Raw genomic sequence first — 57,671 nt, 5'->3', positions numbered from 1 at the left:
AGGTACGGTGTTGGTGGTCGGCGGGTGCCAACGCCACTGGTGGGTGAAGTCCGTGATCGGGCGGCAGCAGTAAAGGAGTTGTCGTGTCGGGGCCCGGTACGGCTGCGAGGGTGTTGGCGACGGCGAGGTTCAGCTCCGGCCGCGTACGGGCCCCGGTCGCTGCGCCGCCGCAGGTCGGTCACCTCGCTCCGCGCCGGCGCCTGATGGGGGCCGGTCGGGTGCCTCAGCGCGTCGTGGATGCCTGCGGGGCAAGGGCGCAGGGCGCCTTCCACAAGGGGACGACCCGAACGGGAGCGGTGCCGGCGCAGGCGCGGGTCTCGGCGTCGCGCCCCGTTCCGGTGGCCGGCTCGACGGTCCGCGCGTGGCTGGTCCTGGTGTTCATGGAGATCATGCCCGGCAACCTATCGGCCGGGACCGACAGGCCGTGGGCGGTCACCCGGCATTCGGCGCTCGCGCTCCCATGCCCGCCCGTAGGCAGGGTGACCGGGATCGTGAACCGGCCTGCCGGTGCGGGCCTGTCGCAACTCAACCACCCGGCATCGCAGGCGCGCTGGTGCGGTGCGGTGCGGTGCGGTCCTGTCCGGTTCCGTCCGGTTGCGACGGGCCCGCCCGGTGTCAGTCCTGCTGGTCGCGCTTGAGGAGGTCGAACTCTTCGAGCAGTTGGCCGACTTCGGTGGCTTCCAGGCGGTGGAGGAGGCGGTTGCGGACGAACTCGGGGCCCGGCATGTCGAGTGCGGCGCCGTCGCGCAGGAAGCTCACGGCGGCCAGCAGGGTGCGGATGTCGTAGGTGGAGTTGAACACCTCCGGTACGCCGCGCTCGACGCCCAGCAGTTGGTAGGCGGCTTCCATGGCCGTCCGCACGGAGTACTCGGTGGTGAAGATGCAGTCGCGGCCGGTCTCGGCGAACTGGCCGATGAACGCGAAGTTCACCGCGCCGTCGGGGACGACGGCGGGGCGGTCACCGGCGCGGCGGGGCAGGAAGAAGGCGGTGATGTAGGGCATCATCACCGGCACGCAGCGCGCCGCCTCGGCCGCCAGCACGGGAATGTCCGCAACGGGCACACCGAGGTGGTAGAGCCACTCCTGGGTGATCTCCTCGCCGGTGCACTCCTGCATGGGCTTCTTGACGTAGTCGCCGGGACGGTCCACGAACAGCCCGTACAGCCACACCACGATCTGGTCGGCGGGCTGCTGCTTGAAGTGCGGCTGGCGGTTGACCGTCCAGCTCAGCAGCCAGCCGGAGTCGCGGGCGGTGACGATGCCGCCGGTGACGACGCCGCCGCTGAACGGGTCTCGCTTGGCGATCTTCTGGATGTGGCGGGGGATGCGCTCGTCCAGGGTGGTGACGGTGGCGGACTCCCACTTGCTCGCGGGGATGTCGCCGCAGAACACCTCGGGGTGCCCGAAGGCGGGGTCCTTGACGGCGATGCGACGCCACAGGTCCCAGGCCGGCGCCGGCCCCTGGTCGAGGCGGGCCGGCGTGTGCTGGTCGCCCTCGTCGGAGTTCTCGGTGAGCGAGCCGATGGTGGCGAACACCAGGTCGTCCTCGCCCAGGTCCGCGCCGCCCGGCTGTCCGGCGTCCAGCCAGTGGATGCGGGTGGCCTGCTTGCGCCGCACGGTGAGGTCGAAGTCGATGTCCGTGACCTCGGTGTCGAACCGGAAGGTCACGCCCTGGTCCATCAGCCAGCGGGTCAGCGGCAGCACCATCGACTCGTACTGGTTGTACTTGGTGAACTTCAGCGCCGACAGGTCCGGCAGGCCCCCGACGTGGTGGATGAAGCGGTGCAGGTAGAGCTTCATCTCCAGGGCGCTGTGCCACTCCTCGAACGCGAACATGGTGCGCCAGTACAGCCAGAAGTTGCTGTCCAGGAACTCGCGGCCGAACACCTCGTCGATCCGCTTGCCCTCGAGCTCCCCGCGGGTCGCGAGGAAGACCTTCACGATGTCCTTCTGGGCGCGGTCGCCGAGCGCGAACAGACCGTCGGTACCGGCGTCGCGACCCTGGTTCTCGGTGACGCGCTGCAGCGAGCGGTTCGGGTCGTCCTTGTTGAGCCAGTAGAACTCGTCCAGGACGGACGCGCCCTCGACCTCCAGGGACGGCACGGAGCGGAAGAGGTCCCACAGGCACTCCATGTGGTCCTCCAACTCGCGCCCGCCCCGGATCACGAAGCCCTTCCTCGGCTCCTTGATGCCGTCCAGGGCGCCGCCGGGCAGCTTCAGGCGCTCCAGGACCGTGATCCGCTCGCCGGGCACCTGCGCGTCGCGCACCAGGAACGCCGCCCCGGCCAGCGAGGCCAGCCCGGCCCCCACGAACCAGGCACGCACCCGTTCGGCCCGCTCGGGCTTGCGGGGCCGGGCGAAAGCCTCGTAGTTGCCGCTGCTGTGATACATGCCTGTCTCCCCAGGGATCGTGGAGTTGGGATGCGGAACCCCGGCGGCTGCGATCCCGCCGGGGCGTGTTCTTCTCAAGCGCGACGTCCGAGCTCGCGGGTCACCGGTCGCGCTCAGAGCTCGCGAAGCGGAGGGGATGCGGCGGATGCTCCTGGGCGCACGACAACGCGGAGCCGGGGAGTGAACATGACGAGTACAGGTCGACATCCCGGAGCCGTCGGCACGACGCCACGACCATGGAACTCCCCGGTCACGCAAGCGACGCTAACCGGGACGCAGCCGACCCGCCACCGGGCACCGACGCACCCGGCTCCCGGCGGACCCTCCTTTGCGAGCTCGGGAGTGTCAGTCGCCCTGCCGATGCCGGGCCGTCATGAGCACTCCCAGAAGAAGCGGCCTTCGCGGTGGTCGGGGCTGACGAAGCCGTAGCCGTAGCCGTGGCCGAAGTTGAGGACGTAGGGATCGTCGTCACCGTCGCCGGCGTCACTGATCTTGAAGAGGAACTGCCAGGGGGAGTCCACGCGCGCGTAGTGGTTGGGGTAGCAGGCAGTGCCGCCGACGTAGTCGTGCAGGTCCTCACCGCCGGGCACCACGACGTCGGGCCCCTCGCCTCGCACGCTCCGCTCGAACTGCGCCTGAACGTCGATCGAGCGGTCGATCTCGGGGGGAATCGGCTGCAGGTCGACATGCCACTCGACCGGAATCTCGGAATCGTCCGGGCCCCAACGCCAGAGCGTTCGACCCTTCGTGCCTGACGGTCCGATGACGGCGAAGGTGGGAATGCGACCGCCGGGCTGCACGAGGAGGACGGCGTCGCCGGCCTCCGGGTCGGTTCCTCCCATGATGACGTCTTCCTCGTCGAGGAAGAGGTAGGCCAGGCGGAGTTCGTCTCCCGGAATCGGGAACTGTCCGATGAACACCAATGGGTGCCCGGTGGACGGGTCGACTGGCCAGGCGGGCTCGGCCAGCCATACGGGTTGCCCGCCGAGCTTGGCCACCGGATCGGAGATCGGCTGCTCGGCGGCCCTGAGGACCATCTGCTGGCGCGGCAGGAAGGCGGCGTCGTACGGCCCCTCCGCTCGCCCGGTGGGACGCGTGATCATGAGCGGGACCCTATGGCCTACCGGTGACCGACACCTCCGCGGATGCCGCCCAGCCCACCGCAGCGCCGGGCTCCAGCTGAACGGTCACGACTCCCCAGCTCATCGTGACCCCGAGCTCGCGAGACGGCGCGCTCCACTCGTCATCAACGGTGCACCGTCACATCTTCAGGTGAAGCGTGGGCGTGTCACCCCGAAGCAGATTCGCTACTGTGTTCGAATGGCGCTAGAGGTGGCTGGGGAGGTGAGGGCGCTGGAGGAGATGCAGGCGGCGGCCAGCCGATCGTTCCCTCGGCGGCCCCATCGCCCGCCGCCCCCACCAGGCACAGCGCCGAACCGCCGAAACTTCACCTGACCCCCGAAGGATCGACATGCCCGAGTCCCTGCCGCTCTCCGAGGACCTCATCACCCCGCCGTGCGAACTGGACGCCGCCCGCCGGGTGCTGATCGTGCGGACCGATCGGATCCAGGCCGAACGCCGTCTCGCCTTCCCCGACCTCGGGCAGAACGTGGGACGCCACTCCCGGCCGGAGGACCTGCGGGCTCGTCGGGCGAACCAGCGGGGCGCCGTCACTGCTGCCGCCTGGGTCGGGCGTCACCATGGCGTGCTGGCACAGGCGCTGGAAGGAGGGCCCGGCTGCGCGACCCGCCGGGCGTCGTGCGAGGCCGCCGTGGCAGCCGCGGTCGTGAGGGAGGGCGCAGATGCCTGACGCCACGGGCCCGGGGGAGGACGGGGCGCGGCCGGTCGAGCCGTCCTGGCCGGCCTGGCTGCCGGAGCTGGAGGAGTGGCTGTCCGTCGCCGATGCGGACGACGCCCAGCCTGGCGAGGACCCGGGCGTCCTGGAGCTGATCGGCGGGCCCCTCGACGGCGCCTTCGTCGACGCCTCGTTGCTGTGGGACGAGGAGCGCGAACAGGGCCTCGCCCTCACGTGCCCCGGCTGTGGCTATCCGCGCGGCCGCTCCCTCTACGACCCCATACCCGGCCGGCCCGGAGCACTGCGCTGGGCCGGCGACATCCCCTGACGAGCACCGGTCACCTGACACACCACTACAAGGCGGGCATTGCGGCGCCGAAGCCCCCGGGATCCGGGCCGCAGCAGGCGACCGGGTGGCGTCGGGGGAGCCGGTCGATGTCGTAGGGCGGGGATAGTGTCCGACCGAGATCGAACGGAGGGGGAGTCATGGCGAGCGCTCAGGCCGGAGGCGGACGGGCTGGCCGCCCGGCAGGTGTCGGACGGAACAGTGACGGACTGACCGACCGACAGACCAGGATCCTGCGCTTCGTGCAGAAGGCCGCCGAGCAGCGCGGCTTCCCACCGAGCATGCGCGAGATCGGTGACGCCGTCGGGCTGAGCTCCGTCTCCTCGGTCTCGTACCAGGTCCTGGCGCTGGAGAAGATGGGTCACCTGGTCCGCGACCCGCACACCCCCCGTGCCTACCGCATCCGGTACAGCCCCTGGAACACCCTCCCGCAGGACGGCTCGCAGGGCCGGTCCGGGTCCGTGGACCTGCCGGTGCTGGGCCGGATCGCGGCCGGCGCCCCGATCGTCGCCGAGCAGGAGGTCGAGGACGTCTTCACCCTGCCCCGGCGCCTGGTCGGTGAAGGGGAGCTGTTCATCCTGGAAGTGCGCGGGGACTCGATGACGGGTGCGTCCATCCTGCCCGGCGACTGGGTGACGATCCGCCGCCAGGACACCGCGCGGCACGGGGACATCGTCGCCGCCCTCCTCGACGGCGGCGAGGCCACCGTCAAACAGCTACGGATCGACGACGGTCACACCTGGCTGATGCCCCGCAACCACGCCTACGACCCGATCCCCGCAGCGCAGGCGACCATCCTCGGCAAGGTCGTCTCCGTCCTGCGCCGCCTGTAGAGCGGGCCGGTCCGGCGAGGGGCCCGGATCGGCGTACTCCGGGGATCAGCAATCACGTCTCGCCGTCGGAGAGACGACGCAGAGTTTAGTGTGGCGCGGTTGATCGAGTTTCATAACCGATCAATCATCGGAGGGGACTCATGCCGCTCACAGGTCGCATTGTGTCAAAAATAGCAGAGCAGTACGGGAATGACGCTGCCTCGGTTGTCTCCCCTGTTGGAGGAGGCCTGGGGCGGAGGGATCCACGGCACCGGGATGGGCTTGCGCACGATCCGGTCGGAGCGGAGTCGACCCAGGACGACCTCCACCGAAAGGCCGTCCAGCAAGCGGGCCACGAGCCGGGTGGCAGAGCCGGCGTCGAAACGAGCAGGATGTCCGGATCGCTTTCGCGCCACCGCCCACCGCCCACCGACGACCCGGTCCTCCACGACCCGGCGGACCTGACGGCGGTGACCTCGGCGGCGTCGCCCGCCGGGCGCAGCGCGGCCAGAGTCCGCAGCTCGGCTGGGAAGATCGGTAGGTCTTGTCGCGTGCTGAGGGGATACTGGTGCGGTGCTGTTGACGTGGATTACGGAGATAGCGGACGAGCCGTTGGTCCTCGATCCGGCCAATCGGCCCGTGGAGCGGGAGACAAACACCTGGTGGTTGAGTTCTGAGACGGCAGTAGGTGACCTGATGTCCAGTTATGTGATTGCCCTTCAGGTGGAACCCGTACACCACATCCCTGAACACACCTGGGGACCCGCCTGATCGGCGAGGGGGCGGCGTTCAGCTGCCAGCTTCGTGCATTCGACGTGGCTCGGCGGGTGAAGGGATGCTCCGCCGGAACGGCGCGATGATCTTTCGGACGGCCTCGGCGGCGCCCCAGTCGTCGTCGTCATGGGCGATGGTGCTGAGGAGTTCTCGGAGGTGGAGGAGGGGCATCCGTTCCTCCCAGTCGTCCTGAAGTGGGCGGATCTCCCGGTAGACGTCAAAGAAGCGGGCCGCGGCGGCCGGGCGTGGAGAGCACCACAGCATGCTGAGGTCGACTTCGGGCCAGGTGTAGGACACGGCAGGGTCGATGAGCACGGGGGCGCCGTCGCTGGTGGCCACGATGTTCTCCTGCCACAGATCGCCGTGGGTCAAGCAGGGGGGCTGGGGTGGAACCAGCTCGGGCAGGGCCGCGCACAGTCGCTCCAGGGCTTGGCGGTCCTCGCGGTTGAATGCGGCCTCCACCAGCGGCTCCGGGAGCCAGCGCAGGATGCGCCGTTCCCCGAAGAAGGTGTGTCCGTCAGTCGCCCAGGTGTTGTCCTGGCGCAGTCGGCCCAGCCAGCCGTCGCAGTGCCAGCCGAACCGGTCGGAGACCGTGGACGCGTGCAGGGCGGCGAGCATGTGCGCAAGGCGTTCCCAGAAGTGCTCGTCGTCCCGGCGCGGCTGCATTTTCTCAAGTACGAGCAGACATGCAGACGCATGCAGCACATCCGGCGTATTCGCCCCGCCAAGCTTGCGAAGCTCGGACAGTCCGCTGGATTCGACCAAGAATACGTCCCGATCCGGCCCGAGCAGGGTCTTTGCGAATAACTCGGTGCCGTCCTGAAGCGTCGCCAGACCCGCGATGGCGACCACCCCGCCGACGGCCTTCTTCAGTCTCTTGGGGGCGTATCCCGCTGCGCGGAGCCGGGTTGCAAGTATCTCCTCAGGCGACACCTGCAAGTCATAACATGCTTCATGTTCACGCACCAGGGATCAACGCAGGCCCGGAACACCCTAGTTCGGTGAGACGAGTCGCGCGCGCCCGGCTGTACCGCTTGACGGGTGGTCCGGTTGGAAGCAGCAGGCACAGCACCAGATGATCAAGGCTGCTGGGACCGAAGAACAAGAACTGGAGCCGCGTCCGCGCGTCCTCCCCTGTTCGACCAGTTGGGGCAGTGGACCGATTGTGGGCTTGCCCGTCGCGGGCACTGCGCGTCATCTCGGCTCCAGCAGCTGACCACCACCGTCTGCAGGACACCGTCCACCAGGTCGCCGCTTCCGGCGCCCTCCCCGACATCCTCGTCGAGCTCTGAGCCCGGCCGGAAACCCCTGGGGCAGCGGCCGGCCCCGGCATCGTGGGATGCCGGGGCCGCCTCGGTCGGCTGCTGCTCAGCCGGCCGTCCTCGGTTCGGGTGTCAGCGACGGACGGCGGCGGTGGGACCGTTCCCGCTGCCGTATGTCGGATCACCCCGGCGGGTGCCGCGAAACCGGCCGACTGCTCGGCACTGTGGGGTCTGCCCGCTCAACTGTCAGCGGGGGCACCCAATCCGGCGTCTCAGCCGGCCGACACGGTTGCATACAGGCCCCGGCCGCTGCGCTGCGCCTTGCCGGTCTTGGCGAGGCGCTCCAGCATGGTGCGGACCGCGTTCACGCTGGCCTCCTGGTCCTCCAGGCCGAGCAGTCCGGTCACCTCGCGGGCACGCAGCGGGCCGGAGGCACCGGCGAGGACGGCCAGCACGCTGGCGGCGTCGGTCAGCCTGCGACGGCGACCCGACGGCGCCGCAGGCGCAGAGGCAGCCGGAGCCTCCTCCACCGGTGCGGGCTTGTCGGTTGCCACGGTCTTCTTCGCCGGCGCGGACCTCTTGGTCGCCGCCTTCCTCACCGGGGCGGTCTTCTCGGCCGCTGCCTTCTTCGCGGTGGCCTTCCCGGCACCCCGTACGGCGGCCTTCTTCGCTGCCACGGCCGGCTCGGCGGTGTCGGGCACAGCCGCCGCGTCCGTTGCTTCGGCCGCCGAAGTGTTTTTCGCCACCGCCTTCCTGACCGTGGTCTTCTTCGCGGTGTCGTTCTTCGCCGCTGTGGTGCCCACCGCCGTCCGCTTCGCCGTCCGCTTGCGCACCGGCCGGGCTGCGACGGGCTCCGCCTCGGGCCGGGACACCGGCTCCTCGCCGACCGGCTCGTCCACCGCTCCGGCGACGGACGGTTCGGCGACCTCGGGCGCGGGCCCGGTACCCGTCACCTCCGCCGGCGCTGCGTCCGCTGCCACGGCCGGGCCCTGCGCAGCCGTCGAGGCACCGTCGAGGACCGTGTCGGACAGGGTTTCGAGGCCCTGCAGCACGCCGACCATCGCGTCCTCCTGGGCGATGACGGCGGCGAGTTGGTCCTCCAGCTGCCGGCGCTGCTCCCGCACGCCGGGCAGCCTGGCCTCCAGCAGGGCGATCGTCGATCCCACACCGCTGTCCGTACCGAACGTTGCTCCGCTTGCCACAAGCGCTCCTGTTGCATCGTCAACCTGGGTTCCTGACAACAAATCTACGAGCGCAATCGCCGAAATAATAGGGAACGGCACAATCCGCCCCGATTCAGCCGGACGCAAGCTCCCACAGACCCGTGCCGACACCACGACACCGGCCCCGCAAAAGCGCTGGTGGGGAGCACGTGCCGCCCGTCAGGTCGCTCGGATGTCAGCACTGCACCCGGGCATCGGCGTGGATCTCGACCGTGTCCGGCACTTCCTGGCCGGCCCGTTGGACGGTGGCACGGTAGGTGCCCCCGAGCGCCCGGGACACGGTCACGGAGTAGGCGGTGCGGGTGACTCCGCCGGTCGTCGTGGTCAGGACCTTGTGTGTGGGGAGGATCTCCTGCGTGCCGCAGGAGGTCCGCTCCAGCGTCTCGTCACTCGCAGCAGCACCGTGGTCCAGCCGTCCTGGCGCTCGTTCAGAGACGACGGCAGGATCCGCTGCAGGCCGGGCGAGGGAGCGGAGAGGCTGTCCGACGCCGTCGTGCAGGCAGTCGAGACGCTCAAGTCGGCGACGGACTCGGCCCGCCGTGCCGGGAGTGCAGGCGGCTGCACCCGTCAGCAGCAGGACGAAGGCGGTTCTTGTGGCTGTGCTCCGTGCCGGGTTCGGCCATGGTGCTTCCCCCGTTGGTACTCCGATTGCGCGGAGCGGGCCGCCACATGACCAGGGCGGACCGCTCCGCATCCGTGTCGACGACTGTTCGCGGCCCGGGCCCCACTCGGCCCGGGCACGCTCACCCGGGCACGCTCAGCCGGACATCGCGCCGACGAGCCTTGTCCTCCTCCTGCTGCTCCCGGCGTGTGTGCGGTCCGCGGCGTCGACAGGCGGGCGGAACAGCAGCGATCGAGTGGTGAGGTCGCCCAGCAGGACTCCTCCGTTGTGCGCCCGTACGGCGTGCAGGCAGGCGACCCCGGTGCGGATGGTGTGCGTCCACTCGGCGTCGGAGCGTGCCGACACTTCGAACCCCGAGCTCAGCTCCCGCACCAGGGCGAGCAGTTGCGCGTCCACCGGTGCGTCCTGACGTCGGCCGGTCCTGCGCGCGTGGCGGAAGACCGCCCAGGCGACCGCTTCCTCGGCGCGGACCGCCTGAGCGCCGTCCTCGAACGCGTACAGGCGGGGGTCCGAGCGCCGCCTCCGGCCGGTGAGCCCCCGTAGGACGGGCGACCAGCCGAGGCACACGGCGTGGGCGAGGTGCAGGACGTCGTGCCAGCGGGCACCCGTGACGTCCTCGTCCCCTTCTCCGTCCTCACGCCCGTCGCGATCGATCCAGCCGCCGTCCGTCAGGGGGTCGCCGGCCGGGAATCCGTTGACGGTCATCCGCGCCACCTGGCCCTGCGGGCATGTCTCGGAGCTCAGTGTCACCTCCAGGCGTCGCGGAATCCGCTCGCCGGGCGGGAGCCGGTCGTCGAAGTCGTTCATGGAACGTCACCACCGTGAAGTCGCGGCCGGGGGACGGCCGTCTGGGTTCGGATGTGTCGAGGGCAGGTGCGGTTCGGCCGCAGGGGACGAGAGGTGGACGAGGCGTGGGTGAGGTGACGACGGCCGCGGTGCCCGCGGCGTGTGCCGGGTCACCAGGTGACGAGCAACTCGTCGAGGCTGTAGAGGGTGAGTTCGGTGCTGAAGGGGAGCTGCTCCGGCGGCAGGGCCAGCTTCAGGTCCGGGATGCGGCGGAACAGGGTCTCGTACGCGATGCTCATCTCGGCGCGGGAGAGTTCGGCGCCGATGCACTTGTGCGGGCCGTGTCCGAACCCGAGGTGCCGTCCGGCCTGGCGGGTGATGTCGAAGGTGTCGGGGTCGGGGAAGGTGCGGGCGTCCCGGTTCGCGGAGTCGAGCTGGACGAGGACGCCCTCGCCCTTCCGGATCGCCTGACCGCCGATGGTGGTGTCCGCCAGTGCGCCGCGCTGGCGGCCGTTGACCGAGACCGTCGCGTAGCGCAGCGTCTCCTCGACCGTGGAGGCGAGCAGCTCGGGGCTCGGGTCGGCCTTCAGCAGGGCGAGTTGCTCCGGGTGGAGGAGGAGTGCGAGCACCCCGAACTCGATCATGTACGAGCTGGGTCCCCACCCTGCGAAGAAGAGCACCTGGATGGTGGAGACCGCCTTGGCGCGGGTCAGTCCGTCGGTGGCCGCGTAGGTGGCGAGCAGTCGGCTCACCATGTCGTCGGCGGGCTCGCGCATCCGCAGGTCCACCAGGTGCTCGAAGTACTCGTTGAGGTCCTGGAACGCCTCGCTGCCGGTCTCCTTGGACACCCGGCGCGAGCCGATCCGGCGGCTGCCGGCCTGGAGCAGGGGCCGGTCCTCCGGCGGTACGCCGAGGAGTTCGCCGATGGTGTGGGTGGCGACCGGGAGGGTGAGCGATTCGTACAGGTCGCACGGCTTGGTGCCGGCGAGCATGCCGTCGATCGCCTCGTCCACGATCCGTTGGATGGCCGGGCGGGCCTCGCGGGCCTTGCGGGCGGTGAACTCCTTGACCAGCAGACGTCGTTCGACCAGGTGCTCCGGGCCCTCGACGAAGGCGAACGGCAGGTCGATCTCCTGGCGGGCCGCCGAGGTCGGCTGGGTGTGCGGGAATCCCGGGGTTCGCGGGTCCGAGCTGAGCCTGCTGTCGGACAGCGCGGCCCGGGCGTCGTCGTGGCGGGTGACGAGCCACGGCTCGCTGCCGTCCCAGGCCCGGACCCGGACCAGCCCGCCGGCCTCGCGCAGCGGCCGGTAGGCCGGGGGCGGGTCCATCGGGCAGCGGGCGTCACGCTGGAGCGAGTAGTCGGCGGGGGCGGTGGACGGGTCGGTCATGGCGTCTCCATGAGGGTCGAGGGGCTGAGGGGGCTGAAGGGCTGAGGGGATCAACGGACCAGGGGGCGCTGCGGCAGCAGCTCGGACAGCGGGGCGGTCGGACGCCGTGCGACGGAGTCCAGCAGCGCGAGGTAGCCGGTGATGAGGTCGTCGGCTTCGACGGGGGTCACCACGCGGGTGTCGTGCTCGACCCGGACACTGCTCGGCCGCGGTCGGGGGTGTTCCGAGATCCGGAGGGTCAGGTCGAACCGGGAGGCGTCGGACGGCAGGTCGAGCTCGCTCACCCGGCACCCCGGCAGGGTGAGTGAGCCGGTGCTGCCGGCCGGGTGGTGGGCGAGGGTCGGCAGGCTCTGCCGCCCGGCCACCGGTTGCTGCCAGGGGAGTTCCTCCCAGGGCAGGTCCTTGTGGGCGAAGGCCCGTCGTGCGGCGGTGGCCAGTTGCCGCGCCAGCTCCGTGAAGGGCGGGTCGCCGGTGAGGTCGACGCGCAGGGGGAGGGTGCCGACCAGGAAGCCGAGCAGGTGCTCGGTCTCCGGGAGGTCGCGGTGGGCCACCGGTGTGCCGATCACCAGCTCCTCCCGTCGGGTCCGCCGGCCGACCATCGCGCCGAAGGCCGCGGCGAGGACCGTGAACAGGGAGACTCCCTCGCGTCGGGCGAGGGCGCGCAGGGCTTCCTCGGTCCGGATGTCCAGGGGGTGGGTGACGATCCGGCCGGGCCTGGCCGCCGGGGCGTCATCGTCGTCGGCCGGCGGGTCGAGGCCCGGGGCCGCGCCGCCGAGTTCGAGCTGCCACCAGCGGCGCAGCTCGCCGCGGCGGGCCTCGGTCAGCCGCCCGTGCTGCCAGTGCGCCCAGTCGGCGTACTGCAGCGGGAGGTCGGGCAGGTGCGGGTCGGATCCGGTGAGCGCGGCCGCGTAGCAGGCGGTGAGTTCGCGCAGGAGGACGTTCCAGGACCAGCCGTCCGCCACGAGCAGGTGGACGGCGATGACCAGCAGCAGCTGATCGGGCCCGGTGCGGAGCAGTCCGATCCGGGCCAGCGGCCCGCGTTCGGCGGCGAACGGCTGCTCGGCGAACTCCCTTGCGCAGAGGAGCGGTTCACCGTTGCTCGGGCAGGCCACGGGGGTGAGCCGGAGGGCGGCGGCGGGCAGCACGAGTTGGACGGGCTCGCCGGTCGCGGAGAGCGGGAAGACGGTGCGCAGCGGTTCGTGCCGTTCGACCAGGCGGTCCAGTGCCTGTTGGAGGGCGCCGGTGTCCAGCCGGCCGTCGAGCTGGAAGCAGCGGGCGGTGCTCTGCAGGGCCCCGGTGGGGTCGAGCGTGTGCAGGAGCCAGAGCCTGCGTTGCAGGTGCGAGAGCGGGAAGGGCGTGCCGTCGTCGTCCGGGGCCGCCGCGGCAGCGGTGTTCAACGCGGCGCCCGGGCGGCGGCGTCGGGGATCCTGCGCGGCAGCCTGCGCAGGGGCTCGGCGAGGGCGGGCGGCGCCGCCGCGGTGTGCAGGGCGGCGGACAGCCGCGCGACGGTCGGGTGGGCCAGTACGGTTGCCAGGTCGATGTCCCGCTCCAGTGCCCGGCCGGCCTTGGCGGCGTACCGCATCGCCAGCAGCGAGTGGCCGCCGAGCTGGAAGAAGTCGTCGTCGGCACCGATCTCGGGCAGCTCCAGGAGTTCGGCCAACACGCGGGCCAGCACCTCGGCGACGGGTCCGTGATCCGCCGGTCGACCCTGAGTGGTGACCGTGGGCGGCGGCGGTACGGGGAGCCGGGAGCGGTCCACCTTGCCGGTCGCGCCCCGGGGCCAGCTCTCCACGATCAGCACGCTCTCCGGTACCAGGTGCCCCGGGAGCAACCCGGTCAGCGCGGCCCGCAGGGCGGCCGGCTCCAGGAGCACGCCGGGCTCGGGTTGGGCGTAGCCCACGAGCCGGGCCTCCGGCTCCCCGGCGCGGTGCGCCACCACTTCCGCCTCGCGGACGCCCGCCAGTGCGGTCAGCGCCGCCCGTACCTCCTCCGGTTCGATCCGGAACCCGCGGATCTTCACCTGGTGGTCGAGCCGGCCGAGGAACCGCAGGTTGCCGTCCGGCAGCCACTGGCCGCGGTCCCCGGTGCGGTAGAGGCGGGCGCCGGGCTCGGGGGAGTACGGGTCGGGCACGAAGCGCTCGGCCGTCTCGGCGGGTCGCCCCAGGTAGCCGCGGGCGACCCCGGGGCCCCCGACGCAGATCTCGCCGACGAAGCCGTCGGGGACGAGGTTCAGCCGGTCGTCCAGCAGGACGGTGTGGGAGTTGGAGACCGGGCGTCCGACCGGGACCTCGGAGCCGATCCGCTCGGCCGCGCTCGCCTCGAACGCCGTGGCGTAGACGGTCACTTCGGTCGGGCCGTACGAGTTGAACAGGCGGCGCGTGCCGAGTTCCAATGCGGCCCGTACGGCGTCCGGGGGCGCGGTGTCGCCGCCGACGACGAGTGCCTGGAGCCGGGCGAGGGCGTCGGGCGCGGTCTCCGTCATGACCCGCAGCAGCGGGGTGACCAGCGTCAGGTGGCTGATGTCGTGGCGGACGATGCGCCGGGCGATCTCCTGCGGGCCCGCCGCGGCCGGGAGGAGATGGAGCGCGGCGCCGTTCAGCAGGGCGGACCAGACCTCCATGGTGAAGACGTCGAAGACCGTCGCGTTGGTGGCCAGCACGCGCCGGCCGGGGCTCGGGGCGGCCATGTCGGAGGAGCGCAGGCGGGCGACCAGCGAGCGGTGCTCGATCTGGACTCCCTTGGGGCGCCCGGTGGATCCGGAGGTGTAGACGACGTGGGCGAGATCGCGGGGACTGCCGGGCGCCGGCGCCCCGGGCGGTGGGGTGGAGGACGGGTCCGGACGCGGGGTCAGGACCTGCCACCGGCCGACCGGCACCTGTGCGGCGTCGTCCGGGTCGGCCAGCACGGTGCGGGCGCCGCTGTCCTCGAGCAGCGCGGCCAGGCGGGCGGACGGGTGCGTGGGGTCCAGGGTGAGGGAGCCGGCGCCGGCCATCAGGGTGGCGAGCATCGCCACCACCAACCTGGCGGAGCGCGGCAGGTGGAGCGCCACCACGTCGCCCCGGCCGACCCCGGCTTCGCCGAGTACTGCGGCCAGTTCCGAAGCCCTGGACCAGAGCTGACGATACGTCAGGTCTTGATCGTCCGCGGACACCGCCGGCGCCTCAGGGGTCCGGGCGACCCACTCGGCGACCACCTCGGGCACCCGGTCCGCCGACGGCTCGTCCTGGCGCCCGAGGGCCCGTCGCAGCAGCCGCTCGCGCTGCTCGTCCGAGACCAGTGCGAGTTCGGAGAGAACGGTCTGCGGGGCGCGCACCACCGCCCGCAGGATCTCCTGGTACGCGCGCATCAGCCCGGTGACGAAACCCGCCTCCAACTGGTCGGAGTCGAACTCCCAGGAGACGGTGATTCCGTCCAGCGCGGCGGCCGGGCTCGGCGGCACCGGCCCGTCCGAGGCGGGAACCCGTAGGACATTGCCCGGGCCGCGGCCGATGCACCCGGCGGCGTAGTACCGCGGGAAGGCGATGAGGTTCAGGTCGAACTTGGCCGAGCCGGTGCCCAGGCCCTCGATGACGTCGAGCGAGAAGGGCGCCGCGCCGAGCCGCCCCGGCATGGCGTCATGGAAGCTGAAGGAGGCCTGGACCAGCGGATTCACACCGGGGACGTGCTCGGCCCGACTCTGGGCGAGGATGTCCTCGAAGGGCAGGTCCTGGTGGTCCAGCGCGGTGCGGACGGTCTGCCCGACCCGGTCCAGCAGCGCGGCGAAGGCGGGGTCGTCCGCCGTCCTGCCGCGCAGGACGACGGTGTTCACGAACATGCCCATCAGGTCTTCGGTGTTCTGCCAGCGGCGGTTGGCCACCCCGGAGCCGACCAGGACGTCGTCGGCGCCGGTGCTGCGGGCCAGCAGCGCGAAGAACGCCGCCAGCAGCACGGCGTACAGGGAGTGGCCGTGCCGCCGTCCGAGCGCCTCCAGCGCGCGGGCCAGTTCGGCGTCGATCTCGACGCGCGGCGCGGCCCCCACGAACCGACGACCGGCCGCGGACGCGCGCCGGGGGAGCGGCAGCATGGTCGACGCACCGTCGAGCTCCCGCCGCCAGAAGTCGCGTTGGCGCTGCGCCTCCGGCCCGCCGCACCACTCGCGCTGCCACCGTGCGTGGTCGTAGTACTGGATCTCCGGTTCGGGCCGGCGGATCTCGCCGTACCGCTGGTGGTCCAGGCAGCCCTCCACCAGCTCACGCAGGAAGACGTTGAACGACCAGCCGTCGTGCACCAGATGGTGCTCCGCATGGACCAGGACGTGCTCCTGCTCGCCCAACCGGATCAGCAGCCAGCGCACCAGTGGTTCGCCGTCCAGGGCGAAGGGGCGCACCACGAACCGCTCGACGGCCTCGCCGAGCAGCTTCCCCTGCAGGTCGGCAGGTCGGTCGCTCAGGTCGAGCAGCGGCAGCTCCACCGGAGCGGGCGGCTCGACCGTGCAGCGCAGCCGGCCGCCGTCGTTGTGGAAGCGGCTGCGCAGCACCTCGTGGCGACGCACCAGGTCGGTGAGCGCGGCGGACAGCGTGTCCGGGTCCAGCGGGCCGCCGATCCGCAGCGCCGCCTGGGCGTGGTAGGCGAGCGAGTCGGGGCGCAGCTCCTGCATGAGCCAGATCCGCTCCTGCGCGAAGGACGGCACCCGCCGGGCGCCGTCCGGCCGCCCGCGCACGGGCCCCGGTACGGCTGGGGGCAGCGGCTCGCCGTCCTCGGCCGCCGCCGGCTCCCCGGCCGTAGCCAGCTCGGCCAGCGTGGCGCCGGACAGCAGGGCCGCGAGCGGCAGCCGCCGGCCGAGTGCGGCCTCGGCGCGCGCCGCGAAGCGGGTGGCCAGCAGCGAGTTGCCGCCGAGCGCCAGGAAGCTGTCGTCCCGGCCGACCCGGTCGAGTCCGAACAGGTCGGCGGCGAGCGAGGTGAGGACCTCCTCGGCCGGTGTCCGCGCAGCCCGGTAGTCGCCGGCCGCATGAGGGTCGGGCAGGCGCGAGCGGTCCACCTTGCCGCTCGCGGTCAGCGGCCAGGCGTCGAGCACCAGGACGGCGCCGGGCAGCAGGTGGGCCGGGAGGCGCCGGGCGAGTTCGGCGCGCAGCCCGGCACCGGTCGGCCGGTGGCCCGGCTCCGCGACCGCGTACCCGACGAGGTTGCGATCGCCCTGACCGGCCGCCCCGGCGGCCACCGCGACGGCGTCGCGCACCCCCGGGAGCGCCGCCAACGCGTTCTGGATGTCGTCCAACCGGATCCGGACGCCGCGGATCTTCAGTTCGTTGTCGCGGCGGCCCAGGAACTCGGTGCCACCGCCCGGCAGCAGCCGCCCGAGGTCGCCGGTGCGGTAGAGGCGGGCCCCGGGGACGGCGCTGAACGGGTCCGGGACGAAGGCCTCGGCGGTCTGGGCCGGCCGGCCGAGGTAGCCGCGTCCCACGCCGGCGCCACCGATGCAGAGCTCGCCCACCTCCCCGACGGGCACCGGCCGCAGCTCGTCGTCCAGGACGACCACCCGGACGCCGCCGACCGGCCGGCCCAACGGGACTCGTTCGGCGCCGGAGCCGGCGTCGCCCTGGTGCAGGGTGGCGCAGACGGTGGTCTCGGACGGGCCGTAGCCGTTGAAGAACCGGTGGCGCGTGCTCCAGAGCCGGGCGGTCTCCGGGAGGCAGACGTCGCCGACGCTCAGCACGACGTCCAGGTCGTCGAACCGCTCGGAGCCCAGCGTCCGCAGGACGGCGGCCGGGAGCACCGCGTGGGTGACCCGCCGGCGTCGTAGGGCGGCGGCGAGCGGCTCGCCCGAGGTCTCGGCGTCGGTGATCGCCTCCAGCCGACCGCCGTGCGCCAGGGCCAGCAGCAGGTCGAAGACCGCGCCGTCGAAGGTGGGGTGGGAGAACTGGAGGACCCGGGAGCCCGGCCCCAGGGCGGGTAGGGTCTCCGCCTGGGCCCGGACCAGGTTGGCCACACCGCGGTGTTCCAGCATCACCAGCTTCGGCTCACCGGTCGAGCCCGAGGTGGCGATCAGGTACGCGAGATCGCCGGGGGCAGGTACCTCAGGGGAGGTCGGACTCGCCGGGCCCGATCCCGCCAAGCCGTCCGGCGTATCCCGGTCCTCCGGCGTGACTCGGCCCTCCGGCGTATCCCGGTCCTCCGGCGCGTCCCGGTCCTCCAGCTCGTCCCGGCGCTCGGGGTCCTTCCGGTCCGTCTCCGCTTCCGGCCAGACGAGGTGTGCCACCCCCGGCCATGCCGGGTCCGACGAGGCCGCGACGGCGACCCGGGCCCCCGATGCACGGGCGGCCTGCTCGCGCCAGGCGAGCGGGTCGCCCGGCTTGAGCGGAAGAAAGGCGCCGCCGGCCCTCCACACCGCCAGGGCGACCTCGGCGAAGGCGGACCCGCGCTCCAGGGTCACCGCGACCACGTCACCCCGGCGCACCCCGGCGGTGCGGAGCCTGGCTGCCAAGCGCTCGGTCCGCGCCAGTAGTTGACGGTATGTGCACGTCTGCTGCCCGTCGCCGAGCGCGATCCGGTCGCCGTCCGACCGCGCGATCCGGTCGATCACCTCGACGACCGACTCCCAGGTCTCGGCGCGCACCGGCGCCGCCTCCGACCGCGGCTCGGCGGGCCGGTCCGCCGCGGCCTCGGCCGGGTCGAGTCCGGCCACGGCCCACGGCGTCTCCAACCGCAATGCGCACAGCAGCCGTTCGTACTCGGCTCCGGTCGGCAGAACAGGTCCGTTCATGACACTCCCTTGGCAGGTGACACCGATGTCCTCCGGTCATGGCCGGGCGCGGGGCGTCGCGACGTGCGCGGCCGACCCGACGTGCCGACCCGCTGCGCCTGCGCCCGCGGCTAGTGGCGGGCGCTGAGCGGACGCAGGTCGGTCCAGACCTGGTCGATGTGGTGCAGGCACTCCGTCTTCGTGCCGTACGGCCCGGCGCTCCGCCAGCCGTTCGGCAGGGGCCTGCCCGCCGGCCAGATCGAGTACTGCTCCTCGCCGTTGCACACCACGAGGTACCGGGTCTCGTTCGGCTGGGTCGAGCCGTCCATGGGGGTTCTCCTGTCTAGCACACGCGTGCGCGCACGGAGTACGCGCAGGTCGGGCCCGGCCCCGTCGGGGCCTCGTCGGCGACCTCCTCCAGACTCCTCGCCTGCTACGGCGGTTGGATCCTTGGAACCCCCCAATGCACACCGCAACCGACCGCACTCCCACTACACTCACGTCCATGATCCTTTTCGGCCGCTCCCAGTTGAAGGCCACCCTGGACGCGCAACTCGACGCTGCGCGCCAGGGCCTGAGCGGCGTGCTGGTGCTGAAAGGGCCGCCCGGCATCGGCAAGACGACACTGCTGGCGTACGCGGCGACCCGGGCCACCGGCATGCGGATCACCCAGATCGGCGGCAAGGAGGCTGAGCAGGACCTCGGCCTCGCCGGCCTGCACCGGCTCCTGCTGCCCTTCCTCCCCGACCTCGACCAGCTCCCCGCCCCGCAACGGGACGCGCTGAGAGCGGCGTTCGGACTCGTCGCGGGCATCCATCCGGACCGCCTGCTGATCGGGCTCGCGACCCTGACCCTGCTCGCGAACAGCGCCGCCGACCAACCCCTGCTGTGCGTCTGCGACGACGCGCAATGGCTGGACGAGGAGTCCCTGACGATCCTCGCCTTCGTCGCCCGCCGCCTGCACGCCGACCGCATCACCCTGCTCTTCGCGGTCCGCGACACCGAAGCCGGCGGCCGACCCCTCGACGACCTGCCGCAGGCCGTCCTGCCGGAGCTGGCCCGGCACGACGCCCATGCGCTGCTCACACAGACGCTCTCCGCGCAGATCGAGCAGGGCACCGCCGAACGGATCGTCACCGAGGCGGCCGGGAACCCGCTGGCGATCCGCGAGCTCGCCGGTGACCTCGAGTCACCCGCAGGAGCCGACCCCGTCCCGCTGTCCGAACGGCTGCCGCTGGGCCGACAGCTCCAAGCCCGCTACCTCCGCCAGTCCCAGGCGCTGCCGCACCCCACCCGGACGCTGCTCCTGGTCATAGCGGCAGACCCGACCGGCGACCGGGCCCTGGTCTGGCGCGCCGTCACCCGTCTCGACGGCACCGACGGCACCGGTGAACTGGCCGATCTCGCCACCCCCGCCACCACGGCGGGCCTGCTCCTGCTCCAGCCGGCACCGGCCTTTCGCCACCCACTGATCCGATCGGCGGTCTACGACGGATCAACACCGGACGACCGGCGCCGGGCGCACGCGGCCCTGGCCGCCGCCACGGACGCCCACACCGACGCCGACCGCCGCGCCTGGCACCTCGCCGCAGCCTGCGAGGGCCGCGACGAGACGACGGCCGCCGAGCTCGAACAGGCGGCCGCGCGTGCCCAGGCGCGCGGCGGCTACAGCGCGGCCTGCGCCTTCCTCGCCCGCGCGGCCGACCTCACCCCCCTCGCCGCGCCGCGCGCCGCCCGCCTGCTCGCCGCCTGCGAGGCGGCCCTCGCCGCCGGCCTGCCCGACCGCGCGCAGACCCTCCTCCAACACGCCGCCTCCGACGCCGGAGCAGCGCAGCTGCCGCGCCGCCTGCGACTGCAGGGCGCGATCCACATCCAGAACGGACGCGAGACGCAGGCGGCCACCGACCTGCTCGCCGCCGCCCGGGCCTACCGTCCGAGCGACCGCCGAGCCGCCCGCGACACCCTGCTCGAAGCCTTCCAGGCAGTCCTCGGCGCATCCTGGCTCGGCGGGGACGTCACGGCGTCCACCGTCGCCCAGGCCGCACTCGACCTGCCCGCCGCCGCCGGGCCGCCGGACCCCGCCGACCTCCTGCTGACGGCCCACGCCACCCAGGTCCTGCAAGGGCCGAAGGCCGCGGCCCCGCTGCTCCGCGCCGCGCTGAGCGCGCTGGCCGGCCAGAGCACCGGGCCCTCGGACGCCCGCCTTCTCCTGCTGGGGCTGATCGCCGCACACGAACTCTGGGACGGCGAGGCATTCCGCGCACTGGCCGCACGCACGGTCGAATCCTCCCGCGACCTGGGCGCCCTCGACATGCTCCGGGTCTCCCTGCACGCCGTGGCCAGCGCGGAGACCTGGTGCGGACGGTTCACCGAGGCGGAGGGCCACTTCGCCGCCTTCCGCGAACTGGTCGGAGCCATCGACGGATCCGGCCGACTCGCCGAGGGCAGCGACGTGATCCTGCAAGCCTGGCGGGGCAACGAGCAGCCCACCCGCGCCGCCATGACGGCCATGGACGTGGAACGCTCCGAGCAGGCGTCCGGCGGGGTGCGGCTGCACACCACGCGCACCGCACTGGCCGTCCTGGAGAACGGATCGTCCAACTACGCGAACGCCCTCAGCGTGGCGCGACAGGGCTACGCCGAGGACCCCGTCTACTACGGGAACCCCGCGCTGGTCGAGATGGTCGAAGCAGGCGTACGCAGCGGCGACCGCGACGCCGCACACGCTGCGCTGCTGCGGCTCACCCCGCGCGCGAGCGCCGCCGGCACACCCTGGGCGCTGGGCCTGCTCGCGCGCTCGCAGGCACTGCTGGCCGACGACGCCGAGGCCGGCGTGCTCTACCGGCAGGCCCTGAGCCACCTGAGGACCACCGACATCCGGACCGAGCTCGCACGCACCCACCTGCTCTACGGGGAGTGGCTCAGGCGCCGGCGACACCGCGGCGAAGCACGTGAGCAACTGCGCGCCGCCTTCCAGCTGTTCAGCCAGATGGGCGCCCACGCCTTCGCCGAACGGACCCGTCACGAACTGCGCGCCATCGGCGACAAGACGCCCCGTCGCACCGCCGCCACCGTCAGCGAACTCACGCCCCGCGAGGGACACATCGCCGGGCTCGCCGCCCGGGGCGCCACCAACCAGGAGATCGCCACCCAACTCTTCATCAGCGCCAGCACCGTCGAGTACCACCTGCGCAAGGTCTTCCAGAAGCTCGCGATAACCTCCCGACGCCAACTCCCCCCGGCCCTGCCGGAGCCGGCCACCTCGTGATCGACCCCGTCCGGTGCGATCCGGCGCCGCGGCCCACGGCGCGTGACTGTCGTGGGCTTCGGGCTTCGGCTCCGACGGTTCCGAGCCCGGCCCACCTGCTCGGCGGGTCGGGTGATGTCGGCGCGGCCGTCACTCGAACGACAACGTGACGAAGCGGCGAGCAGGGACAGGTCACCCGCGAGCAGATCTCCGACGGGGTCCTGCCCGACTCGACGAACCGGCCGGGTGAGCCGTCTCAACCGCAGCGACGCCAGAATCCGGTATCGCGATAGCGCCACCAGTACAGAACCGTGCAGTCCTCGGGCCACGGAGCATCCCGCTGGCCCCGGCGCTCGAAGAAGTCGCGTCCGAGGTCGACGGGGCGCCAGTTCGGATCCAGCGGCTCGTCCTTTCGAGGTGGCCGAACCTCGGCCGCGAACCGTTCCTCGGACGCTCCGAACCGGATGAAGTTCGCCTGGGCCCCGATCAACGAAGGCCGATTGGCTCCTCCGGCCCAGTCGGGCCAGCGCAGCTGCACGGGGTCGTCCTCCCAGAAGCACACCGAACAGATCTCATACGAGCCGGGTGATTCGCCCATGGTGAGATGGCCGCAGCATACGCACGGGTAGTTGATCACGGCTGTCATCCTGCCCCGTCGCACCGCGCTGGTTCCAAGGAGTTTCCCGTGGTTGGTCGCGCGTCCCGGAAGTCAGGGGGCGACCGGGAGGGTTTGCTACGACCATCGTCGGGGCCGCGGCTGCCAGGTGTCGGGCCTCTCCGGCAGTGCGTGGAGACCTACCCGGGGAACGCGAACCACTGCTCACCGCAGGCGTGTTCAGCAGCCTGACCCCGATAATGCAGAAGTGACTGAAGTCCTGACAGCGGCGGTGGGTCTCCTGGGCGCAGTGCTGGGGCAGCGGGGGCCATTTGGGCCGGATCGGTGACCGCGAAGTCTCAGAGGCAGCAGACACAGGATCAACTGGAGGCAGCTCGCCTGCAGTGGCGGCTCGACAGCAAGCGGGACATCTACCTGAACCTGCTTCGGTGCGGGTCGTTCTGGCAGTCGATCACCTGGGAGTTCTTTCACCGTCTCGAAACCGACGCAGACGACGGCGACAAGGTCGCCCTCTACCGGCGGAAGGTCGAGCGCTGGCAGAGTTCGAGGTGGCCTCCACCGCCGCCAGGGTCTTCACGACCGACCGCGACGTGCAGGTTGCGGCCGACGCGGCACGGGATGCCTTGCTGGCCCTGGAGCGGGTCTGCGACGACTGGTACCACGGACGTGGGGACGGAGACCCGTCGGACCGAGTGGCGGCCTTCCGGACCGGTGGCCGAGCGTGCGACAGCGCAAGGACCGAGCTCGCGTCGAGGATCGAATCATCCCTCGGCTTCACGGTGACGGATCGTCAGGTCTGACGAACTGGCTGCCCGGTAGGCCCGGGTATCACCAACCTCCGGATGGTGATACCCGGGCCTACCGGCAGTTCGGTGGACCCGGCTCCGGGCCCGGATTCGAATCCCACACGGGGCCTGGCCCGGGCGTGCCGCGCGAATCGCTAGTGCCTGATGCAGCGTCAGTGCAGTTGCCCGAGAATGTCGGTGATGTCTGCGAACACCCTTTCACCCGCTGCCGCGGCGGCCGGTGAAAGGGTGTCGAGGGTGAGGAAGCCGTGAACCATCCCGGCCTCGCAGCGGTGTCTGACCGCGACGTTCGCGGCGGCCAGCCGAGCGGCGTAGGCGTCGCCCTCGTCCCGAAGCGGATCGTGCTCCGCGGTGACGACCACGGTGGGCGGCAGCCCGCCGAGGTCGGCGGCGTACAGCGGGCTGACCGCGGGGTCGGCGCGTCGCGCCGGGTCCGGGACCCACTGCCCGGCCCCCCAGGCGACGTCGTCGGTCGTCAGGCCCCAGCCGGTGGCCTTCGACCGCGTACTGGGCGAGGAGAGCGTCAGATCGGTGTTGGGGTACAGGAGGATCTGGGCGGCCGGCAGCGGTCCGCCCTGGTCGCGCAGGCGCAGGCAGGCGAGCGCGGCGAGGTTGCCGCCGGAACTGTCACCCATGACGACGGTCGGGCCCGCGATCCCGCCGGTGGAGCCCCCGCCGGCCGCCGCCCACCGGATGGCATCCACACAGTCGTCGACCGCAGCCGGCCACGGGTGCTCCGGAGCCCGGCGGAAGTCGACGCTCAGCACGGCCGCTTCGGTACCCAGCGCCAAGCGGCGGCAGGCCCGATCGTGCGACTCCAGATCGCCGATCGTCCACATCCCTCCGTGAAGGAACACCACCAGCGGCCCGTTCACCGTCGAAGGCCGGTAGAGGCGGGCCCCGACGGCACCTTCGCCGACCGTCAGATCCTCGACGTGGGCGACCTCCGGGCCCGCCGGGCGAGCCGCAACGCGCAGCCGCTGCGCACGCCGCAACTCCGCTGCGCCCACGGAACGGGCGGGCGGTCCGGGATCCTGTCGAACAGCCTTGATGAAGGCGGTCAGTTCGGCATCGGCGAGCGAGGAGTCGATCGGTTCGGCCATGCAGGCCAGGATGCCATCTCCGACCCGAACGATCCGTCCCGGGGACGGATTCGTGCTCAAGAGCCTTCACACCACTGCCCGGCGCCTGATCCGATGCGCTCCGATCCGTAGCGTCGGACGACTACCCGCTCCGGAGCGGCCTCGCACTCCTCAGCCTGAACGGGCACCGACGACCTCACCAGGCTCCTCGGCCCCGTTCCGTGGCTACGCGACGCCCAGGACCTCGACCAGGACAACGGCCTGCCCGTGTGTCTCACTGGGTCACACGAACGCGACTTCCGTTCGATACTGCGTTGCCGTCGTTCCTGGAGGGGCGGGTCATGCAGGCGGCAGGCCGAGGTCGAGTGGCGGGGGCCCGCTGCCTTCGGTGGGGCCGAGTGTTCGGCCGGGCGGGCATCTTGCGGGTTCGGCGAGCCGGCCTGGAGGAGGGACTTCGCGCGGACGTTCCGCGGTAGCGGCCCCACCGCCGCTCAGGGCTGCCAGCGGGGGGCCTCGTCATCCGGGGTGCCCGGGCTGGCGAAGTGGAAGGGAACCGACAGGTGGGCGGCAAGGGCGCCGCCGGCCCGCTCGGCGGCTACCGCTGCCGGGTGGCGCGGGTGTTGATCGGCGTCCTCGCCGAGGTACCGCTTGGTTGTGGCATCGCCATCAAAGCCCCCGGTTCCCCTCGGCGGCCCTTCCGGTGGGCCTCGCGCGCCACTCTACGCATGACGGCACAGTGGCCGTACTTTCGGGCGCGCCCAGGAGGCCCTGCCCGGGGTGTGGTGCAACCGCACCCTCGCTGCCGCTACCGCACGGAGATCGACTCGACGATCGTCGCCACCGGACGATCGCCGTCCACGACAGCTGTCGCACGGCGGTCCGGTCGGGGGCGTCCGGCAGGACCGTGTCTGCCGCCGGCTCCACAGCCGTCCCCCGCCCGGACCGGGGCACCGGTGATCCCTTCGGTCGGCGCCGCAGGGGCGGCGCTTAAAATCGATGCGAGCCGTCAGTTCCCTGTGCTGTACTACGTGCTCACCTTTCGTGCACACTGTGGATCACCTCCGGAGCCTCCTCTCAATGAGCGTCACCTGCCCGGCGTGCGCCGCTGCGGACGAAACCGTCGCCGTGCGGAAAGCCCTGCTGGACTCCGACCGACCTCTCGATCCGGCGACACGGCAGCTGCTGTCGATGCCGTCCGAGCCCGGGGGCACGACCGGGGGCGCGATCGTCGCCTTCGTCCTCGGCGGTCTCTTCGGCCTGCTGGGACTGCACGCGCTGTTCTTCGGCGACGGTGGCGGCAGCTCTGACGTCGCGTACCAGGCCGGTTACCGCTACGGCTCGCTCATCGTCGCCGCGATCCTGCTGGGGATCGGACTCACGGTCCACTTCGACCACCGAAGCCGTCGGAGTGACACGGCGGACGAGTGGCCTCGGACGTACGAGCAGTGGCAGCAGCTCCACCGGACGTGGCGGGAGAGCTGGCTGTGCCGACGCTGTCGCGTGGCGTTCCTCCCCGCCGGGTCCGTCCGTCCCGAGTTCGCCGCCTCGGCCGCGATACCCGTCGCGCAGTTCCTGCAGTGGACGGTGACCATCGCTCGACAGGACCACCGCCCCGGCGCTCCGAGCACCACGGACTGAGCACCGATCACGGGTCCTCGTCGTACTCGCCGTCGTCGCCGTGAACCCGTGCGTCCGGCGTCTTCGCCACCTGGCACGTCTTCGTGATCAGCGCACCACTCGGGTTCTCGGCCGGGATCCGCCCTGCCCTCGCAAGCCGATGCCCGAGGTTGCCGAGGCCCACCCACCTGCACACTCCTCCGGACAGGCCCGATGAGCGGTTCAGGAGGAACGGCATGCCATGCTGGGCGGCCGATGCTGGCGTGATCGCCACCGGAGCAGGGAGGAAGAGGGATGCGAGTTCCATGGCGCCGCCGGCCTGTCCGGGGGTCTCGCCGGCTCCTCGACGCGGCGGGTGTCACGGCGGGATCGGTGGTGGAGGCCGACGACCTGGACGTCTGTCGACAGATCGCCTTCCGGGTGGCCGGGCACGACCATGACGCGACCGCCGAGGTTCTGGCGGTCATCGAGGACCTGCTCCAGGACGAGGACGAGTACGACGTCGCCGTCACCTTCCTGTGGAACCTCCAGAACCTGGCCACCCACGGCCTCGACACCGTGCGATCCTCCGGCGAGATCTACCTGCTGCTCGGACCCCGAAGCGCGATCTGCTGGGACAGCCTGGCCGGCTTCTGGAGCGCGGTGGCTGAGTGGCGGGCTCGTACCGGCGTACCGCTCGAGCCCGTGGCCCCGCTCCTCGGCATCGAGAACGAGGAGCTGAGGACGCTCTTGTGGACGATGAACCGGACTGTCTCCGCCGGAGCGAAACTCGGGCTGGCAGACGCGGTCCGCTACGAGAAGGCAGTCGGATCGTCCCTCCCCGGATACAGCCACATCGCGCTCGCGATGCGCACGACCGGCCAGGGCTGAGTCGCCGAGGCGGCCGAGGAGGGGAAGCCGAGGAGGGGAAGCCGGCGGCCGATGCGACGGTGCTGTGTGGTCCCCGCCCGCCGCCGGGGGCCCGCCTGCTCTCAGGACAATGGACCCGTCCGGCGCCCCCGTGGCAGCGCGCCCGGGCGTCGGTGGCCCGTGCTGCGCCGCACCGCTCGTCTGCCGCCGATCGTCCGGCCGGGGCTCGGTCGGTGGGGGCGTGGTCGGTGGTGGGGGATCGAAGTCGCCGTCGGCGGGTGCGGCGGCCTAGCCGCCGCCCATCCCGCCCTGGCCGGCGACCATGGTCAGGTTCAGCCCGGTCACCGCTCGGGCCAGGCCCGGCGCCTGGTCGGCGAGCCGGTCGGTGAGTGCGGTGATCCGCTCGGCATGGGCCTTGCGGTCCTGACGTGAGAGCACGAGGCGCAGGTGCCCGTGAGCGGCGAGCGCCGCCAGGACCGCGTCGGCGAACGGTGCCTGCGCGACGGGTGCGGTGCCGCGGACGAGCTCGGCCACCCGCACCTGCACGTCCAGGGCCTCGCGCGGATCGTTGACCGCCACCGAACGGTGCGCCAGGACCGGGCCGTGCGGGTCACGGTCGGCCGTGGTGGTGACGCCGAGCACGGTGAGCTGCTCCTCGACGGCCTCCAGGGTGTCGTCGCGGCTGCGCTTGATCCACGACTTCCAGGTGCGGGGCCGGCCGCCCAGCTCGGTGAGCAGCGCATCCAGGACGCGGTCCCCGGTCGGATCTGCCAGGACGACCCGGACGCGGCCGGTCGCGTCCTCGGTGGCGGCCCCGCGGTGGGCGAGTTCGGTCAGGGCGGCGGCGCGCACCAGGTAGCCGGCGCGGGTGCGGTCCTGCAGTGACTGGACCCGCGTGTCGAAGGCCAGCAGGTAGGCGGTCAGATGCAGTCCACGGCTCATGCGACCGACGATACGGCGCTGGTTTCCGCCCGGCGTCAACCCACAGGACCAACGCGCCCTCCGCCCACAGGGGTACCCGTTCGGCCGCGGCCGCGCCTCCGCTGCCCGACCGCATCAGGAGGCCCCCGTCGTCGGGCCTCCGTCGTTCTTCGCGCAGCGCCGGGATCCGGCAGGCAGGCCCAGCGGCGGGAGGGGCACCGTCGTCGTCGCCGTCACCCCAGCCGACCACCGCCGTCGGCTACGTCATCGTTCACTGGATGATTCCGCAGATTCTTCGGCGCTCTCCCCCGCGGGTGCCACGAATCCACGGGCCTGGGCCGCAAGATTTCCTGCCGGACCCCGACAGCTGGTCCACCGCCGCGCTGCTCGACCATGGCGGCCGCAGGTGATCCACAGCGGGGGCCGGGCCCGGTCCGGCCCACCGGGATACTCCACTCAGATCCTGCTGCGCCGGCGTCGTTCAGGCTCCTCCGTATCCGCATCCTCCTCAACCGACCTGGATGCGAGAGGCCGGCAACACGTCGAGGATCTGTTCGCTGCGGCGTTGTCCGTGCTGCCTGAAAGGCTGGTGGCACGACACCAGGCGACGGATCGGAGTGCTGACGAGATGGGTTTCGAGGGCGAAGTCTGGCGGCTGAAGCGGCGGGAGGAGCTGATCGGCGAGATCGCGATCGACGGAGCCGACTTTCCCTGGCTGAACGGGAAGTTCGTTCCAGGGCCGGCCTTCGGAGAGGTGAAGTCGTGGTTCGACGAGTCGCTTGCCCTGCTGGACGCGGAGGAGTACGAGCGGTTCGACGACTCCTATCAGCGGATCGCGAGCACCCTCTCACTGGTGGCTCCGTCAGGCCAGGTGGCGGAGTTCCTCCTGCACATCAGTGATGACCGTGCCTGGTTCAGGTGGAGTGACGAGCCGTTCGACGTGACCTGAGCCGCTGCGGCCCGCGCCTTGGGTGTGGGCCGATGATGGGTGGAGAGGGGTGCCCCTGCGCGCCCTCACCGCCCGGGGCCTCCCGTCCGGGGCCTCCCGCCCGGGCCGTGGCCGTGGGCGCCGTCAGGTGCCGGGCGTGGTAGCGGATCCGGTCCCTCCCGGGCGCCGCACCCCGACCCGTGCACAGGCGGGTCGAGGCCGGGCACGCACGCATGCATGCTGTCGTCGAGGGCAGGACCGCCCCGAAGGAGCCGGGTACAGCCCTTGCAGCCCCCAGCCGGATGCCCGCGTGTTCTGCAGCGCTCGCCGTTCGCCGCCCCGGCCCCTGACGCTCAGACGACCGGCAACCCGGCGTAGTTGGAGGCGAGTTCGGCCGCGGCGTGCGGCGAGGAGGCGATCCGGTCGAGCTGGGAGATCTGCAGACGGGTGTCGAAGTCGCTCTGGTCCGGATCGGTGTGGAGGGTGGTGGTCATGAAGGAGGAGAAGTGCTCGGCCCGCCAGACGCGTCGCAGGCAGGTGTCGGAGTAGGCGTCGAGCAGGTCGCCGCTGCCGGTGCGCGCCTGCTGGACGATCGCGCGGGCGAGGACGGCGATGTCGGAGGCCGCCAGGTTGAGGCCCTTGGCACCGGTGGGAGGCACGATGTGCGCGGCGTCGCCGGCCAGGAACAGCCGGCCGTGGCGCATCGGCTCGGTGACGGAACTGCGCATGGGCAGAACGCTCTTGGAGGTGATGGGGCCGCGGGTGAGGGCCCAGCCGTCGAGCGCGAAGCGGGCGTCCAGTTCGTCCCAGATCCGCTCGTCCGGCCAGTCGCGGGGATCGGTGCCGTTGGGCACCTGGAGGTAGAGCCTGCTCACCGCGGGCGACCGCATGCTGTGGAGGGCGAATCCGCGGGGCGAGTGGGCGTAGATCAGTTCGTCGCTCGAGGGCGGGACGTCGGCCGTGATGCCGAGCCAGGAGTAGGGGTGGACACGCTCGTAGGTGCGGCGGACGTCCTGCGGGAGGGTGGTGCGGGCGACGCCGTGGTAGCCGTCGCAGCCGACGACGTAGTCGCAGGTCAGGGTCTTCTCCCGGCCTTCGTGGGTGTAGTGGACGGTGGGCCGGTCGGTGTCGGCCCCTTCGATCCGGCGGACCTCGGCCTCGAAGGTGAGGGCTGCTCCGGCGGCGCTCTGCAGGGCGATGAGGTCCTTGACGACCTCGGTCTGGGCGTACACCCACACCCGGCGGCCGTCGGTGAGGGCGGGCAGGTCGACGCGGTGGGCGCGGTTGTCCCAGCGCAGTTCGATGCCCTCGTGGACGAGGCCCTCGACGTCGAGGCGTTCGGCGGCGCGGGCCTGCCGCAGGACGTCGACGGTGGACTGTTCCAGGATGCCGGCGCGTTGGCGCTGCTCGACGTAGGCACGGTCGCGGCGTTCCAGCAGGACGCTGTCGATGCCGGCCCGGTGGAGGAGGCGGGAGAGCAGCAGCCCCGCGGGGCCGCCTCCGACGATGGCGACGCTGGTGTGCATGGTCACTCCTGGGGTGAGGGGCCGGCGAGCTCGGTGGTGACGCGGTCGGCGAGGGCGAAGGCCGCGTTGGCGGCGGGGACACCGCAGTACACGGCGCACTGCAGCAGGACCTCCCGGATGTCGTCGGGGGTGAGGTCGCCGCCGGCCAGGGCGGCGCGCAGGTGCAGCTCCAGCTCGCCGTGGTGGCCCAGCGCGGTGAGCGCGGTGAGGGTGATCATTCGGCGGGTGCGGTGGTCGAGGCCGGGGCGGGTCCAGATCTCGCCCCAGGCGTAGCGGGTGAGGAAGTCCTGGAAGTCGGCGGTCAGTGCGGTGGTGTCGGCGAGGGCGCGTTCGACGTGGGCGTCGCCGAGGACGGTGCGGCGCACGGCCAGGCCGGCGGCGTGTCGGGCGCCGTCATCGCCGGCCCTGGCCGTGGCGGACGTGGTGGTGGTGAGGTGCGCGAGCAGGGCGGAGGTGACGGCCCGCGGCTGCTCGACGCCTGCCAGGTGCGCGGCGTGGGGGACTTCGACGAGGCCGGCGCCCGGTACCGCGTCGGCGATCTCCCGGGCGTGGGCGACGGGCGTGGCGGGGTCGTCCCGTCCGGCCAGCACGAGCGTGGGGGCGCAGATCCGGTGCAGGTCGGCCCGCGCGTCGTAGCCGGCGATGGCCTCGCAGAGCCCGGCGTAGGCCTCGGGGTCGGTCGCCGAGCGCAGTCCGCGGACGAGTGCCGTGGCGGCGGGCGCCTGGGCGTAGGCGGGGGTGAACCAGCGCTCGGCCGCCGTGTCCGCGACGGCGCCGGTGCCGGCGGCGCGGACGCTCCTCGCGCGCTCGTGCCAGCCCTCCGGCGCGCCGAAGTGGGCGGACGTGCACAGCAGGGCGAGGGAGGTGACGCGATCGGGGTGGTGGGCGGCCAGGTGGATGCCGACGGCGCCGCCGAGCGAGATCCCCCCGTAGGCGAACCGGTCGATGCCGAGCGCGTCGGCCAGGTGCAGGACTTCGCGTGCCAGGTCGGCGACGCCGGCGCCCGAGGGGAGGAGGTCGGCGGCTGTGCCGCCGTGGCCGGGCAGGTCGAAGCGGATCACCCGGTGGGTGCGGGCGAGGGCGGTGGTCTGCTGGTCCCAGACGGCCAGGGAGGTGCCGAGGGACGGGCCGAGGACGAGCGGCGGCCCGGAGGGCGGGCCGTCGCTGCGGTGGTGCAGGCCCGGGGGCCGATGCGAGGTCATGCTGCTCCTTGGGCGGGCGTTCGGCGGGAGGGCGAGGGGTCGGGGCGCTCCAGCGCGCGGTCGACCAGCGCTCCGGTGGAGCCCGGACAGCCGGCCGGATCCGCGAGCGCTGCGAGCCGACTCCGGGTGATGAGCCCGGCGAGGGCCGGGTCGTCGGCGAGGGCCTCGACGAGGTGGACGGCTTCGCGCCGGGCCCGCTCGCCGGCGCGGGTGAGGGCGGCGCGGGCTTCGGCGCGGCCGGTCAGCGGGGTGAGGGCGGCGGCGAGGTGTTCGGCGGCGATCTGCCCGCCGGTGGCCGCCAGGTTGGTGTGCATGTGCTGCGGGTGGACGCGCAGGTCGGCGGCCAGGTCGACGGCGGTGGCCGCCATCGAGCCGACGGTGCGCAGGGCGTCGCGCAGGGTCGGCCACTCGGCGTGCCAGGCGCCGGCCGGGCGTTCGTCCTCGGCTACCAGCGACGCGTACAGCACGGCGGCCAGGGCCGGTACGCGGCGGGCTGCCCCCGCGATCAGGGTCGCGCGGGCGGGGTTGGCCTTGTGCGGCATCGCCGAGGACCCGCCGCCGACACCCTCGGAGACCTCGCCGATCTCGGTGCGGGACAGCACGAGGACGTCGGCGGCGAGCTTGCCGAGCGCCCCGGAGGCGAGCGCGAGGGCGCCGGCCAGGTCGGCCACCGGGGTGCGCAGGACGTGCCAGGGCAGCGTGGGTTCGGCGAGCCCCGTCCGGCGGGCGAACGCGGCGACCAGGCGAAGCCCGAGGTCGGGGGCGGACGCACTCCCGGCCGGGGCCGGGGCGTAGGCGGTGAAGGCCGCCAGGGTCCCGGCCGCCCCGCCGAGCTGCGCCGGGAGCCGGGTGCGGGCGGTCGTCAGGCGCTCGTGACTGTCGAGGACGAGTGCGTGCCAGCCCGCGGCCTTGAGCCCGAAGGTGGTGGGCACCGCGTGCTGTGTCAGGGTGCGGCCGGGCATCGGGGTGTCCCGGTGGGCCTCGGCCAGCCGGCGCAGGTGCGGGGCGAGGCGGGCGAGGTCGGCCAGCAGCTGGTCGACGGCCCGGGCGGACACCAGCATCACGGCGGTGTCGAGGATGTCCTGGCTGGTGGCGCCCCGGTGGACGTGGGCGGCCGCCTCGGCGCTGGTCTCGGCGACGGCCGCGGTGAGGTCGGCGACGAGCGGGATCACCGGGTTGGCGCCGGCGCGGGCGCGCAGTGCCAGGTCGCGCGGGTCGAAGCGGCCGTGCTCGGCGGCGGCGCGGGCGATGGCGTCGGCCGCGCCGCCGGGAGCGAGGCCGAGCTCGGCCTGGGCGCGGACGAGTGCCACCTCGGCGTCCAGCATGGCGCGTACGAACGCCGTGTCACCGGTGAGGGCCTCCACGGCCGTTCCGGCCTGGACAGGGGTGAGCAGGCCGGCGTCGACGTCGGGGGTGGGGGCGGGGAGTTCAGCCGAAGTCAAGGAAGACCGTCTCCTCGTGCGGGTCCGCGCCCTGCAGGCGGATGTCGAAGCGGTGGGTGCGCGGGCCGTCCGGCACGGTGACGAGGGTGGTGCGGCGGGCGGGGGCGAGGCGGGTGAGGAGGGGGTCGCGGTCCAGGCCGTCCGCGTCGTGCAGATAGGCGCGGGTGTAGAGGTGGTGCAGGAGTCCGCGGGCGAAGACGGCCAGGGACAGGTACGGCACTCCGCCGGGCGCCAGGGTGCGCAGGGTGAAGTGGCCGTCGGCGTCGGTGGCGACGCGTCCGAAGCCGGTGAAGGTGACGCTGTCACGGCCGATGACCGCCCCGGTGACCGGGTCGCGGCGCAGCGATCCGGGGGCGCCGGTGCGTGAGCCGTCGGGAGCGGGCTGCCACAGCTCGACGAACGCGTCGGGGATGCCGCGGCCCTCCCCGTCGAGGACGCGGCCGTGCAGGGTGAGGGTGTCGGGGTGGCCGGGGGGCGCGATGTCGGCGCCGCCGGTGAAGGGCAGGGCGTAGCCGTAGAAGGGGCCGACGGTCTGCGAGGGGGTCGGCAGCGGCGCGGCGGGGGCGGGCGGGTTCATCGGCGTCCTTCCTCGATCCAGGTGGCGGACGGTCCGTCGAGCACGATGTCCCAGCGGTAGCCGAGCGACCGTTCGGGCTCGGACAGGTCGTGGTCGTAGGTGGCGACCAGGCGCCGGCGGGCGTCGTCGTCGGTGACGGACTGCAGGATGGGGTCGTAGGGGAAGAGCGGATCGCCGGGGAAGTACATCTGGGTGACCAGGCGCTGGGTGAAGGCGGTGCCGAAGAGCGAGAAGTGGATGTGGGCGGGACGCCAGGCGTTGTGGTGGTTGCGCCAGGGGTACGCGCCGGGCTTGACGGTGACGAACCGGTAGGTGCCCCGGTCGTCGGTCAGGCAGCGGCCGACGCCGGTGAAGTTGGGGTCGAGCGGGGCCGCGTGCTGGTCGCGCTGGTGGGCGTAGCGTCCGGAGGCGTTGGCCTGCCAGATCTCGACGAGCTGTCCGGTGACGGGCCGGCCCGTGCGGTCCAGGACGCGGCCGGTGACGGTGAGGCGTTCGCCGAGCGGTTCGCCGGCGTGTCGGCGGGTCAGGTCGTGGTCCCACTCGGTGATGTCGGTGACGCCGAAGGCGGGGCCGGTCAGCTCGACCGTGTCCGGGTCGTCGACGGTCACGAGCGGCTGCTTGGGGTGACGCAGCAGGCTGCTGCGGTAGGGCGGGTAGCCGCGGTCGGGGTGGGTGCGGCCGGCGCCGCCGGCGGGCGTCCGCGGACGGGCGGCGCGCTGCCGGCCGATCTCGGCGGTGATCCGGTCCTGCGTGGGCAGGGCGGGCGGGGTGGTCACGGCGGTTCTACCTTTCGAGGACGAGGGCCGAGCCCTGGCCGAGGCCGGTGGTGCGGACGGGGGCGTCGGTGCGGCTGAGGACGTCGGCGGTGCTGACACCGGGGGCGGTCTCGACGAGCAGGAGGCCGGTGTCGGTGACGTCGAGGACGGCCAGGTCGGTGATGATCCGGTGCACGCAGCGCCGCCCGGTCAGGGGCAGCGTGCACTCCCGGACGATCTTGGGGCTGCCGTCCTTGGCGGTGTGGGTCATGGTGACGACGACGCGCCGGGCGCCGTGGACCAGGTCCATGGCGCCGCCGATACCGGTGACCAGCTTGCCGGGGACGGCCCAGTTGGCCAGGTCGCCGTGGGCGGAGACCTGCATGGCGCCGAGGACGGCGGTGTCGATGTGGCCGCCGCGGATCATGCCGAAGGACAGGGCGGAGTCGAAGAAGGAGGCGCCGGGCAGGACGGTGACGGTCTCCTTGCCGGCGTTGATCAGGTCCGGGTCGACGTCGTCGGGCCGCGGGTAGGAGCCGGTTCCCAGGATGCCGTTCTCGGACTCCAGCACCACGTCGATCCCGGGGGGAAGGTGGCCGGGGATCAGGGTGGGCAGGCCGATGCCGAGGTTGACGTACTCGCCGTCACGCAGTTCGGCGGCGGCGCGCGCGGCCATCTCGTGCCGGGTCCAGGCCATCAGCGGGTCACCCGCCCCTCGGTGACGGTGCGGTTCTCGATCTTCTTGTCGGCCACCTGCTCGGGGGTCAGGGCGACGACGCGCTGGACGAAGACGCCGGGCAGGTGCACGTGATCCGGGTCGATGGCGCCTGGTTCGACGAGTTCCTCGACCTCGGCCACGGTGATCCGCCCGGCCGTGGCGGCCAGCGGGTTGAAGTTGCGCGCGGACCTGCGGAAGACGAGGTTGCCGTGCCGGTCGCCCCTGGCCGCGCGCACCAGCGCGAAGTCGGTGCGGATGCCGCGCTCCAGCACGTAGGCGGTGCCGTCGAACTCGCGCACCTCCTTGGCGGGCGAGGCCACCGCCACGCCGCCCGCGCCGTCGTAGCGCCACGGCAGTCCGCCGTCGGCGACCTGGGTGCCCACCCCGGCGGGGGTGTAGAACGCGGGGATCCCCGCTCCGCCCGCCCGCAGCCGCTCGGCGAGCGTGCCCTGGGGGATGAGCTCGACCTCCAGGTCCCCGCCGAGGTACCGGCGGGCGAACTCCTTGTTCGCGCCGATGTACGAGCCGGTGACCCGGGCGATGCGGCCCGCGGCCAGCAGGAGCGCCAGCCCCGAGTCCAGCGCGCCGCAGTTGTTGGAGACCACGTCCAGACCGGCCACGCCCCGCTCGTGGAGCGCCTCGATCAGTACGTTCGGCACGCCGCTGAGGCCGAAGCCCCCCACCGCGATCGACGCGCCTTCGGGCACGTCGGCCACGGCGAGCGCCGCCGAAGCGACCACTTTGTCCATGGAGCACTCCCAGTGTGTTCGCCTGGTGAACTAAAGTTCGCAATGCTGGTCCGGTGAGTGTGCCCACCGGCTTGCGGGCCTGTCAATGGCCCTGCCACGGTGTGGTCACCTCGCTCCAGACATCCGGGAGATGCCCATGCCACCGCTCACGTCCGCCCAGGCCGCCGCGCCCGAGGAGGCGGTCGCGCCGCTGATGCGCGGGATCGCCGTGCTGCGGGCGCTGAGCGAGGCAGGCGGAACGCTGAGCCTCAGCGACCTCCAGCACACGACCGCCCTCGCCCGCTCCACCGTCGACCGCGCCGCCGCCACGCTCGCGGTGACGGGGTACGTACGCCTCGACGGCCGCCAGGTCACCCTCGCGCCGCGCCTGATGGAACTCGGCAACGCCTACCTGTCCGCCCTGCGCCTTCCCGCGCTGCTGCGCGAGCCGGCCGACCGCCTGGCCGAGGAGCTCGACGAGTCGGTCTCGCTGGCCGTCCCCGACGGCGACGCCATCCGCTTCATCCACCAGGCCACCCGGCGGCGCGCCGTGTCGCTCAGCTTCCGCATCGGCGACCGGCTGCCCGCCGAGCGCACCGCCCCCGGCCCGCTGTTCGCCGCCGCCTGGGCCGGCGAACAGTGGCAGGCCTGGCGCACGCGGCAGGCCGGCGACCCCGACGGCGCCGCCTTCGCGTTCCTGCCGCCCCGCCCGGGCCCCGGCGAGGACGCCTTCCGGGCCCGGACCGCGGCCGCGCAGGCCGACGGCTGGGCCCTGGACGACCAGCTGATCGAGCCCGGCCTGGTCGCCCTGGCCGTGCTGGTGCCGGTGCCTCCGGGGTACGTACCGTGCGCGCTGAGCGTGGTCAGCCACACCAGCCGCCACAGCGCCGAGGAGCTGCGCGAGCGCCTGCTGCCCCGGCTGCGCGCCGCCGCCGAGGAGATGGCCGGCCGACTCGTGGCGGCGCAGGACGGCCCGCCGGCGCCGGCCGCCGAGGAACTGGCCTCGTGGACGGGCGCGTCCAAGCAGGACCTGGGGCCCGCGTTCATCGAGTCCCTGGCCCGCGGGCTGATGGTCGTCACCGCCTTCGACGGCGGCGCCCCGCTGACCCTCAGCGAGGTCGCCCACCTGACCGGGCTTCCCCGGGCCACCGCCCGGCGCGCGCTGATCACGCTGGACCACCTGGGCTACGTCCGCACCGAGGGCCGCGAGCACCGGCTGACTCCCCGGGTCCTGGACCTGGGCTACCCCCTGCTGGCCGGCACGACCCTCTCCCGCCTGGCCGAGCCCCACCTGGAGGCCCTGTCCGCCGAGGTCGGCGAGTCGGTGTCGCTGGCCGTCCTCGACGACGGCCTGGTCCGGTACACCGCCCGCGCCGCCACCCGCCGCATCATGAGCGTCGACATCGCCGTGGGCACCCGCCTGCCCGCCTACGCCACCTCCCTCGGACGGGTCCTGCTGGCCGGCCTCCCGCCCGCCGAACGCGCCGCCGGGCTCGACGCCGCGGCCGTCCGGGCCCTGACACCGGACACCCTCACGCGTCGCGAGGACCTGCGGGCGGCGCTGGAGCGGGCCGCCGAGAGCGGCCACGCCCTGGTCGACGGGGAACTGGAGGCCGGCCTGCGCTCCCTCGCCGTGCCCGTGCGCGATCGCGACGGGACCACCGTGGCCGCGTGCAACGTCGCGATGCACAGCAGCAGCCGCACCGTCGAGGCGTGCCTCGACCAGGTCCTGCCGCGCCTGCGGGACACCGCCCGACGCATCGAGGCCGACCTGCACACGGCGGAACGCTTCGTCAGGATCGCCCGTCACTGAGCCGGCCGGTCGCCTGCGGCGTCACGCACGACGCCCCGGAGCCGCTGCCCCGGGGCGGGGGAGCGGCTTCAGGGCGCGGGTACGGGCGGGCATGGTGCGACCGCCCGGGTGAGGTCAGCCCAGGGGGAGCTCCAGGCGCGCCTCGGCGCCGGCGGGGGAGCTGAGCCGGAGGGTGCTGTAGGTGGGGTTGGCGTCGGAGTAGAGCTGGTCCTTGCTGTTGATCACGAGCATGACCCGGTGGTCCGCGGCGACGTCGTAGGCGGCTGCCTGGAGGGGCCAGGTCACGGTGGTGGCCTTGCCCGGCTCGCCGGCGGCGAGGGTGAACGGCTCATGGGTGATGATGCGGGCGGTGCCGTCCGGGGCGAGGTCGAACAGGTAGGCCACCAGGGTGCTGGAGGCCTCGATGCCGGTCACCGTCACGCGCAGGTGGGGGACGCCCCGGACGCGCCGGGCACCGGCCGGGGAGATCCAGGTGGCGAGGTGGCGGCGGTCGAACTTTCCGGTGGCGTAGCTCTTCGGGTTGCCCTTCCACTCCTCCTGACCGGTGGTCAGCAGGGCGTCCACCGCGGTGGCCTCGGTGAGGTTCCCGGTGGTGAAGGAGACCTGCCATCCGGGGGCCGGGTCGCTGCCGAGCGGACCGTCCTGCCCGCCGGCCGGCGTGGCGCCCAGGAACAGCGTCTCGGTGGAGGTGGTCACCTCGTCCCAGCTCGCCCTGCCCTCGCGCACGGTGGGGGTGAACATGACCTGGCTGTTGACCTGCGGCCAGTTCGGCACCTCGTTCTGCGCGCCCAGGACGTGGTGGTCCAGCCAGGCGAAGGCCTCCTCGACGGGGAGGTTGGGGCCGGAGAACGGGACGGTCAGTCCCGAGCCCTCGGGCGCGGCGTGGTCGCCGATCCACACGTTCAGGTGCTTGGGGACGGTGAGCGCGTCGAAGGTCTCCACGACCTGGTTGACCGGGAAGAGCGTCTCGTGCCAGGTGTTGGAGTAGAACGTCGGGATGTCGCGGGCGTTGGTCTGGTCGCTGTAGGAGCGCGGCGAGCGTTCCAGTGCCCAGGCGCGTACCACGTCCAGGTTCACGCCGTCGTGGAAGTCCTTCAGGATCTGCCGGGTGGCGGCGTCGAACTTCCGCTCCTCGGGGCCGCCGGTGAAGGCGACCAGCGCGTCGACGGCGGCCAGGTGCCGGGTGTCGTTGCCCAGCAGCGCCTCGGCCAGGTCCCCCCAGGTGCTCAGCGCCACCACCGCGGAGACCCGGTCGGCCGGGTCGTTCGCCGCGACCAGTTGGCTGATCCCCGAGCCGTAGGACTCGCCGAGGAAGGCGATCCGGCTCGGGTTGAAGTGCTGCTGCGCGTAGTCGATCACCGTGGAGCCGTCCGCCCAGTCCAGCGGCCCGCCCACGTCGACCGTACCGCCGGAGGTCCACGGGGCGTCGACGAACGAGCCGCCGGGAATCCGCACGGTCGTGCCGATTCCGCGCGGCGTGTACGCCAGGACGTGGTAGCCGCGCTTGGCCAGCTGCAGGTAGGCGTACTCGAACAGCACCCACCCGAACGGGGTCCACCCGGCGGGGACGACGACCAGCGGGCGCGGCTCGTCACCGTTCAGCTTGATGGTGTGCGCGGAGAGCCGGATCCCGTCGTGCGCGGTGATCCGCGGGAAGCCGATCGTGGCGACCCGCTGGACGTCGGCGACCAGCTGCCGCAGCTCCGGGGGGAGCACCTCGTCCGCCGCGCTGCCCTGCAACGCGGCGACCAGGGCCTCGCCCACGCCGGCGGCCGCGGGGGCGACGGAGGGCCCCGACGTCCAGATGCCGGAGCCCTTGACCTGGCTCAGCTGGTTCGCGGTGACCGGGGTGATCACATCGTCCTGGGGATCGCTCATGGTTTGGTTCCTCTCAAGGTCCGTGGCCGGAACTCGTGCCCGTGCTGCTCATGTTCACGGACTTCCTTCCGTATACGTTCCATTGAGGGGTGGTGTTCACTCGAAGTGATGTCCCGTCACCACGGGGATTGACGCGACACCCGTCGGCCCCGGGCCCCCGGCGCACGTCCCCGATCGGAACCGTGCGGTGCCGCCGCCGCTGCGATCAGGCCTGCCGGCGGGAGACGGCCAGCCGGGCGCCGAGCCCGTCCTTGACGCCGGGCCATTCGGGGGCGGTGATGCTGAAGAGGACGGAGTCCCGGATCCAGCCGTCGCGCATCACCATGTGGCTGCGCAGTACGCCTTCCTGAGTGGCCCCCAGGCGGGCGATCGCGGCCCTGGAGGTGGCGTTTCGGACGTCGGTGAGGAACTCCACGCGGTTCATGGCGTGTTCCTCGAAGGCGTGGGTGAGCATCAGGAGCTTGGCTTCGGTGTTGATCGCGGTGCGCTGCCAGGACCTGCCCAGGAAGGTGAACCCGATCTCGACCCGCCGGTAGGGCAGGTTCACGGCCATGAAGCGGGTGGATCCGACGATCCGCCCGGAGGGGACGTCGACGATCGCGAAGGCCAGCTGGGTGCCGGCCTCGTAGGCGTCCAGCGCCTGGTCGATGAAGCGGCCGATCTCACGTGGATGCGGGACCAGGGTCACCTGGAGGTCCCAGAGCCGGCCGTCGCGGACCGCCGCGCACAGACCGTCGTGGTGGTGCGGCCGGAGTGGTTCGAGACGGGCGTGCTCACCCTCCAGGACGACGGATTCCAGCCCGGCCCGCGCTTCCCTGCCCGTATCCACCATGTGATCAGGCTAGATGGCCTGGCAAGGGGGTTTCGGGTGCGGCCGAACCCCGCCTCGTGTTCGGATCCCTGCGTCGGGCGGTCAGACGCCGGGGGCCGGCGCGAACGGCACGGTCGCGAGGTGCGCGCGGACCTTGGCGTCCTGACCGGCGGTGATCCGGCGGATCACCAGGATCGCCAGCGCCGCGGCGACCACACCGACCACCTGGTTGTAGAGGGAGTAGCCGTCGAGGTTCGACTGCATCCGCAGGACGATCGCTGCGCCGACGGTCTTGGCGAGCCATGCCGTCCACCAGGCGTCGATCACCCAGGTCCCTGCCACGGGGCCGGTCGCCCGCCAGATGTCCATCGTGACGCGGCGCGGGATCCACCACATCGCCACCGGGATGAACCACCCGCCGACGGCGAGACCGCCCGAGTACTTGTGCGTTCCGGGCGCGAGGATCTCGGCGTTGCGCCGGCACCGCCGGAACCAGCACAGGAACACGATGACGGTCGAGAGGAGCAGGAGCCCGGAGATGGCGCCGGTCCGGGCGAAGACCTCGGACCGGGAGCCGCCCGCCATCGCCAGGGCGAGCTGGGCCGCGGTCTGAGCGGCGATCAGGATCTGTGCGGCCAGGGCCAGCGGGCGCGGATCGGCGACCAGGCCGCTGTAGGGCAGGACGCGCGGACGCGGCGCACCGCCGAGGGATTCGGACTTCACCGCGGGCTCCGACCGGACGGGCTGCGGTGCCGGTTGCACGCAGAGATCACCCGAGGATAGGGCCGCGCCGAGCCCACCCACAAGCGCCTTTTGCCCGTCTCCCCCCGGGGCGGCGTCGTAGGTGCCCGCCAGGTGGCCCGGGTGCCGCTGCCGGCGCCGGGCCGTCCCCAGGACGCGCCCGGGCCGGTCCCGCTGTCATCCGGCCGGGGGCCAGACCGGCGGGCAGATCTCGGGGTCCGCGTAGTCCGGCTCGCCGTTCGGCAGGCGTCGGACGAACTCGTCGTGCACGTACGACGCCGGGGTGCCGTCGGCCTCGGTCGCGGGCAGGTAGCGGTTGGCGGCGTCCTGGTAGTGGACGCTGATCGCGTTGCGGGCGATCGCGCCGTGGTTGGCGCCGCTGCCGTGCACGGTGAGGGGGTGGTGGAAGCTCACCTGCCCGCGCCGGAGTTCGATCCGCCGGACGTCCACCGTCACGGCCTCGGACCGGAGGGAGTCGAGCCGGCTCCAGAGCGCGTCGTGGTCCTCGGTGACGAAGGTCCTCGCGGTGCGCAGGGCGCTGATCTCCGCGGTGTCGGGCCAGGTGTGACTGCCGTCCAGCACGGTCAGCGTGCCCATCGAGACGGTGGTGTCCTGCAGGGGCACCCACGCCGTGGTCATCCGGTCCGAGGAGCACGTCGACCAGTACGCCCGGTCGCAGTGCCATCCGACCCGGGCGTACTGCCGCGCCGCGCCCGGGCGCTTCCGGATGAGTGCCGTGTTGAAGATCCGGAGCCGGCTGCTGCCGGTGAGCAGCGCGGCGGTCCGCGCGAGGGCCGGGTGGGCGGCGAGGTCCGCCATGGCCCGGTACTGCAGGGCTATGTACTGGTTGAGCCGGGTCGGTCGGGGCTCCCCGGCCGGCCAGGCGAGGAACTCCTTCATGCTGGCCGGGGGTTCGAGGTCGCGGTGGTCCGCGTCGAGGCCGCTCAGCACGTCGTTCGCGCGGTCGAGGAGCTCGTCGGGCAGCACGGTGCCGGTCGCGTACCAGCCGTGCTGCCGGTAGAAGGCGGCGGCCTCGGCGCCGGGGGTGTCAGTGGTGGCCACGGGCGGGTGTCTCCTTCGGGAGGGGGGCGAGTGCCTGCTTGAGGAAGTGGCTCTGGGCCCTCATCACGCCCTCGATCATGGCGTGCGGGGTGCGGTGGGTCGCGGCCGAGAGCGGGAGCACGGTGTGCGGGCGCCCGGCGGCCAGCAGGGCGCCGGAGAGGCGGAGCGTGTGCGCCGCCACCACGTTGTCGTCGGCCAGTCCGTGGATCAGCATCAACGGGCGTTGCAGGGAAGCGGCTTCGGTGAGCGGGGAGTTGGCGGCGTACACGTCCTCCCGGCCGGCCGGGTGTCCGAGGTAGCGCTCGGTGTAGAAGGTGTTGTACAGCAGACGGTCCGTCACCGGTGCTCCGGCCACCGCGGCGTGGAAGACGTCGGGCCGGCGTAGGACGGCGAGCAGGGCGAGGTAGCCGCCGTGCGACCAGCCGCGGATCGCCACCCGGTCCAGGTCCAGCAGGCCGGGGAACCGGTCGGCGGTCGCCCGGAGGGCGTCCACCTGGTCCTCCACGTTCATCCTGGCCTCGTCGCAGTGGATCGACCTGTCCCAGGCCGGCCCCCGTCCGGGAGTGCCCCGGCCGTCGGCGACCAGCACGGCGAACCCCTGTTCGGCGAACCACTGGGAGAACAGGTACTTGTCGTGGGCCGCCAGCACGCGCTGGGCCGCCGGGCCGCCGTACGGGTCCAGGAGGACGGGCAGGCGCCCGGCCTCCGGCCGGTGCCCGGTGGGCAGCAGCACCGCGCACCTGAGCCGCCGGCCGCCGGCGGTGAGCAACCGCGGGCGGGGCGCGAGCACCGGCGTCTCCGCCGCGCTGGTCAGGGTGCCGGTGAGCCGGCCGGCGGTGTGCACCTCGACGGTCGAGCCGGGGCGGTCCGGCGACTGCGAGACGGTGACCAGCACCGGGCCGGACCGGGCGGCGTGGTGGACCCCGGGGGTGGTGGTCAGCCGGCTGGTCCGGCCGCCGGGCCCCCAGCGGTGGACGTGGATCTGCGTCGGGTCGTCCCCGCTCGCGCTGAACAGCACGTCGCCGGCGACGTCGAGGACGGCGCGGACCTGGAGGTCGTCCGGGGTCACCGGCCGGTCGTCGACCAGCAGCCGGTACGCGCCGCCGCGCGCCGCGACGCGGACCAGCCGGCCGTCGGCCGTCCAGGCCGGCGTGCCGGGGACGACCGCCACCCAGTGGGGGTCGGTGTCCTCGGCCCGCACCTCGGTGCTGCCGTCCGCCGCCACCGCGAGGACCCGCAGGGTGCGCTGGTCGCGTGACTGGACCTGGAGCAGGGCCGGTCCGTGCGGCGACCAGTGGACCGCGCTGAGGTAGGGCAGCGCGGCCTCGTCCCACCGGACGCGCCGGCGGGCGCCGTCCAGGGTGACGTGCCAGAGCGTCACGTGCGCGTTCGCGGTGCCGGCCGCGGGGTAGGGGATCCGGCGGGGCGTGCGGTGGGGTGCGGCGGGGTCGGCGAGGTGCCACTTCGTCACCTCGCCGGTGTCGACCCGGGCGACCAGCAGGCTCCGCCCGTCGGGCGCCCACCAGAACCCGCGGGTGCGTCCCATCTCCTCGGCGGCGACGAACTCCGCCGACCCCCAGGTGACGTCGGGATCCTCGGGCTCGGCGAGGGCGGTGTCCGGTCCGTGCGGCGAGGTCACGCGCAGGGCGCCGTCGGCCACGTAGGCGATCCGGGTGCCGGTCGGGTCCGGGTGGGGGCCGACCACGCCGGGGGCCGCCGGGACCTCCCGGACGCGTCCCGATCCGAGGTCGGCGTGGAAGAGCCGCCCCGAGAGGGCGAACACCGCCGTGCGCACCGCGGCGTCGACCGCGAAGGAGGTGATGCCGGTGGCGGACTCCCTGGTCCGCTCGCGGTGCGTGCGCTCGGCCTGGGGCGGCCGGTCCGCTCCGCCGTCCAGCAGCCGGCCCGGATCGGCGATCAGGCGCTCCGTTCCGTCCGCCGCCTCGCGCACCCACAGGCAGGTCCCGGTGTCCGACCCGGTCCGGGTGCGCAGGAAGGCGACCCGCCCGCCGTCGGGCGCGATCCGGAAGTCGCGGGGCACCCCCAGAGTGAACTGCCCGGTTCGGGCGTACTGGGCGGGAAAAGTCGCCTCGGGATTCAACTCCCACTCCTGGTCTCGACTTTGAGTCTATTGACGACGATCGGACAGCGGCATAGCATCCAGCCATGATCCGCAACCTGCTGGTCGCGCGGCGGTATCTCGATCTGGCGCGACTGAATTCATCGTACTGTCGCGGCTGTTGATCCCACCGCTGATTCGGCGTTGTCGCCCGGCGGACGGGAATTCGCGACATTCGGCGGGCGTGCCGGACAGGTCCCGACCGTAGCAGCGGCTCATTCCCCCTGTCCATGCCCGCATTTGGTGCACCGGGTGAGGGAGAACATGGCAGAGGGACTTCCGCGGGAAGTGCGCGCGCTGGTGGCGGCCGGGTTTCTGGTGTCGATCGGATATGGCTTTGTCGCGCCGGCAATTCCCTTGTACGCGCGTGGATTCGGCATCAGCTACGTCGCGGCGTCGGCGGTGGTCAGCGTCTTCGCCGTCATGCGGCTGCTGGGCGCCGCGCCCGCGGGGCGGGTGGTGAACCGGCTCGGCGAGCGCGACAGCTACGTGCTCGGGCTGCTGGTCATCACCGTCTCCACCGGCGCCTGCGCCTTCGCGGCGCAGTACTGGCAACTGGTGCTGCTGCGTGCGGTGTCCGGCCTCGGATCGGCCCTGTTCACGGTGGCCGGCGGCGTGCTGCTGGCCCGCACGGCGCCGCCCCGGCTGCGCGGCCGGGCCTCGGGGGTGTACAGCACCTTCTTCGTGCTGGGCGGGATCAGCGGGCCGCTGCTGGGGGGTGGGCTGATCGCCGTCGACCTGCGGACGCCGTTCCTGGTCTACGGCGCCGCGCTGCTGCTCGCCGCGGTGCTGATGCTGGCCGTGGTACGCCGGCCGCAGGCGCCCGCGCCGGGCGTCGGCGCTCCTGCCGAGCAGGTCGCGGGCTTCGTCGAGACGCTCCGCCATCCGGCCTACCGGGCGGCCCTCGCAGCGAACTTCGCCAACGGCTGGATGGTCGCTGGCGTGCGCATCTCACTGGTGCCGCTCTTCGTGGTCGACGGTCTGGGCCGGGGCGGCAGTTGGGCGGGCACCTCGCTGGCGGCCTTCGCCGCCGGCAACGCGGTGGTGCTGTTCGGCGCGGGGGAGTGGTCGGACCGCAGGGGCCGCAAGCCGCCGGTGGTGCTCGGCCTGCTGCTGGCGGGCGTCAGCACCGGGGTGATGGGGCTGACCGAACAGTTCTCGGTGTTCGCCGCGGTCTCCTTCACGGCCGGGCTCGGCAGCGGGATGCTCACCCCGCCCCTCAACGCGGCGGTCGCGGACGTGCTCGGGGCCCGGGGCCGGGGCGGGCCGGTGCTGGCCGGTTTCCAGATGGCGGCGGACCTCGGCAGTGTGGTCGGGCCGCTGGCCGCCGGCGCGTTGGCGAGCGGCTTCTCCTTCGCGGTGGCCTTCGCGGTGACGGGCCTCTGGGCGCTGCTGAGCGTCCCGTTGTGGCTGCGGGCCCCCGAGACGCTCCCGCCCGCGGACCCGCCGGGCCCGGCGGATCAGGCGGACTCCGCCGCGCGGAGCAGCAGTTCCTCGCGCTCGCGGGTCAGCCAGGGCCGCGCCTGAAGGCTCGCCCGGTGCCGCGGGGAGCGCGACAGCCAGGCCCAGGTGTCGGCGACGGTCTCCTCCAGCGGGCGGAACCGCGCGCCGGAGGCGAGGACGCGGGTGACGTCCACGTCGTAGACGTCCGCCTCGCCCGGGCGCTGCGGGATCCAGAGCGGGAGTTCGCTCCACGGCTGGACACCGTCGGCGAGCAGCCGGTCCTCGGCGATCCAGCGCAGGGTGGCGGACCCGCCGGTCGCGGCCCGGCAGGCCTCCAGCAGCCGGCCCGTGGTGGCGTGGCCGGGGGGACAGACGACGTTGTACCCGCCGCCGAGCCCGGCCGCTCCGGCGTCGAGCACCCAGTCGGCGAGGTCGCGGGCGTCCACGTACTGCAGCCGGCGCCCGGCGGGCCCGGGCGCGAGGACGTCGGTGTGCTCGCTCATCCGCAGCAGCCACCAGGGGAGCCGTCCGACGTACTCCCGGGGGCCGACCACCAGTCCGGGCCTGGCCAGCAGTGCCCGCTCGCCGAAGACGGCCGTGACCTCGCGCTCGGCGGCGGCCTTGCGCTCCGGGTAGCCGGCCCGCTCGTCCGGCGCGGCGGTGAGCAGCGGCCGGGACTCGGTCAGCGGGGGTGGCGCGGGGTGCCGGTAGACCGTCAGGCTGGATATGTAGCAGTAGCTCTCCGCCGCGTCGGCGAGCAGCCGGGCGCTGGCGCGCACCGCCGAGGACGGGCCCTGCCAGGTGTCCACCACCTGGTCCCAGTGCCGGCCGAGCAGGCGGGCGAGGTCGGCGGGGTCGGTGCGGTCCCCGGTGATCCGCTCCGGCGCGCCGGCCCCGGCCGGGTACGCGGTCGGGGGATCCCAGTTGTAGGTGGTGACCGCCCAGCCCCGGGACAGGGCGGCCTCCACCACCGCCCTGCCCACGAAGGCGGATCCGCCCAGTACCAACAGCCTTCGCATGCGCCGCTCGTCCTCTCGTCGCCGTACTCCGGGGGTCGCCGCCGGCCGGACCCGGGTCGGGCCGGCGGGACAGGGCTGCGGGGTTCAGCCGCGGGCGGCCGCCACCGTGTGGCGCAGCAGCAGGGCCGCGGTGACCGGCCCGACTCCGCCGGGCACCGGGGTGAGGGAGCCCGCGCGTCCCTCGGCGCCGGCCGGGTCCACGTCGCCGACGAGTCCGCCGTCGTCGGTGGGGTTGGTGCCCACGTCGATGACGACCGCGCCCGGCTTGATGTGCTCGGCGCCGACGAAGTGGGGGCGCCCGACGGCGACCACCAGCACGTCCGCCTCGGCGCAGACCGCGGCCAGCTCCGCCGTGCGGGAGTGGCAGACCGTCACCGTGGCGTGCTCGTTGAGCAGCAGCAGCGCGGCGGGCTTGCCCACCACGGTCGAGCGGCCGACCACCACCGTCCGGGTGCCGGTGAGGACGACCTCCTCCCGGTGCAGCAGCTCCAGGACGGCCGCGGCGGTGGCGGGGGCGAAGGTCGGCAGGCCCGCCGCGAGGCGTCCGAGGCTGGTGGGGCTCGCGCCGTCCACGTCCTTGCTCGGGTCGATGTGGGCCGCCACCTCCTCCAGGAGCACCCCGTCGGGCAGGGGGGTCTGGCAGATGACGCCGTGCACCGAGGGGTCCGCGGAGAGCTTGCGCAGCAGCTCCGCGATGTCCGCCGCGTCGGGGTCGGTGAGGTGCTCGACCCGGCTGGTCACACCGGCCTTGGCGGCGGTCCGTTCGATCGAGCGCACGTACCAGGCGGTGGCCTCGTCCTGGGTGGGCACCACGATGGCGAGCGTGGGATCGGTGCCGGCGGCGCGCAGTTCGGCCGCTGCGGCGGAGACCTCGGCGATGATGTCGGCGGCCACGGCCCGCCCGTCGATGAGCTTCACTTGGCGATCTTCTCCCGGACCTCGGCCACGACGGCGTCGGCTTCGGCACCGGCGGTCACGGCGGCGTCGAGCCGGGCCCGTACGGCGGTGCGGTGTGCCTCGTCCGCGAGCGCGGCGAGGTTGATCTCCACGTTCACGACCGCGGCGTCCAGCGCGGCCCGCGCGGAGGAGGCGGCAACGGCGACGTCGGACACGACGTTGACGTTGGAGCCGGGCAGGATCCGGCGGGCGAGGGCGATCAGAGCGGCTGCCAGCTCTGCGGTGCGCAGCGGTACGTCGGCGGCGCCGACCAGGGCCTGCTGGATGGCCGCGGTGCGGGCCAGCCTCTCGTCCTCGGTGGTCTTGGCGAGCTGGTAGGCGGCGATGACGGCGCCGAAGGCGGCCGCGTCGTCGGCGGCCAACCGCACTGCGTCGCCCCGGAGTTCCTCCGCCTCGGCGAGTGCCTCGGTCAGCTCCTTCTCGTACTCCGCGTACTTGGGCCGGCCGATGGTCAGATTGCACACCATGGAGATCAGCGCGGCACCGACGGCGGCGTTCATCGCCGCCGCCGCGCCGCCGCCCGGTGTGGACGCCTCGGACGCCAGTTCGTCGAGCCATCCGCCAACGGTGTGGTTCTGCATGCAAGCTCCCTAGAGGGGTCCGGTACAGAGCAGGGCGAAGCAGAGCCTACACAGCTCAGAGGGGTGACGCAGCGTCGGTTCGTCGGCGCAGGGTGAGCTGTTGGTACGTCAACTCTTTGTGTTTGCTGTGTAGTTGCTGAGGTGGCCGGCAGTGGTCCTCTACATGTTGCTGCAACAATCCAGCAATGTTTCGTGTCTATGATCGGATCAACATCAACAACCGCCCCACCTGACTTCCCGTACACCATTCGGACGTTTCATCACCCAAGGGGAATGGAGCACCACGCGTAATGGGTCATACGGCCGTATTGGGGTTCAGTGGACTGTCACTGGCCCGAGGATTCAAGGAACGCAGTTGGCCCGGCCTCGAATCACGTGAGTACGCCATCGTGCAGGGTGCGGATGCGGCGGCCGCACTTCTGGTCGGCGGCCGGGTCGTGGCCGCCGCCGCGGAGGAACGGTTCGACGGAGTGAAGCACTCCTCGGCCTTTCCAGCCGGCGCCGCGCAGTTCGCACTCGACGCCGCCGGGCTGAAAGCCTCACAGATCGACCTGGTGGCGCACAGTTTCTCGTTCGGGCCCGAACGGGACTTCTACGTTGGGCAGAGCGACTACTACCGCGGGCTGTACGAGTCGGCCCTCGATCCGGACGTGAACCGGGCCGTCGCCGAACAGCACCTGGGCGTCGACCTGACGGGCCGGTTCCGGGCCGTACCGCACCACCTGGCGCACGCCGCCAGCGCCTACTACCCCAGCGGCTACCCGTCGGCGCTCGTCCTGGTGTCGGACGGCCTGGGCGAGCGCCACTCGGCGACCGTGTACGCCGCGGGCGGCGGCGCACTGGAGACCCTCGCCGAAGTCCCGGCGCACAGCTCGCTCGGACTGCTCTACGGGCTGTTCACCCTCTACCTCGGGTTCGCCTTCGGCGACGGCGAGTACAAGGTGATGGGGCTGGCGCCGCACGGCGACGGCTCCCGCCACGTCGACACCATCCTCCAGGAGTGGGTGCACCTGGACTCCGACGGCCGCTACTTCGTGCCGCTGCTGCTGGAGAACGTCGGCGACCTCGACAAGGAGACCTACCGGGCGGCACTGGCCCGTATCGAGCGGGAGTTCGGGCCCCGCAGGGATCCGGCCGACCCGATCGAGCAGCGGCACAAGGACATCGCCGCGGCCCTGCAGGCCGTCCTGCAGCGGGCCCAGCTGCACCAACTGACGCACTACCGCCGGGAGACCGGACTCACCCGGCTCTGCCTGGCCGGGGGAGTGGCGCTGAACTGCTCCGCCAACGGCGTGCTGCTGCGCAGCGGCCTGTTCGAGGAGATCTACGTACAGCCCGCCTCCGGCGACGACGGCGCGGCCCTGGGCGCCGCCTACGTCGCCGCCGCGGAGATCGGTGAGCGCCCCGGGCCCGGCACCGGCACCGCCCTCGGGCCCGCCTACGGGCCGCAGGACTACGAGCGGGCGGTGGCCGGCGAGACCGGCCTGGACGTCCGACGGGCCGGGAGTGACGCCGAACTGGCCACCCTGGCATCTCGGTTGATCGCCGACGGCAAGGTCGTCGGCTGGTTCCAGGGGGCGATGGAGTTCGGCCCCAGAGCGCTCGGGCACCGCAGCATCCTCGCCGATCCGCGCCTGGACGGCATGCGGGAGCGGATCAACTCCCTGGTGAAGAAGCGGGAGTCGTTCCGGCCGTTCGCGCCGGCCGTCACCGAGGAGGCCGCCGACACCCTCTTCGAGATCGACCAGGAGGACGTGCCCCGATTCGCCGAGATGCTGTTCGTGGGGTACGTGCGCCCGGAGTACGCACGGCGGCTGCCCGCCGTCACCCACGTCGACGGCTCGGCCCGGGTGCAGAGCGTCGCCCGCCGCACCTCGCCGCTGTTCTGGTCGCTGATCGAGGAGTTCGGCGGGCTCACCGGTCTGCCGGTCGTCCTGAACACCTCCTTCAACGTCGCCGGGCAGCCCATCGTGCGCACCCCCGACGAGGCCGTGCGGACCTTCCTCGCCGCCGGCCTGGACGCCCTCGTGCTCGGCCGCCTCGTCATCACCCGGGCCGCCGCGGAGCCCGCTGACGAGCCCGCCGCGGAGCCTGCTGACGAGGCCGCCGTGGAGCCCGCCGCGGCGCGCTGAGCCCGGACGCCCGAACCCGAACCCACCCCGAACCCACCCCGGGTCCGCCGCGCCGCGGCGTGCGCCCGCCATCGCCAGGGGACACATGACTCTCACCGAACCTGGCCTCAGCGCGCACCTCGAACGGGGCGCCGAGGCCGGCTCCTTACCGCTGCTGTCCGCCCGGCCGGCCGCGCCCTCCTTCCGCCGCGCGACCGGTGTGCTCGCCTGGAACCTCGGCGGCGAGGCCGGTGGCGACCTGCCCGATCTGCTGGCCGCCCTGGCCGTCGTGCTGAGCCGGCACAACGACCTCCGACGGGTCGCGGTCGGGGTCCCCCACGTGCGGGGCGACCTGGTCGGCCTGCTGACCCTGCACCTCGACCTCGGGGAGGAACCCACCTTCGCGACGGCTTCGACGGTCGTCCGGCAGGCGTTGGAGGAGGCGGGCGCCCTGAGCGAGGAGCAGCTGCGGGCCCGGCTGGCCCGGCCCGTGCCCGCTTGCGTCGTCTCGCTGTCCGCCCGATCCGCCCCCGGCCCGGGCGAGCTCGACCCGACACCGCCGCGTCCACCGCGCCGGGCCCTGGCCGCGACCGAACTCCACCTGATCGCCGAGCCCGCCGACGGACGCCTGCGCTACGAGTTCCAGACGGACCTGTTCGACCCGGTCACCGCACGCCGCATCGCGGAGCAGACCGCGCGGGCGCTCGACCTGGGCACGCGGCAGCCGCAGGCCCGGATCGACACCCTGGACCTCGCCGGTCCGCGGGAGCGGGAGGAACTGCTGGCGCTGAGCCGGTCCGTCGCCGCGCCGGTCACCGCGCGGCTGGAGGAGCTGGTCGAGCGTCAGATCGCCCGCCGGGCCGACCGGATCGCGGTTTCGTCCGGCGCCGCGCACCTCACCTACCGGGAGCTCGGCCGCCAGGCCGACTGGCTGGCCCTGCGCCTGCGCGACCTCGGCGCCGGCCCCGGCCGGCGGGTCGGCGTGCGGCTGGCCCGCCCCGATCACCTGGTGACCGTGCTGCTCGCGGTGCTCAAGTCGGGCGCCGCCTACGTGCCGATCGACCCGGCCGCGCCGCCGCGACGGCAGGCCACCGTGGCCGAACTCGCCGACCTGGCCGTGCTGGTGACGGACGACGCCGAAGCCCCGACACCGGCCGGAATCCGACGGGAGCTGCTCCCGGAGCGCCTGCCCGAGGCCCCCGAGGGGCCCGCGCCCACCGGGTCGCCGGACGACGCCGCCTACGTCCTGTTCACCTCCGGCTCCACCGGCCGGCCCAAGGGCGTCGAGGTCGCCCACCGGAGCGTGGTGCGGCTCTTCGCCACCACCCGGGACCTCTTCGGCTCAGGCCCGGAGGACACCTGGCTCAACGCCCACGCGATCACCTTCGACGCCTCCGTGTGGGAGATCTACGGGGCGCTGCTGCACGGCGGCCGGGTGGTGATCGCACCGTCCGGCACCGTCCGGGACCCGGAGGCGATGGTGGACCTGGTGGAGCGGGAGGGCGTCACCATGCTCACCGTCTCCCCGACGGCGTTCGACGGATTCCGGGACGCGGCCCTGCGGCGGGGCGCGGCGTTCGCCCGGCTCAGGTACGTCGTGCTGTGCGCCGAGGCGCTCAACCCCGCCGCCCTCGCCCCCTGGTTCGAGCGCTGGGGGGAGCGGACACCGGCACTGGTCAACATGTACGGCATCACCGAGACGACGGTGCACAGCACCTTCCACCGGCTGGGCACGGCCGACGTCCGCGACGGCCGCTGCCGGATCGGCCACGGCCTGCCCGACACCCCCGTGTACGTGCTGGACGGACAGGGCCGCCCGGCGCCGTTCGGGGTGCCCGGCGAGATCCACGTCGGCGGCCCCGGCGTGGCCCTCGGCTACGCGGTCGCCCCGGAGGCCGAGCGGGCCCGCTTCACCGCGGACCCGTACGCCGACGCGGCCGGCGCCCGGCTCTACCGCTCGGGCGACCGGGGCCGCCGGCTGGCGGACGGCACGGTCGAGTACCTGGGCCGCCTGGACCAGCAGGTCAAGATCCGCGGCTACCGGATCGAGCTCGGCGAGGTCGAGGCCGCCCTGCTGGAGCACCCGACCGTGCGCTCCGCCCGGGCCTGGGTGATCCGCAGGCCGGACCGGCCGCCGCTGCTCGCCGCCGCCGTCGTCCCCGCCCGCACCGGAGCCCGGCCCACCGCCGAGGAGCTCCGGGAGTTCACCGCCCGGCGACTGCCCCCGTACGCCGTCCCGGCCGGGATCGTGCTGCTGGCGGAGCTGCCGCGCACCGCCAACGGGAAGCTGGACACCGCGCGGCTGCCGGACCCGTTCGCGGACGCCGCGCGCGAGGCCGGCCCGGCCGGATCGGGCACCGGGCAGCCCGCCGCCGTCCCCCCGCAGCCCGCCGACCCGCTCGGGCCGCCCGCCGACCCGCCCGCGCTGCGCGTCGTGACCGAGGCCGTCGCCGAGGTGCTCGGCCTGCCGGGGATCGCCGAGGACACCAACTTCTTCCAGGCCGGCGGCGACTCGATCACCGCGGTCCGGCTGGTGGCCCGGCTGCGCGCCGCCGGGTTCGAGGCGGACCTCCCGCGGATCTACCGGGCCCGCACCACCCGGGCGCTGGCCGCCTCCCTGCTGCCGGCGGCCCCGCCCGCCCCGGCCGGGCCGGTGCCGGACGCAGCCCGGCCGCTGCCCGAGGGACTGCCGGCCGGGGCGGTCGACGCCTTCCCGGCCACCCGGCTGCAACGCGGCATGTTCCTGCACGCCGTACGGGACGGCTCGCACGTCTACCACGACGTCCTCGGCTACACGGTGGACCAGTACCTCGAGGAGGGCCCGCTGCGCGCCGCCCTGCGCGAGGCGGTCGCCGCCCACCCGGCGCTGCGCAGCGGCTTCGCCGTCGACCACCCGTCGGGGCCGCTGCAGGTCGTCCACGCCTCCGCCGACATCGCGTGCGCGTTCGTCGACCTGCGGGACCGACCCGCCGACGAGCAGCGGGCGTTCCTGCGGACGTGGGCGGCCGGGGAGCGGCACAGGCCCTTCGACTGGGCCCGACCGGGCCTGCTGCGGGTCTTCGTCCACCGGACGGGGGACCGGCGGAGCGTGCTGTCGCTGTCGGTGCACCACACCGTGCTCGACGGCTGGAGCGCCGCCTCCCTCGTCACCGAACTCCTGCTCGCCCACGCCCGGTCGCGGGACGGCCTCCCGGCCCCGGTCCGGACCCCGGACGACACCGTGCGCCGCTACGCCGAACTGGAGCAGGCGGTCGAGGGCGACGCGGGGCACCGCGCCTTCTGGCGCGACTACCTCGACGGCGCGCGGCCCACCACGCTGCCGGGCGGCGAGCCCGACAGCGCCGCCGTACCGCCGCTGGTGGAGGTCGTGCGGGCGCTGCCCGCCGAGCTCACCGAACGCTTCGCGGCCTTCGCCCGGGCGGCGGGGGTGCCGCTCCGGAGCGCCTACCTGACGGCGCACCTGGCCGCGCTCTCCTTCCTGTCGGGGGAGAGCGAGGTACTGACGGGCCTGGTGACCAGCGGCCGGCTGGAGGAGGAGGGCGGGGACACCGGGCTGGGCCTCTTCCTCAACACCGTGCCGCTGCGGGCGGAGGTCGCCGACCGCAGCTGGCGCGGCCTGCTGGCCTCGGTGTTCGACGACGAGACCGGGCTGTACCCGCACCGGCGGCTGCCACTGGAGCGGATCCAGGCGGAGACCGGAACGTCCGGGCTCGCCTCGACGGCGTTCAACTACACGGACTTCCACGTGTACGACCGGCTGCTGCGCGCCGGTATCCGGCTCAGTGACGTGCGCTACGACGAGGAGACCGACTTCCCGCTGCTGGTGGCGGTGCACGAGGACCCCTTCGGCGGTCCTGTCACCCTCGTGGTCAACCACCACACGGACCGCCCCGAGGACGAACTCGCCGTCCGCTACGCCGAGTTCTTCGAACAGCTGGTGCGCCAGGCGACCGTCGGGCCGGACGAGCCGGCCGTCCGCGCCCTGGCCGGGTGGGCCCGCGAGCACGGGGCCACCGCCGAGCCGTCCCCGCCGCCGGCGGCCGACGCCCCGGGATCGCTGGTCCCCCTGCTCGCCGAGCGGCTGGCCGCCGACCCGCAGGCGGACCTGCTCACCGCCGGGGCCGTGCGCTGGACGCGCGGCGGGGTCGCACGACGGGTCACCGGGCTCCGCGCCCGCCTGCGGGAGGCCGGGGTGGGCCCCGGCGCGCGCGTCGCCTGCCTGCTGGAGCGCGGCGTCGACCCGCTGGTCGCCCTGCTCACCCTCTGGTCACTGGGCGCGGTCTACGTCCCGATCGACGCCGGACTCCCGGCCGCCCGCCGCCGCGCCCTGACGGCGGCGGCCCACTGCGCACTGCTGCTGCGCTCCGAGGCCCTCCCCGCCGACCAGGAGGGCTGGGACGGACCGGAGCTGGTCCTCGCGGCCCCGGACAGCGACGGCGCCGACACCGGGCCGGCCGCCGCGCCCGGGTCGGACCCCTGGTTCGAGCCCGGCCCCGACCACGAGGCCTACGTCCTGTTCACCTCCGGCTCCACCGGCGAGCCGAAGGGGGTGAGCATGCCGCACCGGGCCATGGCCAACCTGGTCGCCTGGCAGGTCACCCAGCCGGAGTTCGCCGCACCCCGCCGGGTGAGCCAGTTCGCGCCGCTCGCCTTCGACGTCTCCGTCCAGGAGATGCTGACCGCCGTGGTCCACGGCGGCACCCTGCACGTCGTGCCGGACGACGTCCGCCGCAACGCGCAGGCCCTCCTGGACTTCTTCGTCGACCAGGACGTCGAGGTGGGCTTCCTGCCGCCGGTCGCACTGCACCAACTCGCCGCCGCCTGGGAGGTCTTCGGCCGCACCCCGGGCCGGCTGACCCACCTGCTGCTGGCCGGCGAGGCCCTGGTGGTCGACGACACCGTCCGGGCCTTCTGCACGGCGGCCGGCACCGAACTGGTCAACCAGTACGGGCCCACCGAGACGCACGTGGTGACCAGCCACCGGCTCGGCCCCGACCCCGCCTCCTGGCCGGACCGCCCGCCGATCGGCCGGCCGGTCGCGGGGGCGCCGGTCCGCGTGCTGGACCGGCTCGGCCGCCCGGTGCCGCGCGGCGCGCGGGGCGAACTGCACGTCGGCGGCGCCCCGGTGGCCCTCGGCTACCTGGGCGCGGACGGAGCGGCCGGCCCGGACGGCGAGCGCTTCACCACCGCCCCGGACGGCGCCGTCACCTACCGGACGGGCGACCTGGTCCGGATCGCCGACGGCGACCTGCTGTTCGCCGGCCGGGCGGACGACCAGGTGAAGGTCCGCGGCTACCGGGTCGAACCGGACGAGGTCGCCGCGGTGCTGCTGCGCCACCCGGGCGTACGCGCCTGCACGGTGCGGGCCGTGCACACCGAGGGGGCCGGCACCGAACTCGCCGCCTACGTGGTGCCCGCCGGCGCGTGGGTCACCGCGGCCACCGTCCGGGAGCACGCCCGGGCGGCGCTGCCCGAGTACGCGGTGCCGCACTTCGTCGAGCTCCTCGACCGGATCCCGCTGACCCGCAACGGCAAGGTCGACGCCCGCGCGCTCCGGGCCCCGCGCCCGATCCGGCCGAGACCGGGCCCGCCGACCGCGCTCACGCCGGCCGAGCGGCAGGTGCTGGCCGTCTGGGGCACCGTCCTGGGCCGGCCCGTCGCCTCACCGACCGTCTCCTTCTTCGAGGCGGGCGGCAGCTCACTGCTCGCACTGACGCTGTACCTGAAGCTGAAGGGCGCCTTCCGCGAACCCTTCGTCATGCACGACCTGTTCCGCTTCCCCACCGCCCGCGGCTTCGCCGCGTTCCTGACCGGCGGAAGCACCGAAACCCGGCCGCAGGCCCCCACGGGCACCCCCGGCCGGGACGTCAACCGAATCGCCACCGCGGCCGCCCGACGAAGGCTGGCCAGGGGACGGGAGAAGAACACGGGTGAGTGACGACCGGCCGGAGACGGCCTCCACCGACATCGCCATCGTCGGCCTGGCACTGCGGCTGCCGGGCGCAGCCGACGCCGACACCTTCTGGGAGCGGATCCGCGCCGGCGAGGAACTGCTGACCACCTTCACCGACGAGGAACTGCGCGCGGCGGGCGTCGCCGAGGAACTGCTGCGCGACCCGGCCTACATCAAGGTCAGCGGCCTCGTCGAGGACTCCGGCGACTTCGACGCCGAGTACTTCGGCATCGCCCCCAGCGAGGCCCGCCTGATGGACCCGCAGCACCGGCTCTTCCTGGAGCTCTGCTGGCACGCCCTGGAGGACAGCGGGTACGACCCGGACCGCTACCCCGGCGACATCGCGGTCTTCGCCGGCGGCGGCCGGCACGCCTACCTGCGGTACATCGAGCCGAACTTCGACCACGCCGACTACCTCGACGGCTCCATCCGGGGGCTCCAGGCGGACATCGGCAACTACGGCGACTTCCTGGCCACCCGCGTCTCCTACCGGCTCGGACTGACCGGCCCCTCGCTGAACGTGCAGACGGCGTGCTCCACCGCCCTGGTCGGCGTCCACCTGGCCGTCCAGAGCCTGCTGCTCGGCGAGACCGACCTCGCCCTGGCCGGCGCCGTCAACGTGCACACCCCCCAGGTCAACGGCTACATCTTCGAGGAGGGCTCGATCTGCTCGCCGGACGGCCACCTGCGGCCGTTCGACGCCGACGCCAGCGGCTCGGTCTTCGGCAACGGCGGCGGCGTGGTGGCCCTCAAGCGCCTCGACGACGCCCTGGCCGCGAACGACCGGATCATCGCGGTCGTCAAGGGCTCCGCGATCAACAACGACGGTGCCGAGAAGATGAGCTTCACCGCGCCCAGCATCGCGGGCCAGGCCGACGTGGTGGCCCGCGCCCAGCGGGTCGCCCAGGTCGATCCGCGCACCATCGGCTACGTCGAGGCGCACGGCACGGGAACCGCCCTCGGCGACCCGATCGAGGTCGCCGCGCTGATCTCCGCGTTCGACGTCCACGACGCGCCCGCCCCCTACTGCGCGCTCGGCGCGGTCAAGGCACAGATCGGCCACCTTGGCCCGGCCGCCGGCATCGCGGGCCTGATCAAGGCGGCGCTGGTCCTGGAGCGGGGCCAGATCCCGCCGGTCGTGAACTTCGAGAAGCCCAACCCCGACATCGCCTTCGACGGCTCGCCCTTCTACGTGCCCACCGAGCTGACCGAGTGGGAGGGCACCCGGCGCGCCGGCGTCAGCGCCTTCGGCGTCGGCGGCACCAACGCCCACGTCGTCCTGGAGCAGGCGCCCGAGCGCACCGACTCCGAGCCCGGGCAGGCCCGGCCGACCCCGGTGGTGCTCTCCGCCGGCTCGCCGCAGGCCCTCGACCGGCTGCGCGGCTCCCTCGCGGCCCGGCTGCGGCGCAGCCCCGAACTGGACCTCGGCGAGGTGGCACGGGTGCTCGCCACCGGCCGCCGGCGCTCCCGGCACCGGCTCGCCGTCACCGCCACCGGCACCGCCGAGGCCGCCGCGCTGCTGACCGCCCCCCAGCCCGCCGCCTCCCCCGCCCCCGAGAGCGAACTCCCGGTCGTCTTCGCCTTCCCCGGCCAGGGCGCCCAGTACGTCGACGCCGGGCGCGAGCTCTACCGCACGGACGCCGTCTTCCGCGACACGGTCGACGAGCTGTCCGAGCGGCTGGTGGACACCGACGGACTCGACGTGCGCACCGTCCTCTTCCCCGAGGAGGACGACCGGCCCGAGGCCGCGGTGCTGCTGCGCCAGGCGCTCTACGCCCAACCCGCGCTGTTCATCACCGAGTACGCGCTCGCCACCGCCCTGATCGCGGCCGGGGTCGAACCGGACGTCATGATCGGCCACAGCATCGGCGAGTACGCCGCGGCGGCGCTGGCCGGGGTGCTGACCCCGCACGACGCGCTCAAGCTGGTCGCCGCGCGCGGCCGGCTCATGCACACCGGCACCGAACCGGGCGCCATGATGGCCGTCGGCCTCCCCGAGGCGGAACTGCGCCGCATCCTGCCCCCCGACCTCGACATCGCCGCCGTCAACGC

General features: G+C 73.3%; 41 protein-coding genes (1 of these 41 only partly in view). 12 read left to right on the top strand and 29 right to left on the bottom strand.

The window, feature by feature from the left end; genetic code table 11:
• Window positions 1–223: 223 nt before the first annotated feature.
• From ACFTWP_RS17245 to ACFTWP_RS17235, 3 genes are all read right to left on the bottom strand, one after another.
• On the bottom strand, window positions 224–391 hold the full coding sequence (locus ACFTWP_RS17245) for a hypothetical protein (RefSeq protein WP_380265383.1): 168 nt from the start codon (window positions 389–391) through the stop codon (window positions 224–226).
• 224 nt (window positions 392–615) lie between these two features.
• Window positions 616–2,391: an oleate hydratase gene (locus ACFTWP_RS17240; RefSeq protein WP_380265382.1), complete on the bottom strand. Its 1,776-nt coding sequence runs from the start codon at window positions 2,389–2,391 to the stop codon at window positions 616–618.
• A 371-nt stretch (window positions 2,392–2,762) separates the two neighbouring features.
• Window positions 2,763–3,494, bottom strand: coding sequence for a hypothetical protein (locus tag ACFTWP_RS17235; RefSeq protein ID WP_380265381.1), 732 nt, complete (start codon window positions 3,492–3,494; stop codon window positions 2,763–2,765).
• Window positions 3,495–3,862: 368 nt separating this feature from the next.
• Here ACFTWP_RS17235 and ACFTWP_RS17230 point away from each other — a divergent pair, with 368 nt between their 5' ends.
• The 3 genes from ACFTWP_RS17230 (at window position 3,863) to lexA (ending at window position 5,365) form a co-directional block, all read left to right on the top strand.
• Window positions 3,863–4,201: a hypothetical protein gene (locus ACFTWP_RS17230; protein WP_380265380.1), complete on the top strand. Its 339-nt coding sequence runs from the start codon at window positions 3,863–3,865 to the stop codon at window positions 4,199–4,201.
• On the top strand, window positions 4,194–4,514 hold the full coding sequence (locus ACFTWP_RS17225; RefSeq protein ID WP_380265379.1) for a hypothetical protein: 321 nt from the start codon (window positions 4,194–4,196) through the stop codon (window positions 4,512–4,514). Before ACFTWP_RS17230 ends, ACFTWP_RS17225 begins: the two co-directional genes overlap by 8 nt.
• Window positions 4,515–4,672: 158 nt before the next feature.
• The gene (lexA, locus tag ACFTWP_RS17220; protein ID WP_380265378.1) at window positions 4,673–5,365 is read left to right on the top strand and encodes a transcriptional repressor LexA; all 693 of its coding nucleotides are present in this window, start codon (window positions 4,673–4,675) and stop codon (window positions 5,363–5,365) included.
• A gap of 768 nt (window positions 5,366–6,133) precedes the next feature.
• Here the strand turns inward: lexA and ACFTWP_RS17215 are convergent.
• From ACFTWP_RS17215 to ACFTWP_RS17185, 7 genes are all read right to left on the bottom strand, one after another.
• On the bottom strand, window positions 6,134–7,051 hold the full coding sequence (locus tag ACFTWP_RS17215; protein WP_380265377.1) for a fructosamine kinase family protein: 918 nt from the start codon (window positions 7,049–7,051) through the stop codon (window positions 6,134–6,136).
• Between the two features lie 601 nt (window positions 7,052–7,652).
• Window positions 7,653–8,546 (bottom strand): hypothetical protein, encoded by an 894-nt coding sequence (locus tag ACFTWP_RS17210; RefSeq protein WP_380265376.1) that lies wholly within the window; start codon window positions 8,544–8,546, stop codon window positions 7,653–7,655.
• Between the two features lie 814 nt (window positions 8,547–9,360).
• A complete protein-coding gene (locus ACFTWP_RS17205) occupies window positions 9,361–10,032 on the bottom strand; it encodes a hypothetical protein (RefSeq protein WP_380265375.1) in 672 nt (223 codons plus the stop codon).
• 149 nt (window positions 10,033–10,181) lie between these two features.
• Window positions 10,182–11,399 (bottom strand): cytochrome P450, encoded by a 1,218-nt coding sequence (locus tag ACFTWP_RS17200; protein WP_380265374.1) that lies wholly within the window; start codon window positions 11,397–11,399, stop codon window positions 10,182–10,184.
• Between the two features lie 50 nt (window positions 11,400–11,449).
• Window positions 11,450–12,796 (bottom strand): condensation domain-containing protein, encoded by a 1,347-nt coding sequence (locus ACFTWP_RS17195; RefSeq protein WP_380265373.1) that lies wholly within the window; start codon window positions 12,794–12,796, stop codon window positions 11,450–11,452.
• Window positions 12,793–18,138, bottom strand: a complete 5,346-nt coding sequence (locus ACFTWP_RS17190) for an amino acid adenylation domain-containing protein (RefSeq protein ID WP_380265372.1) — start codon at window positions 18,136–18,138, stop codon at window positions 12,793–12,795. The genes ACFTWP_RS17195 and ACFTWP_RS17190 overlap by 4 nt, the downstream gene beginning before the upstream one ends.
• Window positions 18,139–18,248: 110 nt before the next feature.
• Window positions 18,249–18,446, bottom strand: a complete 198-nt coding sequence (locus tag ACFTWP_RS17185) for an MbtH family protein (protein ID WP_380265371.1) — start codon at window positions 18,444–18,446, stop codon at window positions 18,249–18,251.
• 176 nt (window positions 18,447–18,622) lie between these two features.
• Here ACFTWP_RS17185 and ACFTWP_RS17180 point away from each other — a divergent pair, with 176 nt between their 5' ends.
• Window positions 18,623–21,385, top strand: coding sequence for an AAA family ATPase (locus ACFTWP_RS17180; protein ID WP_380265370.1), 2,763 nt, complete (start codon window positions 18,623–18,625; stop codon window positions 21,383–21,385).
• A 235-nt stretch (window positions 21,386–21,620) separates the two neighbouring features.
• On the opposite strand, the gene ACFTWP_RS17175 is transcribed toward ACFTWP_RS17180, so the two are convergent.
• Window positions 21,621–22,001 (bottom strand): CPCC family cysteine-rich protein, encoded by a 381-nt coding sequence (locus ACFTWP_RS17175; RefSeq protein WP_380265369.1) that lies wholly within the window; start codon window positions 21,999–22,001, stop codon window positions 21,621–21,623.
• A gap of 937 nt (window positions 22,002–22,938) precedes the next feature.
• Entirely contained in the window at window positions 22,939–23,889 is a 951-nt protein-coding gene (locus tag ACFTWP_RS17170) for an alpha/beta hydrolase (RefSeq protein WP_380265368.1), read from the bottom strand.
• Between the two features lie 1,056 nt (window positions 23,890–24,945).
• Here ACFTWP_RS17170 and ACFTWP_RS17165 point away from each other — a divergent pair.
• On the top strand, window positions 24,946–25,506 hold the full coding sequence (locus ACFTWP_RS17165; RefSeq protein WP_380265367.1) for a hypothetical protein: 561 nt from the start codon (window positions 24,946–24,948) through the stop codon (window positions 25,504–25,506).
• Window positions 25,507–25,513: 7 nt separating this feature from the next.
• On the opposite strand, the gene ACFTWP_RS17160 is transcribed toward ACFTWP_RS17165, so the two are convergent.
• The gene (locus tag ACFTWP_RS17160) at window positions 25,514–25,792 is read right to left on the bottom strand and encodes a hypothetical protein (protein ID WP_380265366.1); all 279 of its coding nucleotides are present in this window, start codon (window positions 25,790–25,792) and stop codon (window positions 25,514–25,516) included.
• A gap of 68 nt (window positions 25,793–25,860) precedes the next feature.
• Here ACFTWP_RS17160 and ACFTWP_RS17155 point away from each other — a divergent pair, with 68 nt between their 5' ends.
• The gene (locus ACFTWP_RS17155; protein ID WP_380265365.1) at window positions 25,861–26,355 is read left to right on the top strand and encodes a hypothetical protein; all 495 of its coding nucleotides are present in this window, start codon (window positions 25,861–25,863) and stop codon (window positions 26,353–26,355) included.
• A 267-nt stretch (window positions 26,356–26,622) separates the two neighbouring features.
• Here ACFTWP_RS17155 and ACFTWP_RS17150 read toward each other — a convergent pair whose 3' ends face one another.
• Window positions 26,623–27,276: a GPP34 family phosphoprotein gene (locus ACFTWP_RS17150; RefSeq protein ID WP_380265364.1), complete on the bottom strand. Its 654-nt coding sequence runs from the start codon at window positions 27,274–27,276 to the stop codon at window positions 26,623–26,625.
• A gap of 607 nt (window positions 27,277–27,883) precedes the next feature.
• On the opposite strand from ACFTWP_RS17150, the gene ACFTWP_RS17145 reads away from it, so the two are divergent.
• Complete coding sequence (locus tag ACFTWP_RS17145) at window positions 27,884–28,204, top strand: hypothetical protein (RefSeq protein WP_380265417.1); 321 nt, start codon at window positions 27,884–27,886, stop codon at window positions 28,202–28,204.
• A 332-nt stretch (window positions 28,205–28,536) separates the two neighbouring features.
• Here the strand turns inward: ACFTWP_RS17145 and ACFTWP_RS17140 are convergent, their stop codons facing one another.
• From ACFTWP_RS17140 to ACFTWP_RS17110, 7 genes are read right to left on the bottom strand one after another with little or no spacing between them, the layout of a single operon-like run.
• Window positions 28,537–29,709 carry a 4-hydroxybenzoate 3-monooxygenase gene (locus ACFTWP_RS17140; protein ID WP_380265363.1) on the bottom strand — a complete coding sequence of 391 codons (1,173 nt, stop codon included), beginning with the start codon at window positions 29,707–29,709 and terminating at the stop codon, window positions 28,537–28,539.
• Window positions 29,710–29,711: 2 nt separating this feature from the next.
• The gene (gene pcaD, locus ACFTWP_RS17135) at window positions 29,712–30,911 is read right to left on the bottom strand and encodes a 3-oxoadipate enol-lactonase (protein WP_380265362.1); all 1,200 of its coding nucleotides are present in this window, start codon (window positions 30,909–30,911) and stop codon (window positions 29,712–29,714) included.
• The gene (gene pcaB, locus ACFTWP_RS17130) at window positions 30,908–32,353 is read right to left on the bottom strand and encodes a 3-carboxy-cis,cis-muconate cycloisomerase (protein ID WP_380265361.1); all 1,446 of its coding nucleotides are present in this window, start codon (window positions 32,351–32,353) and stop codon (window positions 30,908–30,910) included. Before pcaB ends, pcaD begins: the two co-directional genes overlap by 4 nt.
• Window positions 32,340–32,930 (bottom strand): protocatechuate 3,4-dioxygenase subunit alpha, encoded by a 591-nt coding sequence (pcaG, locus tag ACFTWP_RS17125; RefSeq protein WP_380265360.1) that lies wholly within the window; start codon window positions 32,928–32,930, stop codon window positions 32,340–32,342. Before pcaG ends, pcaB begins: the two co-directional genes overlap by 14 nt.
• Window positions 32,927–33,706, bottom strand: coding sequence for a protocatechuate 3,4-dioxygenase subunit beta (pcaH, locus tag ACFTWP_RS17120; protein ID WP_380265359.1), 780 nt, complete (start codon window positions 33,704–33,706; stop codon window positions 32,927–32,929). Before pcaH ends, pcaG begins: the two co-directional genes overlap by 4 nt.
• A 7-nt stretch (window positions 33,707–33,713) precedes the next feature.
• Entirely contained in the window at window positions 33,714–34,382 is a 669-nt protein-coding gene (locus tag ACFTWP_RS17115; protein ID WP_380265358.1) for a CoA transferase subunit B, read from the bottom strand.
• Window positions 34,382–35,152, bottom strand: a complete 771-nt coding sequence (locus ACFTWP_RS17110) for a CoA transferase subunit A (RefSeq protein ID WP_380265357.1) — start codon at window positions 35,150–35,152, stop codon at window positions 34,382–34,384. Before ACFTWP_RS17110 ends, ACFTWP_RS17115 begins: the two co-directional genes overlap by 1 nt.
• A 136-nt stretch (window positions 35,153–35,288) precedes the next feature.
• Between ACFTWP_RS17110 and ACFTWP_RS17105 the strand changes: the two genes are divergently transcribed.
• Window positions 35,289–36,944, top strand: a complete 1,656-nt coding sequence (locus ACFTWP_RS17105) for an IclR family transcriptional regulator C-terminal domain-containing protein (RefSeq protein WP_380265356.1) — start codon at window positions 35,289–35,291, stop codon at window positions 36,942–36,944.
• A gap of 114 nt (window positions 36,945–37,058) precedes the next feature.
• Here ACFTWP_RS17105 and ACFTWP_RS17100 read toward each other — a convergent pair whose 3' ends face one another.
• The 5 genes from ACFTWP_RS17100 to ACFTWP_RS17080 all read right to left on the bottom strand — a co-directional run bounded on the left by ACFTWP_RS17100 (window position 37,059) and on the right by ACFTWP_RS17080 (window position 43,477).
• Window positions 37,059–38,822 (bottom strand): alpha/beta fold hydrolase, encoded by a 1,764-nt coding sequence (locus ACFTWP_RS17100; protein WP_380265355.1) that lies wholly within the window; start codon window positions 38,820–38,822, stop codon window positions 37,059–37,061.
• A 205-nt stretch (window positions 38,823–39,027) separates the two neighbouring features.
• Entirely contained in the window at window positions 39,028–39,654 is a 627-nt protein-coding gene (locus ACFTWP_RS17095; protein ID WP_380265354.1) for a GNAT family N-acetyltransferase, read from the bottom strand.
• Window positions 39,655–39,735: 81 nt separating this feature from the next.
• Entirely contained in the window at window positions 39,736–40,356 is a 621-nt protein-coding gene (locus ACFTWP_RS17090; RefSeq protein WP_380265353.1) for a DUF4328 domain-containing protein, read from the bottom strand.
• Window positions 40,357–40,551: 195 nt separating this feature from the next.
• Entirely contained in the window at window positions 40,552–41,436 is an 885-nt protein-coding gene (locus ACFTWP_RS17085) for a phytanoyl-CoA dioxygenase family protein (RefSeq protein WP_380265352.1), read from the bottom strand.
• Window positions 41,423–43,477, bottom strand: a complete 2,055-nt coding sequence (locus tag ACFTWP_RS17080; RefSeq protein WP_380265351.1) for a prolyl oligopeptidase family serine peptidase — start codon at window positions 43,475–43,477, stop codon at window positions 41,423–41,425. The genes ACFTWP_RS17085 and ACFTWP_RS17080 overlap by 14 nt, the downstream gene beginning before the upstream one ends.
• 342 nt (window positions 43,478–43,819) lie before the next feature.
• On the opposite strand from ACFTWP_RS17080, the gene ACFTWP_RS17075 reads away from it, so the two are divergent.
• Window positions 43,820–45,082: an MFS transporter gene (locus ACFTWP_RS17075; protein ID WP_380265350.1), complete on the top strand. Its 1,263-nt coding sequence runs from the start codon at window positions 43,820–43,822 to the stop codon at window positions 45,080–45,082.
• Here the strand turns inward: ACFTWP_RS17075 and ACFTWP_RS17070 are convergent.
• The 3 genes from ACFTWP_RS17070 to ACFTWP_RS17060 form a co-directional block, all read right to left on the bottom strand.
• Window positions 45,016–46,017 (bottom strand): NAD-dependent epimerase/dehydratase family protein, encoded by a 1,002-nt coding sequence (locus ACFTWP_RS17070; RefSeq protein WP_380265349.1) that lies wholly within the window; start codon window positions 46,015–46,017, stop codon window positions 45,016–45,018. The two genes, ACFTWP_RS17075 and ACFTWP_RS17070, sit on opposite strands and share 67 nt — an antisense overlap.
• Window positions 46,018–46,101: 84 nt before the next feature.
• Window positions 46,102–46,935 (bottom strand): bifunctional 5,10-methylenetetrahydrofolate dehydrogenase/5,10-methenyltetrahydrofolate cyclohydrolase, encoded by an 834-nt coding sequence (locus tag ACFTWP_RS17065; RefSeq protein WP_380265348.1) that lies wholly within the window; start codon window positions 46,933–46,935, stop codon window positions 46,102–46,104.
• A complete protein-coding gene (locus ACFTWP_RS17060; RefSeq protein WP_380265347.1) occupies window positions 46,932–47,555 on the bottom strand; it encodes a cyclodeaminase/cyclohydrolase family protein in 624 nt (207 codons plus the stop codon). The genes ACFTWP_RS17065 and ACFTWP_RS17060 overlap by 4 nt, the downstream gene beginning before the upstream one ends.
• Window positions 47,556–47,944: 389 nt before the next feature.
• On the opposite strand from ACFTWP_RS17060, the gene ACFTWP_RS17055 reads away from it, so the two are divergent.
• From ACFTWP_RS17055 to ACFTWP_RS17045, 3 genes are all read left to right on the top strand, one after another.
• Window positions 47,945–49,687, top strand: coding sequence for a carbamoyltransferase (locus ACFTWP_RS17055; protein WP_380265346.1), 1,743 nt, complete (start codon window positions 47,945–47,947; stop codon window positions 49,685–49,687).
• Window positions 49,688–49,772: 85 nt separating this feature from the next.
• Window positions 49,773–55,604 (top strand): amino acid adenylation domain-containing protein, encoded by a 5,832-nt coding sequence (locus ACFTWP_RS17050; RefSeq protein WP_380265345.1) that lies wholly within the window; start codon window positions 49,773–49,775, stop codon window positions 55,602–55,604.
• A protein-coding gene (locus tag ACFTWP_RS17045; RefSeq protein ID WP_380265344.1) for a beta-ketoacyl synthase N-terminal-like domain-containing protein crosses the window boundary here: on the top strand, window positions 55,597–57,671 show its 5' portion. 4,243 nt of this gene lie beyond the right edge of the window; the window shows 2,075 of its 6,318 coding nt (coding positions 1–2,075); its start codon is at window positions 55,597–55,599; its stop codon lies beyond the right edge, outside the window. Before ACFTWP_RS17050 ends, ACFTWP_RS17045 begins: the two co-directional genes overlap by 8 nt.

This window comes from Kitasatospora sp. NPDC057015 (assembly GCF_042673745.1).
In the GTDB taxonomy this organism is placed as follows: Bacteria; Actinomycetota; Actinomycetes; order Streptomycetales; family Streptomycetaceae; genus Kitasatospora.
This window is presented reverse-complemented; position numbering and strand designations above follow the sequence as displayed.

Coding starts and splice junctions, on each gene's coding strand:
- pcaD (WP_380265362.1), bottom strand. CDS start 30,911: ATGACCTCGCATCGGCCCCCGGGCCTGCACCACCGCAGCGACGGCCCG.
- ACFTWP_RS17245 (WP_380265383.1), bottom strand. CDS start 391: ATGATCTCCATGAACACCAGGACCAGCCACGCGCGGACCGTCGAGCCG.
- ACFTWP_RS17150 (WP_380265364.1), bottom strand. CDS start 27,276: ATGAGCCGTGGACTGCATCTGACCGCCTACCTGCTGGCCTTCGACACG.
- pcaG (WP_380265360.1), bottom strand. CDS start 32,930: ATGAACCCGCCCGCCCCCGCCGCGCCGCTGCCGACCCCCTCGCAGACC.
- ACFTWP_RS17190 (WP_380265372.1), bottom strand. CDS start 18,138: ATGAACGGACCTGTTCTGCCGACCGGAGCCGAGTACGAACGGCTGCTG.
- ACFTWP_RS17230 (WP_380265380.1), top strand. CDS start 3,863: ATGCCCGAGTCCCTGCCGCTCTCCGAGGACCTCATCACCCCGCCGTGC.
- ACFTWP_RS17105 (WP_380265356.1), top strand. CDS start 35,289: ATGCCACCGCTCACGTCCGCCCAGGCCGCCGCGCCCGAGGAGGCGGTC.
- ACFTWP_RS17200 (WP_380265374.1), bottom strand. CDS start 11,399: ATGACCGACCCGTCCACCGCCCCCGCCGACTACTCGCTCCAGCGTGAC.
- ACFTWP_RS17145 (WP_380265417.1), top strand. CDS start 27,884: ATGGGTTTCGAGGGCGAAGTCTGGCGGCTGAAGCGGCGGGAGGAGCTG.
- ACFTWP_RS17185 (WP_380265371.1), bottom strand. CDS start 18,446: ATGGACGGCTCGACCCAGCCGAACGAGACCCGGTACCTCGTGGTGTGC.
- lexA (WP_380265378.1), top strand. CDS start 4,673: ATGGCGAGCGCTCAGGCCGGAGGCGGACGGGCTGGCCGCCCGGCAGGT.
- ACFTWP_RS17225 (WP_380265379.1), top strand. CDS start 4,194: ATGCCTGACGCCACGGGCCCGGGGGAGGACGGGGCGCGGCCGGTCGAG.
- ACFTWP_RS17170 (WP_380265368.1), bottom strand. CDS start 23,889: ATGGCCGAACCGATCGACTCCTCGCTCGCCGATGCCGAACTGACCGCC.
- ACFTWP_RS17050 (WP_380265345.1), top strand. CDS start 49,773: ATGACTCTCACCGAACCTGGCCTCAGCGCGCACCTCGAACGGGGCGCC.
- ACFTWP_RS17140 (WP_380265363.1), bottom strand. CDS start 29,709: ATGCACACCAGCGTCGCCATCGTCGGAGGCGGCCCCGCGGGGCTGCTG.
- ACFTWP_RS17240 (WP_380265382.1), bottom strand. CDS start 2,391: ATGTATCACAGCAGCGGCAACTACGAGGCTTTCGCCCGGCCCCGCAAG.
- ACFTWP_RS17110 (WP_380265357.1), bottom strand. CDS start 35,152: ATGGACAAAGTGGTCGCTTCGGCGGCGCTCGCCGTGGCCGACGTGCCC.
- ACFTWP_RS17060 (WP_380265347.1), bottom strand. CDS start 47,555: ATGCAGAACCACACCGTTGGCGGATGGCTCGACGAACTGGCGTCCGAG.
- ACFTWP_RS17070 (WP_380265349.1), bottom strand. CDS start 46,017: ATGCGAAGGCTGTTGGTACTGGGCGGATCCGCCTTCGTGGGCAGGGCG.
- ACFTWP_RS17115 (WP_380265358.1), bottom strand. CDS start 34,382: ATGGCCTGGACCCGGCACGAGATGGCCGCGCGCGCCGCCGCCGAACTG.
- ACFTWP_RS17165 (WP_380265367.1), top strand. CDS start 24,946: ATGAGCGTCACCTGCCCGGCGTGCGCCGCTGCGGACGAAACCGTCGCC.
- ACFTWP_RS17180 (WP_380265370.1), top strand. CDS start 18,623: ATGATCCTTTTCGGCCGCTCCCAGTTGAAGGCCACCCTGGACGCGCAA.
- ACFTWP_RS17095 (WP_380265354.1), bottom strand. CDS start 39,654: ATGGTGGATACGGGCAGGGAAGCGCGGGCCGGGCTGGAATCCGTCGTC.
- ACFTWP_RS17160 (WP_380265366.1), bottom strand. CDS start 25,792: ATGGAACTCGCATCCCTCTTCCTCCCTGCTCCGGTGGCGATCACGCCA.
- ACFTWP_RS17235 (WP_380265381.1), bottom strand. CDS start 3,494: ATGATCACGCGTCCCACCGGGCGAGCGGAGGGGCCGTACGACGCCGCC.
- ACFTWP_RS17100 (WP_380265355.1), bottom strand. CDS start 38,822: ATGAGCGATCCCCAGGACGATGTGATCACCCCGGTCACCGCGAACCAG.
- ACFTWP_RS17205 (WP_380265375.1), bottom strand. CDS start 10,032: ATGAACGACTTCGACGACCGGCTCCCGCCCGGCGAGCGGATTCCGCGA.
- ACFTWP_RS17075 (WP_380265350.1), top strand. CDS start 43,820: ATGGCAGAGGGACTTCCGCGGGAAGTGCGCGCGCTGGTGGCGGCCGGG.